Genomic DNA, 56929 nt, shown 5'->3' with positions numbered 1-56929 from the left:
GGCGTGGTCGTAGGCGGCGCGGCGGGCGGCGTCGGTGTCGACGTAGTTGTTGTACGACATCTCCTTGCCGTGCAGCTGCTGCGCGCCGGCCAGGCCGCCGGTGCCGTCGCTGTACAGAGCGGCGCCCTGGTGCGGGTTCTCGCCGTAGCGCAGCACGTTCTGCCGCTCCCAGGTCGAGCCGAGGAACTCGGGGAAGTACGCGTCGCTCGGGGCGTAGCCGTCCTCGAACCAGGAGGCGACGGCCACGTCGTAGGCGGCGGTGTGGGCGAACGCGGCACCGGCCAGGCGCTTGCGGGTGGCCAGGTCGAAGCCGCCCTCCCGGACGGCCGTCAGCACGTCGCCGTAACGGGCCGGGTCGACCACCACGGCCACCGAGGGGTGGTTCTTGGCGGCGGCGCGGACCATGCTCGGGCCGCCGATGTCGATCTGCTCGACGCACTCGTCCGGGGTGGCGCCGGAGGCGACGGTGGCCTTGAACGGGTAGAGGTTCACCACGACCAGGTCGAAGGGCTCGACGCCCAGCTCGGCCAGCTGCGCCCGGTGCGACTCCAGCCGCAGGTCGGCCAGCACGCCGGCGTGCACGCGGGGGTGCAGCGTCTTCACGCGCCCGTCGAGGCACTCCGGGAAGCCGGTCAGCTCGGAGACCTCGGTCACCGGGACGCCGGCGGCGGCGATCCGGCCGGCGGTCGAGCCGGTGGAGACGATGGCGACCCCGGCGGCGTGCAGGCCCTGGGCCAGCTCCTCCAGACCGGTCTTGTCGTACACGCTGATCAGCGCGCGACGGATCGGACGGACGTTCTCCGAAACGGGCGTGGTGGTGGAGCTGGCACTCATGCCGGGATCCATACCTTTCGGTCCTCGATGCGGTGACCTTCGCGGGCCAGCCGGCCCACGACGTCGACGAGCAGCTTGCGCTCGACAGTCTTGATGCGCTCGTGCAGCGCGTCGCCGCCATCGGCGTGGTCGGCGTCGACGACCTCGACGACGCCCTGCGCGATGATCGGCCCGGTGTCCACGCCGGAGTCGACCAGGTGGACGGTGCAGCCGGTGACCTTCACCCCGTACGCGAGCGCGTCGGTGACGCCGTGCGCGCCGGGGAAGGAGGGCAGCAGTGCGGGGTGGGTGTTGACGATCCGCCCGGCGAAGGCGGCGATGAACTCGGGGCCGAGGATCTTCATGAAGCCGGCCGTGACCACCAGGTCGGGCCGGTACTCGGCGACGGAGGCGGTCAGCGCGCGGTCCCACTCGGCCCGGTCGGGGTGGTCCTTCACCCGGTGGACGAAGGTCGGCAGGCCGGCCTTCTCCGCGCGGTCCAGGCCGACGATCCCGTCCCGGTCCGCGCCGACGGCGAGGATCTCGGCGCCGTACGCCGGGTCGGCCGTGGCGTCGATCAGCGCCTGCAGGTTGGTGCCGGAGCCGGAGACCAGCACCACCAGGCGGGCCGGTCCGGGCTTACGGGGCGGGAAGTGCTGGGCGGGGGCGGCGGCCACTGCGCGTTTCTCCGTAGGTCGGGCGCCGTCCGCTGGTACGTCCACCGGCGGTGGGGCCACTACGAACGGCAGGTCGAGCGAGGGGGAACTCCGGGAAAACCCGCCGCGACGCGGGCCCGGGGAACCTCTGTGGGCTGCTGACCGTCACCACGATAACGGCTGGTCGGACGGCCTCCGCACCCTCCCGGCGGCGCTACGCGCGTAGTTGAGACGGGGATCTCCTCCGGCCCGCCGCACCGGAGTTGCCCCGGCCCGCACCGGCCCGCCGACGGCCCCGCCGACAGCCCCATCCGGTCCCGCCCGGCCCTTCGACGCGGGCCGCCGGTGGCCCGGTGGACGGCTGCGGGATCATTGGGGGCGCGGGAGACCGCTCCGACGCGAGAACCTCCGAACGAGCTCCGACCGAGAAGGAATGGCTGAACCCATGAGCAGCGGCGACGACACCGGTGAGCGCAACCCCTTCGCGCCGCCGCCGGCGGATGCCCCGGACCAGCCGTGGCAGCCGCGCAGCCCCTGGGCCGGCCCCGGCGCCGACGGGCCGGGCGACCCCGACGGCCAGGGCGGCGAGCGTCCGGTTCTGCCGCCGCCGTGGGGCCCCGGCGACGACGGCCGACCCGGCCGGCGGCCGCCGGCCCCGCAGCCGCCCCGGCTCGACCTCGCCGACCCGGCCCACCGCAAGGCGCGCAACGCCGCGCTGGCCGGGCCGTTCGCGCTGGTCTGCCTGTTCATGGGGTTCCACTGGATCGCGCTGCTGATCGGGGCGCTCGGCATCGTCTGGGGTGTCGGCGCGCTGCGGACCCGGCGGGCCGCCCCGGCCGCCGCCACGGTCGCCGGCCCGGGCGGCCCGCTCCCCGCGGCGCCGGCACCGAACCCGCTCACTCCGGCCGCGCTCGCCGGCATCCTGACCGGCGCGATGACCATCGTGGTCGCCACCTCGGTGATCGGCCTCGGGTACCACTACCGCGACTACGTCACCTGTGTGCAGGACTCGCTGACCAGCGTCGGCGCCCAGAACTGCGACCGGTACGCGCCGCAGTGGTACGTGGACTTCACCGGGAACACCGAGTAGCCGGGCCGACGTCCGGGGCCGGTCGGTCGTCCGGCCGGTCGGCCCCGGTCAGTCGTCCTGATCCACCCGGTCGACCGGGTCCCGCTCGTCGGGGCCCGGTCCGCCGACGCTCCTGGCACCCACTCCGGAGAGCCGCAGCACGAGGGCGTGCGTACCGGCGCGCAGCGCCAGCATGCCCCGGCGGACGCGCCGCGCGAGCCGGGCGCACACGTCCACGCCGTCCGCCGGGCCCAGCGTGCGGTACCGGACCAGCAGCGCGCCCGGGACGGCGACCAGCGCGATCCAGCCCGCCGCCGCCGGACCCGTCCACGGCACCGGCCCCACCCAGGCCAGCCGCTCCCCCGCCAACGCCCCGCCGGAGAGCCAGCCCAGCACCGCCGCCCCGGCCCCGACCGACAGCGCCGCCGCCAGCGCGGCCACCGCCGTGGCGGCCGGCGACCAGGGCTCGGGCCGCTCCCCGGCCCTGCCCGGCAGCCGCCGGCCCGCCGCCGCGCGCCCCAGCAGGACCGCCGGCACCACCCCGGCCAGCAGCGGCAGGGCCGACACCGCCAGCCGCCAGCCGCCCGGGCCGTCCGCCGGCAGCAGCGCGAACAGCGGGAACTCGGGCACCGGACCCAGCGCCGTAGCGGCCGGCGACACCACCGTCCCGGTGCCGACCCCGAAACCCGGGCCCAGCGCGTACGCCGCACCCCACAGCACCGCGTTCGGCAGCAGCACCAGCGCGAGCAGCACCAGCCCCGCCAGCGCGGTGGGCCCGCTCCCCAGCAGCGCCATGCCGCGCCCGCCGCCGGCCACCGCGTCCAGCACCGCCGAGGACACCACCAGGAGGCCGCCCGCCGCGACCAGCCCGGCTCCGGCCGCCAGCGCCGCGGCCCGTACCGTCGGCCCGGCGTCGACCGGGCGGTACGGCGGCGGGAGGCGGTCCAGCGGGGAATCGGCCTGCCGGTCGAGGACGGCCACCGAACGGGCCCCGGCGGCCGTCGCCAGGCCCGCCACCAGCGCCACCGCCAGGACGTCCGGCAGCACCCGGCTGCGGAACAGCCCGCCCCCCGCGCAGTGCAGCGTCACCCCGACGGCCACCGCGCAGTACCCCGCCCAGACCGCCACCGGACCGCTCCAGCGCGAGCGCGGCCCGCGCCGCGCCGCCACCCCGGCGGCCACCCGGTGGAGCCGGACCACGGCCAGGACGCCGAGCAGCAGCGGAGTGACGGTCAGCGGGGCGTCCGTCGGGCCGCGCAGCACCGGTGCGCCGTGCCCGAGCAGCCAGAGCACCCCCGCCAACCGGGTGACGGCGGCCGCGCCGTCCTCCGCGTACGGCGACACCACCCAGAGCGCCAGCACGGGCGCCCCGACCACGGCCAGGCCGACCAGCGCCGTCCGCACTCCCGTCAACAGGTCGGCCAGCGCGGGGCGTCCACCCGATTCACCGGGCGATTGCAGGATCGGACGGCCCATCAGCTGCGTCATGGGCCACATGGTGCCAAGGCGACTCGCCATGCTCCGTGAAGCGCCAAACCGCCGCCGTGTCCCAGATTATTGGCTTATGCGCATTTTCAGACCCTGCCCCCAAGCCGCCGGCGTCCCGGCCCGGAGCGTCTGATGACCACGCCAACCACCGCCGACTCCCCCACCCCGGAGCGCCGGCGCAAGCCCACCCGTGCCGGGACCGACGCGGGCCGTCCGCCACGGGAACTGACCCCCCGTGAGGTCCAGGTCCTGGCCCACCTCTCGGTCGGCCACGACCTTCCGCGCACCGCCGTCGCCCTCGGAGTCACCCCCACCACGGCCCGCAGCTACCTCCAGCGCGCCCTGCGCAAGCTCGGCACCCGCACCGAGGCGGAGGCCCTCGCCCTGCTGGCCGGCACCCTGACGCGCCCCGAGGAACCCGCCCCTGTCCGCGGGGCCGGGCGCCCGTCGGCCGATGTGGCAGCGGGTGGGGACGTGCCGAGGAAGCGGCGCCCCTCCCGAGCCGGGAAGCCCACCCCACGCACCTCCGACGACGCCCGGAAGGCGGCCCGCCCGGCGCGGGACGCGGACGGCGGCGCGGCGCGTCGGACTCCGGCCGAGAAGCCGCGCCCGGCCTCCGGCAGGCCGCCGGCCCCCGCGAAGAGCGCCGCCCCGGGGCGCGCGCACGAGGGCCGCGCGCCGGGGGGCCAGGCGAGCGGCGCCGCCGTGCCACGGGCGCCGCTGGCCGCACCGGCGACGGTCGGCGCGCGGCGTCAGCCGACCGCCGGGAACCACGAGCCGGCGGGCCCCGCGGGCGGCGGAGGCGGGCCGACGCCTCCCGCGTCCCCCGGGAGGCGCGGCGGCGCCCCCGGCGCCGGACAGGCGCGGGCCCGGGGCGCAGACGGCGGAAGTGGGCCGACGACGCCCACTGACCCCGGCACCGAACAGGATCGGCCGGAGAACGTCCCCACCTCGAGCGGCCGCCCGTCCCCGGGCAACGGCAGCGGCGACGGCCGTGGGCCGCAGGCACCCGCGGGCACGGCCGCCCGCCCCGGCGACACGTCACGCCGGGCCCCGGCCACGCAGGGGTCCGACGGCAGGCAGCCACAGGCCGCCGAGCCCGACCAGGCGCGGGAGACCCCGCCGGAACACGCGGGACACTTCGCCACGGCCGGGCGGCGGGCTGACGGCGGGCGGTCGAAGGCCGTCGGCCCCGACCGGACAAGCGACGCCACCGCCACGCCCACGGCCCGCCTCCACGACCCGGCCGAGCACCGTCGCGCCACGTCCCCGAGCACGGGCCCCGGGCCGAACACCTCCACGGGCGGCACCACCGCCGACCGCGGCGAGCACCCGTACCCCGCCGCCGCCCCGACCGGGCCCGGTTCCGCCAGTCCCGGCCGGGTGGCGCTGGCCGCCGCGCCCTCGGTCGGGGACGACGACCTCGACGCGCAGCCTCCGGCGGTGAGGTTCGAGGAGCTGTACGAGACCGCGCACACCCGGCTGGTGCAGCAGGTGTTCCTGCTGACCGCCTGCCGGCACCGGGCGGTGCACTGCGTACGGCTGGCGTTCGGGGAGGCCCGGCGGCGCTGGGGCGCGGTGGCCGCTTCGGGGAACCCGGAGGGGTGGGTACGGGTGCGGGCCTGCGAGCTGGCGCTGTCCCCGTGGCACCGGGGCGGGCCCCGCCGCTCGCACCCGTGGGCGCTGCCGCACCGGCGGATCAGGGTGCGCCCGGCCGACGAGGCGCAGGCGGTGCTGCCGGACCACGACCGGCTGACCGACCGGGACCGGGCGCTGCTGAAGGCGCTCAAGCGGCTGTCCCGCCCACAGCGCCGGGCACTGGTGCTGCACGACGGGCTGGGGCTGCCGGCCGCGGCGGTCGCGGTGGAGGTGGAGTCCACGCGGGTGGCGGCCGAGAGCCGGGTGTGGGCCGCCCGGGCGGCGCTGGCGCAGTGGGTGCCGGAGCTGGTCGGGCCGGACCCGGCGGCACCGGGCTTCGCGGACGGGCTGAGCCGGCAGCTGCACCGGGCGGCGGTGCGCGGCTGCCCGCAGCCGCACCGGGCACCGGTGCCGGTGCTGCGGGCCCGGCACCGGCTCTGGACGGCGAGCCGCACGGGTGCGGCGGCGCTGCTGACGTTCGCGGTGGCCGGGGCGATGCTGGCGACCCTGTCGGGGGTGCGCCCGGCGGTGCTGTTCCGGTCGGTCGACCCGCCGGCACCCGCGGTGTGCCTGCCCGCCGCCCTGTCCGCCGGGGCGCAGGGGGCGGAGCCGAGCGTGCCGCTGCTGCCCGGAGGGGCGCCGAACGGCATCACCAGCATCTGGTGCAGCCCGGCGCCCGGTCTGGAGGCCGTCCTGGTGGAGCCGCGGCCGCGGGCGGCCGCGCGCTGGGAGCTGCCGGCGGCGGGCCGGGCGGCCGCTCCCCCGCCGCAGGGCCCGGTGGTCTGCCGGCTGTGGTCGCCGCTGCCCTGCACGACGGGGCCGAGGGCGCACTGAGCCGCCCTGGGCGTGCCGGAACGGCGAGCGCCCCCGCCCGGGAAGGGCGGGGGCGCTCGTCACGCGCGGGGCGGGATCAGGCCTGGGCGGCGATGATCTCGCGGGCCAGGCGGGCGGTCTCGGACGGCGTCTTGCCGACCTTGACACCGGCGGCCTCGAGGGCCTCCTTCTTCGCCTGGGCGGTGCCCGAGGAGCCGGAGACGATGGCGCCGGCGTGGCCCATGGTCTTGCCCTCGGGGGCGGTGAAGCCCGCGACGTAGCCGACGACCGGCTTGGTGACGTGCTCGGCGATGAAGGCCGCGGCACGCTCCTCGGCGTCGCCACCGATCTCACCGATCATGACGATGAGCTCGGTCTCCGGGTCCTCCTGGAAGGCCTTGAGCGCGTCGATGTGGGTGGTCCCGATGACCGGGTCACCACCGATGCCGACGGCCGAGGTGAAGCCGATGTCCCGCAGCTCGTACATGAGCTGGTAGGTCAGGGTGCCGGACTTCGAGACCAGGCCGATCTTGCCGGAGCTGGTGATGTCGGCCGGGATGATGCCGGCGTTCGACTGTCCGGGGCTGATCAGGCCGGGGCAGTTCGGGCCGATGATGCGGGTCTTGTTGCCCTTGGCACCGGCGTGCGCCCAGAAGGCGGCGGTGTCGTGCACCGGGACGCCCTCGGTGATGACGACGGCCAGGCCGATCTCGGCGTCGATGGCCTCGACGACGGCGGCCTTGGTGAACGCCGGCGGGACGAAGACGACGGTGACGTCGGCACCGGTCTTCTCCATCGCCTCGGCGACCGACCCGAAGACCGGGATCTCGGTGCCGTCGACGTCGACCGTGGTGCCGGCCTTGCGCGGGTTGACACCGCCGACGATCCGGGTGCCGGAGGCGAGCATGCGGCGGGTGTGCTTCATGCCCTCGGAGCCGGTCATGCCCTGGACGATGACCTTGCTGTCCTTGGTAAGGAAGATAGCCATGGTGTGTAGTCCCCTTCCTTACTTGTTGGCCAGCTCGGCGGCGCGGTCAGCGGCGCCGTCCATGGTGTCCACGCGCTGGACCAGCGGGTGGTTGGCGTCGTCGAGGATCTTGCGACCCAGCTCCGCGTTGTTGCCGTCCAGACGGACGACCAGCGGCTTGGTGACGTTCTCGCCCTTGCTCTTCAGGAGCTCCAGGGCCTGCACGATGCCGTTGGCGACCGCGTCGCACGCGGTGATGCCGCCGAAGACGTTGACGAAGACCGACTTGACGTCGGGGTCGCCCAGGATGATCTCCAGGCCGTTCGCCATGACCTCGGCGGAGGCGCCGCCGCCGATGTCGAGGAAGTTGGCGGGCTTGACGCCGCCGTGCTTCTCACCGGCGTAGGCGACCACGTCGAGGGTGCTCATGACGAGGCCCGCGCCGTTGCCGATGATGCCGACCTGGCCGTCGAGCTTGACGTAGTTCAGGCCCTTGGCCTTGGCGGCGGCCTCCAGCGGGTTGGCCGCGGCCTTGTCCTCCAGGGCCTCGTGCTCGGGCTGGCGGAACTCGGCGTTGTCGTCCAGGGAGACCTTGCCGTCGAGCGCGATGATCTTGCCGTCGCCGGACTTGATCAGCGGGTTGACCTCGACGAGGAGGGCGTCCTCCTTGATGAAGACGGTCCACAGCTTCTGCAGGACCTCGGCGACCTGGTCGGCGACCTCGGCCGGGAACTTCGCCGCGGCGACGATCTCGGCGGCCTTCTCCGGGGTGCAGCCCTCGTTGGCGTCGACCGGGATCTTGGCGAGCGCCTCGGGGTTCTGCTCGGCGACGACCTCGATCTCCACGCCGCCCTCGACGCTGGCCATGGCCAGGAAGGTGCGGTTGGTGCGGTCCAGCAGGAACGAGACGTAGTACTCGTCCTTGATGTCCGCGGTCTGGGCCAGCATCACCTTGTGAACGGTGTGGCCCTTGATGTCCATGCCGAGGATCTGCTCGGCCTTGGCGACGGCGTCCGCCGGGTCGGCGGCGAGCTTGACGCCGCCGGCCTTGCCTCGGCCGCCCACCTTCACCTGAGCCTTGACGACGGCGCGGCCGCCGAAGCGCTCCGCGATGGCGGCAGCGTCTGCGGCGGTCTCGATGACATCGCCGTCAAGCACGGGTACACCGTGCTTGGCGAAGAGGTCCCTCGCCTGGTACTCGAACAGGTCCACGTGTTTGTCCTTGTTCGTGGTCGCGGATTGTGTCTCTACGAGCGTGCCACGGCAGGATCTTCGCTGCGGGTCGTCGGGGCGGTGCGGGTACGCAGAGATACGGCCTTGCGGCCCACACAGCCACGGGCGCACACGTCAATCAACACGCGCGTCACGTCCGTCTGGCAGGTTATCCCCGTGGGACGGGCCTGTTCCGCCCGGGAGCCTGCCCGCCTTGGGTGAGAACCGTCACAGAATGCCCGGAAGGCCGGGGCGGGCGGCCGGTCCACCGATCGGGCGGATTACCGCGTTCGGGTGAATCCTCACGCCCTCTGGTCCGGCACGGGGATCGGACGCTTCTCGATGGCCGCCGCCATGATCTCCGGGAACGCGTCGGGGGTGCAGGCGAAGGCCGGCGCGCCGAGCGAGGCCAGGGCGGCGGCGTGCGCGTGGTCGTACGCCGGGGCCCCCTCGTCGGAGAGCGCGAGCAGGGCGATGAACTGGACGCCGGCCGCCTTCATCGCGGCGACCCGCTTGAGCATGCCGTCCCGGATGCCGCCCTCGTACAGGTCGCTGATCAGCACCACGACGGTCTCGGAGGGCCGGGTGATCTTCGACTGGCAGTAGGCGAGCGCGCGGTTGATGTCGGTGCCGCCGCCGAGCTGGGTGGCGAACAGGACGTCGACCGGGTCGGTGAGCTGTTCGGTGAGGTCGACCACCGAGGTGTCGAAGACGACCAGTCGGGTGTCCAGGGTGCGCATCGAGGCGAGCACCGCGCCGAAGACCGCCGAGTGGACGACCGAGGGCGCCATCGAGCCGGACTGGTCGATGCAGAGGATGACGTCCTTCTTCACGGCCTGCTGGGCGCGGGCGTAGCCGACCAGCCGCTCGGGGACGACGGTGCCGTGCTCGGGCAGGTAGTTCTTCAGGTTGGCCCGGATGGTGCGGTCCCAGTCGATGTCCCGGTGGCGCGGCCGGTTGACCTTGGCGCTGCGGTCGAGGGCGCCCCCGAGGGTGGCCCGGGTGCGGTCGGCGAGTCGGCGCTCCAGGTCGGCGACCACCTTGCCGACCACCGCCCGCGCGGTCTCCCGGGTGGTCTCGGGCAGCGCGTGCTTGAGCGACAGCAGGGTGCCGACCAGGTGCACGTCCGGCTCGACGGCCTCCAGCATCTCCGGTTCCAGCAGCAGCCGGTCCAGGCCGAGCCGGGTGATCGCGTCCTGCTGCATCAGCTGCACGACGGTGGACGGGAAGTACTCGCGGATGTCGCCCAGCCAGCGGGCCACCTGCGGGGCCGAGCCGCCCAGCCCGGCGCTGCGGCGGCCGCCGCGACCGCCCCGGGCGCCCTCCTCGGGGGCGCCCCGGTAGAGCGCGGCGAGGGCGCCGTCCATCGCGGCGTCGCGGCCGCGCAGGGTGCAGCCGGTGCCGTCGGCCTCGCCGCCGAGCACCAGCCGCCAGCGGCGCAGCCGTTCGTCGGTCGTGGGCGCTGCCATCTCGTCCTCCTCTTCAGCGGGTCCTGCGGTGGGGCAGGCGTTCGGTACGGCGGTGCGGCGGTGTCAGGTGTCGCGGCCGGCGGCCTGCCGGGGGATCGTCGGACGGAGCCCGAGCAGCAGGGCCACCACAGGGACGGCGGCGTCGGCGCGGGCCCGGTCCAGCTCGCCGGACTCGGCCCGGGCGGCCGGGAGCTCGCCGAGCGGGCCGGCCGCGACCCGGCCGCCGATGGTGGTGCGCACGCCCGCCTCCAGTCCGGCGAAGGTGCGGCGCAGCAGCGGCAGGACGTCGGTGAAGACCTCGCCGCTCACCCCGGTCAGCCACTCGTCCAGCAGGGCGAGCAGCCGGGGGTCGTACAGCAGCAGGGCGCCGCCGCCGGTCAGGAAGCCCTCGACCCAACCGGCCGCGTCCGCCGGGGCGTTGGCGACGGAGAGCACCAGCCGCAGCCGTCGGCCGGCCTCCTCGGAGTCGAGCCGGCCGTCGTCCAGCAGCAGTCGCACGGCGCGACCGCGCAGCAGCCCGGGGGCGCCGGTGGCCGGTCCGCCGGCCGGCTCGCGGCGGGCCAGCGAGCGCAGGGCGGCGGCCCAGCGGTCGGCCAGGCCGGCCAGGCCTTCCGGATCCGGTGCGGTGCCTTCGGCGGCCTCTTCGACGGCGGCCTCTTCGACGGCGGCGTCTTCCGTGGTGGCGGAGGCGGCGGGATCGGCGGCCAGCAGCCCGATCGCGCCGTGCACCTCGTCGAGCCGGCCGCGCATCGCCTCCGCGCCCTGCGCGTCCAGACCGACGCAGGCGGGCGGCAGTCCGACGCAGATCCGCTCGGCCAGGCCCGAGGCCGCCTCGGCGAGCGCCCCGTGGTCGGTGCCGCGCACGTCGCCGTAGCGCAGCGCGCGGACCAGCGCGGGCAGCGCGCCCGCGAGGTGCGCGACGTCGGTGTCCAGGGCCGCGCAGTCGGCGAGCACCCGCATCACGGCGGGCAGTGCCCCGGACAGCCCGGCCAGCAGGCAGGTCTCCACCAGGCCGGTCAGCTCGGCGAGTTCCTCGGCGGCGCGGGCGGTGCCGACGGCCTTGTTGACCGCCGCCTCCTCGACCGTGGTGCCCCACTGGGCGGCCTCGGCGATCCGGACCGCGAACTCGGGCTGCCAGCACAGCCGCCAGCTCTCCCGGAACGTCCCGGTCGAGTTCACCGAGGACCGCGCGGGCACGCCCCAGTCCACGCCCAGCAGCCGCAGCCGGTGCAGCAGCCGGGAGCGGGCCGCGTCGGTGTCCTTGCGCAGGTCGAGGTCGACGTCCTTCGGCGCGGCCTCGGGCTTGAGCCGCAGCGAGCGCTGCAGCCGGGTGAGGTCGCGCTGGAGCGGTACCGCCGGCGCGGCGTCCGGGACCTCGCCCAGCGCGTCGCCGACCACCAGGCGGTCCCGGACCAGCTCCAGGGCGACGTCCGAGCCCTCGCAGAGCACCGCGCGCACCGCGTCCAGGGTCTCGGTCAGCCCGGCGAGCGGGCGGCCGCGCAGCACGGCCAGCGTCTCGGCGAGGCGGACCGCCTCGATCACGTGCGCGGAGGAGACCGGGTGGTCCTCGGCGCGCAGCAGTTCGGCGGCCCGGGTGAGCCAGCGCGGGACCGGGTCCCCGTCGGTGGTGAACAGGTGGTGGTACCAGCCGGGCGACTGCACGCCCGCGCCGTAGCCGGCGGACTGGGAGAGCCGGCGGTGCGTCCACGGCACCCAGGTGATGTCCGTGCGCACCTTCTTCGGCAGCCCGGCGAGCAGCGCCCGGTCGTGGGCGACGGTGGGCATCCGCTCCAGCGCGGGGACGTGGAAGGCCCCGCAGACCACGGCGATCCGCCGGTGCCCGGCGCGGCGGGCGGCGCGGATCTGCTGGCGCATGTGCGCCTCGCGCAGCCGGTCCCGGCGGGACTCGCCGAGGCCCTCCGCGCGCAGCGCGCCCATCGCCTCGGCGACGGCGGCGAACGGCGCCAGCGCGTCGCCGCCGGGCGCGCGGTGCTCGACCACGTCCTCCCACCAGCGCTCGGCGTCGTCGTGCCCGGCCGCCTCGGCGAGCAGCGCCAGTGGGTCGGCGACCGGCTCGGCGCCCTCCCGCGCGCCGTCCTCCTCGGTGCCCCCCGCTTCGGTGCCCTCCTCCTCCGGCGCGAAGCCGTACCCGGCGGGCAGGTCGATGAAGCGGACCGGCAGGTCGTGGTCGACGGCGTGCCGGATCGCCACCCACTCCGGGGAGAACTCGGCGTACGGCCAGAAGGCGGCCCTCGCCGGGTCGTCCACCGCGTGGGCGAGCAGCGCCACCGGCGGGACGAGGTCCTTCTCGGCGGCCAGGTAAACGATCGCGTCGGCCTCCGGCGGGCCCTCGATCAGCACCGCGTCCGGCCGCCACCGCACCAGCGCGGCGGCCACCGCTCGGGCGGATCCGGGGCCGTGGTGGCGGATGCCCAGCAGGGTGACCTCGGACGTCACGCCGTCACCTCGCGGGCGGCGCGGTAGAAGTCCTTCCAGCCGTCGCGCTCGCGCACCACCCCTTCGACGTACTCGCGCCAGACCGCCCGGTCCGCCACCGGGTCGCGGACGACGGCGCCGAGGATGCCGGCCGTCACGTCCCCGGCGCGCAGCACGCCGTCGCCGAAGTGGGCGGCCAGGGCCAGCCCGTTGGTCACCACCGAGATCGCCTCGGCGGTGGAGAGGGTGCCGCTCGGGGTCTTGACCTTCGTCCGGCCGTCCACCGTGATCCCGGCCCGCAGCTCGCGGAAGACGGTGACCACGCGCCTGATCTCCTCGGCGCCGCCGGGCAGTTCGGGCAGGTCCAGGGAGCGGCCGAGCTGGTTGACCCGGCGGGTGACGATGTCGACCTCCTCGTCCAGCGAACCCGGCAGCGGCAGCACCACGGTGTTGAAGCGGCGGCGCAACGCGCTGGACAGCTCGTTGACGCCGCGGTCGCGGTCGTTGGCGGTGGCGATCACGTTGAAGCCGCGCACCGCCTGGGTCTCGGCTCCCAACTCCGGTATCGGGAGCGTCTTCTCGGACAGGATGGTGATCAGACTGTCCTGTACGTCGGCGGGGATGCGGGTGAGCTCCTCGACCCGGGCGATCTTGCCGTCGGCCATCGCCCGCATCAGCGGCGAGGGCACCAGGGCGTCCCGGCTGGGCCCGTGGGTGAGCAGCTGGGCGTAGTTCCAGCCGTACCGGACGGCCTCCTCGGGGGTGCCGGCGGTGCCCTGCACCAGCATCGTGGAGTCGCCGCTGATCGCCGCCGCCAGGTGCTCGGACACCCAGGTCTTCGCGGTGCCCGGCACGCCGAGCAGCAGCAGCGCGCGGTCCGTCGCCAGGGTCGTCACGGCGACCTCGACGACCCGGCGCGGGCCGATGTACTTGGGGGTGATCCGGGTGCCGTCGGGCAGTTCACCGCCGAGCAGGTACGTCGCCACGGCCCACGGCGAGAGCTTCCAGCGCTCGGGGCGCGGACGGTCGTCCTGCGCGGCCAGTGCGGCCAGTTCACCGGCGAACGCGTCCTCGGCGTGCTGCCGCAGAACGTCGGCCATCTCGGGCTCCTTCGGGTCGGCCCCGGGCACACGGGTGCCCCGGGCGCAATGGTGATCGGGGAGTCAGGACCTGTTGGGAACAACCCTGCACCGAGCCACTGACAACCCGGCTGGGCCCGCGAACGGCCCGTCAGCCGCTGTCAGTGCCGCCACCTACGGTCGGTCGCATGGAGGAACGCTGGAGCACCGAACACGTCCTGTCCCTGGCACCTGACGCCGCCTCGCAGAAGGCGGCGGGCAAGCTCTCCGCGCCCGCGCCGTGGTCCGGCACCGGCACCGACGGCACCGCGCTCTGGGGGGAGTGCAAGGGCAGCGGCCGCACGCCGTACCGCACCGCGATCGAACTCGCCACGCCCGCCTACCAGTGCAGCTGCCCCAGCCGGAAGTTCCCGTGCAAGCACGCGCTCGGGCTCCTCCTGCTGTGGAGCGGCACCCCGCAGGCCGTCCCGGCCGGCGAGCCCGCCGACTGGGTCGCCGAGTGGCTCAAGTCCCGCCAGGAGCGCACGGAGAAGCGCGCGGCGGAGCCGGTCGACCCGGAGGCCGCACGGCGGCGGGCCGAGAAGCGCGGCGCCCGGGTCACCGCGGGGGCCGCCGAACTGCGGCTGCGGCTGACCGACCGGGTCCGGCACGGCCTGGCCGACCAGTCCACCGCCGGGCCCTGGGAGGAGGTCGCCGCCCGGATGGTCGACGCGCAGGCCCCCGGCCTGGCCACCCGGGTCCGCGAACTGGACGCGCTGCCGCAGGAGCGGCTGCTGGAGGAGTACGCGATGCTGCACCTGCTCGCCACCGCCGCCACCCGGATGGACGAGCTGCCGCCCGAACTGGCCGCCACCGTCCGCACCCGGGTCGGGTACCCCGCGGACGACAGCACGCTGGGGACCGGCGTCCGCGACCGCTGGCTGGTGCTCGGCAGCCGGGACACCACGGTCGAGCGGCTCACCACCCGCCGGGTCTGGCTGCGCGGCGCCAAGACCGGCCGCCCGGCCCTGCTGCTCGCCTTCGGCCACTCCGGCCAGGCGCCCGCCCTCGCCCTGCCCACCGGCCACCTGGTGGAGGCCCAGCTCGCCTACTACCCCGGCGCCCATCCGCTGCGCGCCACCCTCTGCAAGCGCTACGGCGCCCCCGAGCCGGGCCCCGCCGGGCCGCCCGCGGGGCTGACGGTCGCCGAGGCGGTGGCCGGCTACGGCACCGCCGTCGCCGACGACCCGTGGCTGGAGAGCCGACCGACGGTGCTCGGCGACGTCGTCCCGGTCCGCACCCCGGACGGCTGGTTCCTGACGGACGGCCACCACACCGTGCCGGTCCGCACCTCGACCGCCCCGGAGGCCGCGCTGTGGCGGCTGGCCGCGGTCTCCACCGGCCGCCCGCTCACGGTCTTCGGCGAGTACGGCCACCAGGGCTTCGCCCCGGTCACGGCCTGGGCTGCCGGCCGACGCCCGGTCGGCCTCACCAACGCTTAGGAGCACCGAGAATGACGACCACCCAGGACCCGTGGGAGACCCTGCAGACCAGCGCCCTGCTCGGGACCGACCGCCGACCGCTCCCGGCCACCGCCCTGCCGCTCGCCGACGCCGTGGACCGGGGCGACCAGGCCGCCGCCCTGCTGGAGCTGGCCGCGCTGGCCGCCGTCCGCCGCCGGGCCGGCGCGCTGCCCGTACCGGCCGCCGAGCCGCCCGGCCCGCCCGCGGCCGAGGACACCCGCCCGGAACTGCCGGAGCCCGCAGCCCGCCGCCTGGCCGTCCTGCTCTCGGGCCGGACCGGCGCCGGCGGCGGCACCCTGGCCAACCTGGCCGAGCTGCTGCCCCAGTGGCTCACCGCCGCCCGGGCGAGCGGCCTGCGCCCGCCCGCCGCGCTGGTGCCCGGCCTGCTCGACGCCGCCCGCGCCCGCAGCGAACTGCGGCCCGACGCCGTGGCGTTGGCCGGTCCGCTGGGCCGCTGGCTGGCCGAGCAGAACCCCGACTGGCGGTTCGTGCTGCGCACCACCACGCCCGAGCTGCCGCAGGAGTGCGCGGACGACCGGCTCTGGCACGAGGGCCTGTTCGCCGAGCGGGTCACCCACCTCACGCTGCTGCGCCGCCGCGATCCCGCGGCCGGCCTGGAACTGCTGCGCGGCACCTGGGCCACCGAGCGCGCCGAGGACCGTCTGCTCTTCCTGGACGCCCTCCAGGAGGGCCTCTCCCCCGCCGACGAACCGTTCCTGGAGGCCGCCCTCGGCGACCGCAGCAAGAACGTCCGGGCCACCGCCGCCGAGCTGCTCTCCGCCCTGCCCGACTCGGCGCTGGCCCACCGGATGGCCGAGCGGGCCCGGGCCGCCGTCCGGCTCGCCGACACCGGCACCCACCTGCTGGTCACCCCGCCCGCCGAGTGCGACGCCCGGATGCAGCGCGACGGGATCGCCCCCAAGTCGCCCACCGGGCGCGGCGAACGGGCCTGGTGGTTCGGCGAGGTGGTGGCCGCCGCGCCACTGGCGACCTGGTCGACGAGCACCGGGCTGACGCCCGAGCAGCTGCTCGCCCTGCGGGTCGGCGACAGCCTCGACGAGGCCAGCAGCAGCTGGGCCGACGACCTGCGCGAGGCCTGGGCGCGGGCAGCCGTCCGTCAGCAGGACGCCGACTGGGCCCGGGCGCTGCTCGGCCCGGCCCCGGCCCCGCCCGGACGCGGCGCCCGGACCCGCTCGCCGCGGGCCACCGGCGCCCCGGCCAAGCTGCTGGCCGTCCTCCCGCCACAGGAGCGGGCCGCCTGGACGGCCGCGTTCATCACGGTGCACGGACTGGGCGAGGCCTTCCAACTGCTCGGCGCCTGCGCCACCCCGTGGACGCCGCCGCTGTCCACCGCCGTGGTGACGGCGCTGGCCCGGGCGGCGGCCTCCGGGGCGTACCCGTGGAGCCACAGCGGGGTGCTCGGGATGACGGAGCGCGCGCTCTCCCCGGAGTCGGCCGCCGCGGTGGAGGAGCTGGCCGCCGAGGCCGCCCCGGACTCCGCGTGGTCCGAGACCTTCGCCCGGCTGGCCGGCACCCTGCGCTTCCGGGCGGCGATGCTCGCGGAGCTGGCGGGCTGAACCCGGCGGAGCACCGGACACGACGGAGCGGGCCGGTCCCGGGAGGGGCCGGCCCGCTCGACGCCCGGTGGCTCAGCCCGCCCGCAGGTTCGACTCGACCCAGGCGACCACGTCCCGGGTCGGCGTGCCCGGGGTGAAGATGTCCGCGACGCCCATCGCCTTGAGCTCGGCGATGTCCTCGTCCGGGATGATCCCGCCGCAGAAGACCTTGATGTCCTCCGCGTCGCGCTCCTTCAGCAGCTCCAGCACCCGCGCGCACAGCGTCATGTGGGCGCCGGAGAGGATCGACAGCCCGATGCCGTCCGCGTCCTCCTGGATCGCGGTGTCGACGACCTGCTCGGGCGTCTGGTGCAGTCCGGTGTAGATGACCTCCATACCGGCGTCGCGCAGGGCACGCGCGATGACCTTGGCACCACGGTCGTGACCGTCGAGCCCGGGCTTGGCGACCACCACACGGATCGGCCCCGACACACTCATGACTGCCTCCTGGACATCGTCGTCCACCATCCGACCGGGCCTCGTGGGCCGCCGGCGCGGTTAACGGTCAATAACCAATCTGAGGGGAGGTTAGCGCCACCGGGCACGGTTGACCGTGCCACCCCCCAAGAGGAGGGCAAAGTCACAGCTCCGGGCCTTGCTACCAGCGGGTATACCCCTCCTTCCCGCAACCTCCGCACAGACCCCCCGGCCGCCCCCTTGACATCCGGAGGGTTTTCCGGAGCGTCGACCTTGCGGTTACAGTCACGGCTGTTCTCCCCCTCGCCCGACGACGTCCGAGGCCCACCGAGGAGGCAGCCCCCGATGGCTCCCGATGCAGCCGCCCGTCCGACCCGTGCGGAGCTGCGCCTCGCGGCCCGCGAACAGTCCCGTGCCCAGCGCCGCGGCGCCGCCAAGGCGGCCACCCGGACGGCACTGCTGCGGGTCGCGCTGCCGTCGGTGGCGGCGCTCGGCGTGGCCGCCGCAGCGGCGGTCACCGTGCAGGGCGAGGCCGACCAGCAGCGCGCCCAGGCCGCCGGGCGGGTGCCGCAGACGGCGACGGACAACGCCCCGGACACCGCGGCCGCGCGGACGGCGGCCGCCCAGGCGGTCGCGGCCGGCGCACCGGCCCAGGCCTCGCGCGGCGACGCCCGCCAGCCGCTGGCCGGCGCCCAGCCCGCCGACGCCCCCGCCGAGGCCCCCACCGCGCAGCCCACCGCCGAGCCGGCGCCCGAGCCGGTCAAGCCCAAGGTGGTCATGCCGGTCGCCCGGCACGGCCTCGGCGAGGTGTTCGGCGAGGCCGGCACCCACTGGGCCAACCGGCACACCGGCATCGACTTCCCGGTGGACGGCGGCTCCGAGGTCTACGCCGTGGCCGACGGCACCCTCCGCACCCAGTGGAACCCGTTCTACGGCTACATGACGATCATCAAGATGTCCGACGGCACCGAGGCCTGGTACTGCCACCTGCGGGCGTACAAGGTGCGCAAGGGCCCGGTGAAGCAGGGCGACGTGGTCGCCTTCGTCGGCAGCAGCGGCAACAGCACCGGCCCGCACCTGCACTTCGAGATCCGGCCGCAGGGCAGCGGGCCGATCGACCCGCTGCCCTGGTTCCTCTCGAACGGCCTGGACCCGCGCTAGAACGCCCTACAGCTTCTCGACCGGCGCGTAGCGCAGCAGCAGCTGCTTGCGCCCGTCGGTGCCGAAGTCGACGGTGGCCTGTGCCCGGTCGCCGACGCCCGTGACGGCCACCACGGTGCCCAGCCCGAAGCTGTCGTGGGTGACCCGGTCGCCGACCGCGAGCGAGACGGCCTCGCGCTCCACCAACCGGCCGCCGCCGCGCCGCGCCGACTGCCCCCAGCCGGCCTTGGGCGACGCCGCCGACGACGAGGAGCGCGAACTCCCGCCGCCGGACGAGGACTTGCCCCAGGACGCGCCCGAGGAGTAGCCGCGCTGGACCGGCGCCTGGGCCGCCCCGGTGCGCTTCCACTCCACCAGCGCCTCCGGGATCTCCTCCAGGAAGCGCGAGGCCGGGTTGTAGGCCGGCTGCCCCCAGGCGCTACGCAGCACCGAGCGGGTCAGGTACAGCCGCTCGCGGGCCCGGGTGAGGCCGACGTACGCGAGCCGGCGCTCCTCCTCCAGCTCCTTGACCTGGTTGAGCGCCCGCATGTGCGGGAAGATCCCGTCCTCCATGCCGGTCAGGAAGACCACCGGGAACTCCAGGCCCTTGGCGGTGTGCAGGGTCATCATCGTGATGACGCCCTGCCCGTCCTCGTCCTCATCGGGGATCTGGTCGGAGTCGGCGACCAGCGCGACCCGCTCCAGGAAGTCGGCCAGCGAGCCGACCGGCGGCGTGCCCTCCTCCCCGGCGTCCGGACGCTCGCCCGGGTCCTGCTCGTACTCCAGGGCGACGGAGGCGAGCTCCTGGAGGTTCTCCACCCGGGTCTCGTCCTGCGGGTCCGTCGACGCCTGGAGCTCGGCCAGGTAGCCGGTCTCCTCCAGGACGGCCTCCAGCACCGCCGCCGGGCCCGCGCCCGACTCGACCACCTGGCGCAGCCCGGCCATCAGGGTGTTGAACTTCTTGACGGCGTTGGCCGAGCGCGCGGCCATCCCGTACGCCTCGTCGACCCGCACCAGCGCCTGGGCAAAGGAGATCCGCTCCCGCGCGGCGAGCGCGTCGATCATCGCCTCGGCCCGCTCGCCGATGCCGCGCTTGGGCACGTTGAGGATCCGGCGCAGCGGCACCGTGTCCTCGGGGTTGGAGAGCACCCGCAGGTACGCCAGGACGTCCCGGACCTCCTTGCGCTCGTAGAAGCGCACCCCGCCGACCACCTTGTACGGCAGGCCGACCCGGATGAACACCTCCTCGAACACGCGGGACTGGGCGTTGGTCCGGTAGAAGATCGCGACGTCGCCGGGCTTGGCCTCGCCCTTGTCGGTGAGCCGGTCGATCTCGTCGGCGATGAACTGGGCCTCGCCGTGCTCGTCGTCCGCGACGTAGCCGACGACCTTCTCGCCGTGGTCCCCGGCCGTCCACAGCTTCTTCTCGCGGCGGTTGGCGTTGCGCTCGATGACGGCGTTGGCGGCGCTCAGGATCGTCTGGGTGGAGCGGTAGTTCTGCTCCAGCAAGATCGTGGTCGCGTTCGGGTAGTCCTCCTCGAACTGGAGGATGTTGCGGATCGTCGCGCCGCGGAAGGCGTAGATCGACTGGTCCGCGTCACCGACCACGCACAGCTCGGCGGGCGGCACCTCGGCGAGGTGCGCGGCCGCCGGGTTCACGAAGTCCCCGTCCGCGGTGCGCTTCGGCGCGGCCGCGACGGATCCGCCGCTCAGCTCCCGGACGAGCATGTACTGGGCGTGGTTGGTGTCCTGGTACTCGTCGACCAGGATGTGCCGGAACCGGCGCCGGTAGTGCTCGGCGACGTCGGGGAAGGCCTGCAGCAGGTTCACCGTCGTCATGATGATGTCGTCGAAGTCCAGCGCGTTGGCCTCGCGCAGCCGCCGCTGGTAGAGCGCGTACGCCTCGGCGAGCTTCTTCTCCATCGGGTTGGCGGCCTGGTCGGCGAAGGTCTCCTCGTCGATCAGCTCGTTCTTGAGGTTGCTGATCTTCGCGGTGAAGGACTTCGGCGGGAACTGCTTCGGATCCAGGTCGAGGTCACGGCAGACCAGCGACATCAGCCGCTGCGAGTCGGCCGAGTCGTAGATCGAGAAGCTGGAGGTGAAGCCCAGCTGCTTGGACTCGCGGCGCAGGATGCGCACGCAGGCGCTGTGGAAGGTGGAGACCCACATCGCCCGGGCGCGCGGGCCGACCAGCGCTTCGACGCGCTCGCGCATCTCGCCGGCCGCCTTGTTGGTGAAGGTGATCGCCAGGATCTCCCCCGGCTGCACGCCGCGGGCGCCCAGCAGGTGGGCGATCCGGTGGGTCAGCACCCGGGTCTTGCCCGAGCCGGCGCCGGCCACGATCAGCAGCGGGGAGCCCGCGTGCAGCACCGCCTCGCGCTGCGGGTCGTTCATCCCCTCCAGCAGTTGCGCCGGGTCGATCACCGCCCGGGCGGCGCCGTTGCGGTACCAGGCGTCCCGCTCCGTCTCGGCGGCGTGGTCGGTCTGGAACAGCCCGTCCGGGATGGCCTCCTCGTACGCGTCGTACGGGAGGTCGTCCTCGTACGGCGGGGGCTCCTCGTCCACGGGAGCGGCGGGCTGCTTCGACCCGGCGGCGGGGGCCTCGAAACCGGGGAGCGGAAGGTCGTCAAAGAGGCTACTCATGGCACATCGAGTCTATGGCCACCCGCTGACAAGCCCGCCCGCCCCGAAGGATCCGGGGCGGGCGGGCTTCGGCTCCCGGACCTGTCAGACCAGGCGGCGGGCGGTGGCCCAGCGGGTCAGCTCGTGGCGGTTGCTCAGCTGGAGCTTGCGCAGCACGGCGGAGACGTGGCTCTCGACCGTCTTCACCGAGATGAAGAGCTGCTTGGCGATCTCCTTGTAGGCGTAGCCGCGGGCGATCAGCCGCAGGACCTCGCGCTCGCGCTGGGTGAGCCGGTCCAGGTCCTCGTCCACCGGCGGGGTGTCGGTGGCGGCGAAGGCGTCCAGCACGAAGCCGGCCAGCCGGGGCGAGAACACCGCGTCGCCGTCGGCGATCCGGAAGACCGCGTTCACCAGGTCGGTGCCGGTGATGGTCTTGGTGACGTAGCCGCGCGCGCCGCCGCGGATGACGCCGATGACGTCCTCGGCGGCGTCCGACACCGACAGCGCCAGGAACTTGACCCCTCCCTGCTCCCCCATCACGCCGGCCGAGCGGCGCAGCACCTCGACGCCGCCGCCGCCCGGCAGGTGGACGTCGAGCAGTACCACGTCCGGCCTGGTCTCGGCGACCACGCGGACCGCCGAGTCCACGTCGTCGGCCTCGCCGACCACGTCGATGCCGGTCACCTCGGTACGGCCGATCTCGGCCCTGACCCCCGTCCGGAACATCCGGTGGTCGTCCACCAGTACGACCCGCGCGGTCCGCCCCCGGCCTTCGGCTGGGGGCACCCCCATCGGAGCTGCCTCAGTCATCCGTTCTCTCCATCTCCAGCTCGACCTCGGTACCGCCGCCCGCCGCCGGCCGCACCCGAGCGGTGCCGCCGTTGCGCTTCATCCGGCCGATGATCGACTCCCGTACGCCCATCCGGTCCTCGGGCACCGTGTCGGGGTCGAAGCCGGGGCCGTGGTCGCGGACGAACACCGACACCGTCCTCCCCTCCACCTCGGCGTAGACCTGGACCGGTCCCCCGCCACCGTACTTGGCCGCGTTGACGGTCGCCTCCCTCGCGGCCTGCATCTGTGCCGCGATCCTCTCGTCCATCGGGCAGTCGCCGACGATCACCAGCTCGACCTGGACGCCGTGCCGGTCCTCGACCTCGGCGACGGCGGCCCGCAGGGTCTCCGCCATGGTGTCCGGCGCGGCCTCGGCGGCGGCCTCCGGGCGGTACAGCCACAGCCGCAGCTCGCGCTCCTGCGAGCGCGCCAGCCGCAGCACCTCCTTGGGGTCCTCGGCCCTGCGCTGGATCAGGGTCAGGGTGTGCAGCACGGAGTCGTGGATGTGCGCGGCGATCTCGGCCCGCTCCTGGGCGCGGATGCGGGCGGTGCGCTCGGCCCCGAGGTCCTGCCAGAGCCGCAGGCCGTACGGGCCGAGCAGCACCAGCACGCCGACCAGCACCGCGAGCGAGGCCTCGATCACCGAGCCGAGCGTGGAGCCGCTGCCCTGCATGGCGAGCAGCGCGATGGTGCCGACCACCGCGAGCAGCACGCCCGCGCCGACCCGGGTGTAGGCGCCGCGCCGCTTCTCGCCCTCCTCGATGCCGAACCAGCGCTGCCAGCGCGAGTCGTCGGCCTGCCGCCAGACCAGCGCCACGCCGACGCCGATCGCCAGCAGCGGCCAGGTGTACGGCTTGGCGGTCTGCCAGCCGAGCACGTTGAGCAGCGCGATCACGCCGATCACGGTCATCACCAGGGCGGCGAGCTGCCCGAGGCCGCCCTGCCCGGCCTTGCCGGCCGGCCCGGCCTCCTCCCCCTCCGCGGGGGCGGTCACCGGCTCGCCCTGCAGGGTGTGCTGGAGCAGCCGGCGCATCCGGCCCACCCAGCCGGTGGCCTGGCCGCCCTTGTTCAGCAGCCCGCCCTGCACCCCGGGCGAGGCCGGGACGAACGCCCCGTTGACGTACACCCACTGGGCGCCGCCGCGCTGCGAGGGCTCGCCGATGCCGATCGGCACCACGAACCAGAACGCGGCGTACAGCAGCGCGCCGATCCCCTGCGCGAAGAACAGCACGACGAAGGCGATCCGCACCCACCGCACCGGCAGCCCGAGGTGCACCGCCAGGCCGTGCGCGACGCCGCCGAGCATCCGGCCCCGCGGACTGCGGTAGAGCCGCCGGTAGGGCGGCCGACCGCCGTCGGGCGCGCTCGGGTCGGCGCCGGCCGACGGCACGGCGTCGGGGGCGATGGTTCGGGGATCGGTACCGGGGGCTGCCACGCCACCGATGGTTCCACGCGGGCGCCCGCGGGCGCATCAGGGTGTGTCCCCATCCCGTATCAGGGACAAGTCAGGGTACGGACAGGGATCGACCCGGTTGGGCCGGGCCGTCCCCTGCCGGAAGGATGGTGCCCATGACCGAGGACCCCCGCATCGAGGAGGCCGGGCCCGCCGCCCCGCCGGAACCGGACCGCCCGCCACTGACCCGGGCCGAGCACCACCGCGTGGTGGCCGGCGTCTGCGGCGGCCTCGGCCGGCACCTGGACATCGACCCGGTGGTGTTCCGGATCGTCACGGTGGTGCTCTGCCTCTCCGGCGGCCTCGGGCTGTTCCTGTACGGCCTGGCCTGGCTGATCGTCCCGACGGACGGCGAGCCCAAGGGCCGCGGCGGGCGCACCGAGCTCCAGCGGGTGCTCACCGGACGGGTGGACGGCCAGTCGGTCGGCGCGGTGCTGCTGACGGTGATCGGCACCGGGGTGTTCTTCTCCTCGATGGGCGACGGGGACCAGATGTTCCCGCTGCTGCTGCTCGCCGCCCTGGTCTTCCTCGCGGTGCGCTACGACCCGGAGCGCCGCCGGGGCCGGGGGCGCGAGCGCCGCCGCGGCGGCCCGTACGACCGCCACTTCCCCGGGCAGGAGGGCACCGGGGTCACCGGCGGCGCCGCGAGCGCCGACGGCACCGGGGCCTACCGCTGGCCGCGGCCGGAGCAGGACGAGGCCGCCCGGCCCGCCGGCCGGACCCCCGCCGACGGCCCGGCCCCCGGCCCCGGCGGCTACCTGTGGGACCCGCGCCACCCCGAGCGCAACCCGTACGGGGGCGCCTCCCCGGCCGGCCCGACCCCGCCGTACGGCACCCCCGTGCCCCCGGCCGGCGGCCCGGCCCAGCCCTGGTGGCAGCGCGCCGACCTGCCCGAGGGCGACCCGCTGCGCAAGGAGAACGCCCAGCGCCGCCCCGCGCCCGTCGCCGTGCGGCACCCCCGGGAGCGCTCGGCGCTCGGCTTCTTCGGCTTCCTGCTGGCGGTCGGCGCCGGCGCCGCGGTCTGGGCCGCCTCCGCCGACCACCACAACCCCACCGTGCTGGGCGCGACGGTGCTGGCCACCGCGCTGCTGGTGGTGGGCCTGACCCTGCTGGTCGGCGCGAAGTTCGGCCGGGCCCGCCGGCTGGCGGTGACCGGCATGCTGCTCACCCTGGCGCTGGCCTTCGTCGGCCACGCGCCGGACTCCATGCGCAACGCCGTCGGCGACCGCGAGTGGACCGTCGCCTCGGCGGCCGACCTGCACGACCGGTACAACCTGGCCGCCGGGAAGATCAACCTGAACCTGTCCGCGGTCGACCCGGCCGGGGCCACCCTCTCCACCAAGGTCGACCTCGGCGTCGGCGACATCACCGTCACCGTGCCGGACGACGTGACGGTGAACGTGGTGGCCCGGGTCGGCCTGGGCAACGTCTCCGCCCCCGACGACCGGAGCGACAGCACCGGACGGCACACCTACTTGATCGGTCCTGCCAACGGGCAGCCGGCCAAGGGCACCCTCAATCTCGAACTCGGACTCGGGCTCGGCAACATCAAGGTGGTCCAGCAGTGAGGAAGCACCGGCTCGACCTGTTCTCGCTGATCGCGGGTGCGCTGTTCACCGTGATCGCCGTGGTCTACCTGGTCGCGGCGCTCAACGACCGGTCGGTGAACGGGCGGATCGTCATCCCCGTCGCCTTCATCGTGCTCGGCGTCGGCGGCCTGGCCGGCGCGGTCGCGGCGGTGGCCCGGCGCGGCCGGCCCGACCGCGAGGACTGACCGCCCCCTGAGCGCCGCGAGCGCGCCCGCCCGGCCCCGGGTCCTCAGCTCTGCTGCGGGCCCAGGGTCAGCTGGTCCCCGTTCTTGCTGACGGCGTACTTGGGCAGCGGCTTGACCGCCGGCCCGTTGACCACCGCACCGGTCGCGGCGTCGAACCGGGAGCCGTGGCAGGGGCAGTACAGCTGGCCGTTCTTCGGCGCGTCCACGGCGCAGCCCGAGTGGGTGCACACCGCGGAGAAGGCGCAGTACTGGCCGGCCTTGGGCTGCACGATGTAGACGGCGTCCCCGGTGGCCGGGTCCTTGACCTGGGCCGCGCCGCCGACCGGCACGCTCGCGGCGGGCACCGCGGGGGCCTGCGCCGAGGCGTTCGAGACCGCGGCGTCGGGGGCCGGCGCGTCGGCGACCGGGGCCGCCGACTGCTTGGCGGCGGCCGACTCGTCCCGGCCGAAGGTACGGGTCAGCGAGCCGGTGAGCAGCCCGGCCCCGCCGATCGCGACGGCCGCGATCCCGCCGTCCACCAGGGCCCGGCGCTTGACGTGGTCCTCGCCCAGCCCGCGCTCGCGGTCCCGCGCGGCCCGGCGAGCCAGGTAGCCGTCCACCGACAGGTCCGGCGTGCCGGCCAGCAGCAGCGGGGTCCAGGCCATCAGGTAGGCCAGGTCGTTGCCGAGGTAGTACGGCGAGACGCTCCAGCTGACCGTCAGCCACAGGCTGAGGTTGAGCAGCGCGCCGCCGAGCGCGGCGACCCGGCCCCACAGGCCGAGCAGGGTGCCGAGGCCCACCGCCAGCTCGCCGAAGGCCACGGCGAGCGCGAACAGGGTCGGGTGGCCGAGGGCGGGGCCGAGCAGGAAGGAGACCGGGCTGCCGCCCGCCTTGGCGGCCTGGGTCTGCGAGACGAAGGAGGCCGGGTCGCCCGCCCCGGCCAGGAAGTGGGCGTCGGAGAGCTTGTCGAGGGCGGCGTAGACGAAGGTGACGCCGAGGAAGAGCCGCAGCGGCAGCAGCGCGTACCTGGACGCGCGCGCCCTCAGCTGCGCGGCCCGGGCGGCCGGACCGGCCGCTCCCCCGCCTGCCGGCACCGGGTTGCTGGCCTCCGACATCCCTCACACCTTCCCTCGCCGCCTGCCACCGCCTGACAGGTCCGGTCCGCATTCTGCCCGCTCCCGGCCGCTTTCGGTGGGAGGTCCCTCCCGACGAGCGGCGCCCGCACCACAAACGGCCGCGCCGTCGCTCCCTCCGTTACGGGAACGACGGCGCGGCCGTTCAGGCATCGGCCTCAGGGACGCGGAAACCTCCCGTCGGCCGGTGGGAGTGCTACTCCCACTCGATGGTGCCCGGCGGCTTGCTGGTGACGTCGACGACGACGCGGTTCACGTCGCGGACCTCGTTGGTGATCCGGGTGGAGATCTTCGCCAGCACGTCGTACGGCAGGCGCGACCAGTCGGCGGTCATGGCGTCCTCGGACGAGACCGGGCGCAGCACGATCGGGTGGCCGTAGGTGCGGCCGTCGCCCTGCACGCCCACGCTGCGGACGTCGGCGAGCAGCACGACCGGGCACTGCCAGATCTCGCGGTCCAGACCGGCCGCGGTCAGCTCCTCGCGGGCGATCGCGTCGGCGTCGCGGAGCAGGTCCAGGCGCTCCTTGGTGACCTCGCCGACGATCCGGATGCCCAGGCCCGGGCCCGGGAACGGCTGGCGCTGGACGATCTCCTCCGGCAGGCCCAGCTCCTGGCCGACCATCCGGACCTCGTCCTTGAACAGCTTGCGCAGCGGCTCGACCAGCTGGAACTGGAGGTCCTCGGGCAGGCCGCCGACGTTGTGGTGGGACTTGATGTTGGCGGTGCCGGTGCCGCCGCCGGACTCCACCACGTCCGGGTACAGGGTGCCCTGGACCAGGAAGTCGACCGACTCGCCCTGCTCGCCGGCCTCGGCGACGATCTCGGCCTGGGCCTGCTCGAAGACCCGGATGAACTCCCGGCCGATGATCTTGCGCTTCTCCTCGGGGTCGGTGACCCCCTTCAGCGCGTTCAGGAAGCGCTCGGAGGCGTCGACGACCTTCAGCTGGACGCCGGTGGCGGCCACGAAGTCCTTCTCGACCTGCTCGGTCTCGCCCTTGCGCATCAGGCCGTGGTCGACGTAGACGCAGGTCAGCCGGTCGCCGATGGCCTTGTTGACCAGGGCGGCCGCGACCGCGGAGTCCACGCCGCCGGACAGGCCGCAGATCGCGCGCTTGTCGCCGACCTGCTCGCGGATCAGGGCGATCTGCTCGTCGACCACGCTGCCGGTGGTCCAGGTCGGGGCGATGCCGGCGCCGCGGTAGAGGAAGTGCTCCAGGACCTGCTGGCCGTGGTCGGAGTGCAGCACCTCGGGGTGGTACTGGACGCCGTAGAGCCGGGCCTCGTCGTTCTCGAAGGCCGCGACCGGGACCAGGTCGGTGGAGGCGGTGACGGTGAAGCCCTCCGGGGCGGCGGAGCAGGCGTCGCCGTGCGACATCCACACCGAGTGCTGCGCCGGGACGCCCTCGAACAGGGTGGAGCCGGCGCGGGAGACGGTCAGCGGGGTGCGGCCGTACTCGCGGGCGCCGTTGTTGTCGACGGTGCCGCCGAGGCTCTTGGCCATCAGCTGGAAGCCGTAGCACATGCCGAAGACCGGGACACCGGCCTCGAAGATCGAGCGGTCGATCTGCGGCGCGCCCTCTTCGTAGACCGACGACGGGCCGCCGGAGAGGATGATCGCCTTGGGGTTCTTGGCGAGCATCTCGGCGACCGGCATGCTGCTCGGCACGATCTCGCTGTAGACCCGCGCCTCACGCACCCGACGGGCGATGAGCTGGGCGTACTGGGCGCCGAAGTCGACCACCAGGACGGGGTCGTTGTCCGGCGCGGACTGGACGGGAATTGCAGAGGACACGGACGGCCTTCCGGCAGCGGTATCGAGGTGTCGCGCGTGGCCGCCTCCCCGGCGGGGCTGCGGCTGCGGCGGACGGTGTGGGGTGTCTGGACACCGATTCTACCGGGCTGTCCGGTTTCACTCGTCTGCACGTCCAATGGACCGTGACCGCGCGGGGCGGCGGTTCGTTGCTTCTGACGAACGTACGGCCGCGCCGCGTCCGCCAGACGCGCCGCCGCCCCCGCGGGGGCACCGCCGTACGGCAGCAGGACCACGCGTGGAGCTTCACCCCAGTACACCGGCGCACGTGGTGCCGCCGCCCGGCCCGCCGGGCGCACGGCTCCGTGGGACCGTGCGCGGGTGCCGCGGCCGGCCAGCAGGGGACAGCGAACCCGGCCGCGACTGGGCCGAGAGGTGGGACGGCCGGGGTCCGGGGACGCCCGGGACCGGTCGTCACACCCCCGGTCCGATCCGGTGCGCGCCCGAGCGCACTCCCCCGTCCAGCCGGCGCCGCTACGCGCGTCCCCGTGCGCCACAACCACCCGAACCGCTACTCACCGTGATCATCAGCGGCGGGCTCGACGGGAAATGCTCTGTGCCGAACTGTGCCGAACCGGTTGCAGAGCGAGCCCCTCGTCCAGCACGATGCTCGTTGTAAGCGGTTCTCCCGGCGCCTCACGGCTCGCCGAGGAGGCCCGCGACGGCGTTCTCCGCAGCCGCGCCGCAGGGAGGCGGCAGCGGCTTACCGCTCACACTCCGTGAGCGCGGGCCCGGCGCAGACCTGCGCACCGACCCGCCGCCCACGGACGTCCGCGCCCCGCGCGACCGGCCACCCACGCCGGAGCCGCACGGCGCACCCCGAAGCCAACCGACACGACGGCGCTCCTCCCCCGGCGCCGTCACCGCAGCACCGGCGCGGCCCTGACGCCGAGTGCTGAACGACAAAGGGCCCCGTTCCCCCGCGGGGCCCTTTGCCCTTTTCGGGAGCCCCGGAGTCAGGGGCGCCCGGAGTCAGGGGTGCTCGCGCCAGACGCTCGGGTCGACCGGCTCCTGGCCCGGGGGCGGCGGCACCGCGCCGGGCGCCGACGTCCCGCCGGCCGGAGCGGGCGGCGCCGGGTGCGAGTCCAGCACCTCGCTCGGCCCGCCGGACTGCGGCGGCACGCCGTGGCCCGGTGCCACCGGCGCCCCCGGCGTCGCGTACGGCGCCTGCGGCGGCACCTGCGCGTACGGCCCGCCGGTCTGGGCCCCGGCACCCTGCACGCCGGCGCCCTGGGCTCCAGCGCCCTGGGCGGACGCGAACGGCGACTCGGCGTACGGCACCGCGGTCTGCGGCGCGCCCACACCCCGGCCGCGGACGGCCGCCAGCAGCGGCGGCACCAGCACCGCGCCGACCACCGACCAGACCAGGTTGGCCAGCAGCACGCTGAGGAACACCAGGCCGACCGAGGTCTCCTGGGACATGTCCACGCGGGCCGAGGAGGTCCAGCCCCGCATCGACATCGTCCTGGTCATCTGCGCACCGGCCACCGCCATCAGCGCGGTGAGCGCCACCCCGTACACGGCCGCCAGCCGGAGCCGGTCGGCCGCGTCCAGTCGGCGCCGGTACGCGGACCAGCCGAGCAGGCCCGCCGCGGCGAGCGCCAGCAGGCCGCACCAGCGCCAGTCCGCGGCCGCGTCGTGCAGGTCGAGGAAGGAGATCTCCGCGTCGCTGCTGCGGTCGCCCCAGCTCTCGCCCTGGCCGGACAGCCCGGAGTGCACCCGCCAGGTCGACCCCGAGCCGAAACCGAGCAGGAGGAGGCCCAGGTTGGGCAGGAAAGCGAGCGAGACCGCCGTCTCCACGCCCTCCTTGCTGTTCGCCGCGACCAGCACGAAGGCCACCAGTGCGGCCAGGCCGACCGCCAGCGCCAGCGCCTGGCCCGCCGTGAGCGCGGCCACCGCCCAGCCGCGCACCGACCGGTTGCGCCAGGCCGCCCAGCGCAGGGCGTCGGTGCCGTGGACGGCGAAGGCCAGTGCGGCGGCCAGCAGGGCCGTCCACCCGACCGCCTCCACCCAGCCCGAGTCCGCGCCGAAGCTCATGCCGGTGCTCCGCAGGGGGTAGCCGGACTCGTCGTCGAACCGGTCCGCCGGATGCCAGGTCGTTCCTCCGACCAGCCCGATCAGCAGCGCCACCCCGGCCAGCACCACGGCGGTGCGCAGTGCCTCGCCACCGGCCTGGCCGCGGGTCAGCTGGGCGCCGGCCGCCTTGCGCCCGCGGGCCCCGGCCCGCAGGCCGAGCCAGAGCGCCAGTGCCCAGAGCACGGTGACGGTCATCGGCAGCACCCGGAACGCGAGCTCCAGGTCGTCCAGGGTGTCGCGGCTGGACGCGGGGTGCCCGGTCAGCCGGAACGGCGCGCCGAAGGCGTTCAGGGTCATCGCCAGCGCCGCGCCGAACCGGTCGCCGTAGCCGGGCGAGGCGATGAACGCGTCGTAGTCGTAGCCGCTCGGGACGGCCGTGATCAGCGCCGCCACGAGCAGCACGCCGGTCGGGGCGATCGCGGCCCGGAGCGCCGGGCGCCAGTCCGATCCGGTGAGCCAGCGCATCACCGGCGAGGGCCCGCGCCGCGGCTCGTACGGGTTCCCGCTGCCCCAGCTGCCCACCGCGGGCGGCCCGGCGACGGGCGGCGGCGGGGGCGGCGGGTACCCGGGGGCACCGGGCGGCGGACCGTACGAGGGCGGGACGGGCGGTGCGGCGGGCGGGGCGCCCGCCGGCGGGGGCGGGGGCGGGGGCGCCGACGGCCGCCCGCACGAACCGCAGACGACCGCCCCCTCCTGCGAAGTCGCGCCGCACGATGCGCAGTCGGCCATGGCCCGCGCTCCCCCCGATCGACGAGTCCCTGGCGGCCCCAGGGAGCCCGTTTATCCCATCGGACCCGAACGGATGTCAACCGGGAACCGGGGCAGGCGGATTGGCCCGCAGGACGGGTTCAGTCGCGCTTCTTCGGGACCTCCGGGACGGGCAGCAGCGGCAGCCGCAGCGCGCCGAACGCGCCCTCCGGCACGGCCGGCCGCACCGGCGCGACCGCCGCGACCCGCCGGTACTCCTCGCCCTGGGCCGGGCGCGGGTCCGCCTCGCCCTTGTTCGGCCACATCGACAGGGCACGCTCGGCCTGCGCGGTGATGGTGAGCGAGGGGTTGACGCCCAGGTTGGCGGAGACGGCCGAACCGTCCACCACGCTGATCCCGGGGTAGCCGTACAGCCGGTGGTACGGATCCACCACGCCGGTCTCGGGGGCGTCGCCGATCGGGCAGCCGCCCAGGAAGTGCGCCGTCATCGGGATGTCGAAGATCTCGCCGACGGTGCTGCCGGCGAAGCCGTTGATCTCGTCGGCCAGCGCCTGGGCGCCCCGCTCGGCCGCCGGGATCCAGGTCGGGTTGGGTTCGCCGTGGCCCTGGGTGGAGGTGAGCCGGGCCTTGCCGAGCGGGCCCTTCTTCAGCGAGACGGTGATCGAGTTGTCCAGCGACTGCATCACCAGGCCGATGATCGTCTTCTCGGACCAGCGGCGCTGGTCCATCGAACGGGCGAAGGTCAACGGGTGGAGCGCCGAGTTCGCCAGGTAGCGCAGCCAGCGCGGAATCGTTCCGCCGCCCTTGACCTGGGCGATGGACAGCGCGCCCATCGCGTTGGAGCCCTTGCCGTAGCGGACCGGCTCGATGTGGGTGTTGGCGTCCGGGTGGATCGAGGAGGTGATCGCGACGCCCTTGGTAAAGTCCGCCTTGGCGCCGTAGCACCGGTCGGTGGTCTGCGCGCCCACCAGGGCCTCGGAGTTGGTGCGGGTCAGCTCGCCCAGCCGCGCCGAGATCCGGGGCAGGTGGCCGCCGTCCCGCATCCGGTGCAGCAGCGACTGGGTCCCGTAGGTGCCGGCCGCGACGACCACCCGGGCCGCGGTGATCGTCCGCGCGCCCGCCTTCACCCGGTCGGTCTTCGAGCGCGCGTCGGTGCGGCGCACGTCCACCGCGTAGCCGCGGCTCCCGTCGGCCCCGCCGATCTCCCGGATCCGGGCCACCGTGGTCAGCGGGTGGATCTGCGCGCCGCCCTTCTCGGCCAGGTGGAGGTAGTTCTCGGTGAGCATGTTCTTGGCGCCGTGCCGGCAGCCGGTCATGCACTCGCCGCACTCCACACAGGCCTTGCGGGCCGGGCCTGCGCCACCGAAGTACGGGTCGGCGACCTCGCCGCCGGGCGCCGCCTTGGCGCTGCCCCCGGCGTCCCCGCCGTCGCCGAAGAAGACCCCGACCGGCGCCATGTGGAAGGTGTCGCCGACGCCCATCCGCTCGGCGGCCGCCTTGAGGTGGACGTCCGAGGGGGTGACGGTCGGGTTGAGCCGGACCCCGAGCATCCGCTGCGCCTGGTCGTAGAACGGCGCCAACTCCTCCTGCCAGTCGGTGATGTGGCGCCACTGCCGGTCCTCGAAGAAGGCCTTCGGCGGCACGTACAGCGTGTTGGCGTAGTTCAGCGAGCCGCCGCCGACCCCGGCGCCGGCCAGGATCAGCACGTTGGCCAGCAGGTGGATGCGCTGGATGCCGTACAGCCCGAGCTGCGGCGCCCACAGGTAGTTCGGCAGGTCCCAGGAGTTCCTGGGCAGTTCGTCCCGGTCGAAGCGCCGCCCGGCCTCCAGGACGGCGACCCGGTAGCCCTTCTCGGTCAGCCGCAGGGCCGCGACCGAACCGCCGAAGCCGGACCCGACCACCACCACGTCGTAGTCGAACTCCGCCGCACCGCCGGACTGCACCATCTGCCACCGCTCCTTCGCCGGGTGAACCTGCCTGTGGGTACCGCGAACCGGGCCCCGACCGTCCGGCGGGGCCCGGTTCGCGGTCGGGTCCTACTTGAAGCGCAGCGCCTTGAGCGCCCGCAGCCCGCCGGTCATCACGGCGGCGAACTGCTTGTCGTCCAGGCCGAACGAGGGCGCGAGCGGCACCAGCCGCTGGGTCGCGATGGTCTGCGCCTCGGTGAAGCGCAGGATGCCCTCGGCGCCGTGCCGGCGGCCCAGCCCGGAGTCGCCCATGCCGCCCATCGGCGAGCCGACCGAGCCGTACGCGGCGGCGTAGGCCTCGTTGACGTTGACCGTGCCGGTGCGCAGCCGGGCCGCGACCGTCCGGCCGCGCCGCAGGTCCCTGGTCCAGACGCTGGAGTTCAGGCCGTACGGCGTGGAGTTGGCGGCGGCGACCGCCTCCTCGTCGGTGTCGAAGCGGTAGAGGGAGACGACCGGTCCGAAGGTCTCCTCGGCGCAGACCGCCATGTCCGGGGTGACGCCGTCGAGGATGGTCGGCTCGAAGAAGAACGGGCCGAGGTCCGGCCGGGCGCGCCCGCCGGCCACCACGGTGGCGCCCGCCTTGACCGCCTCGTCCACGTGCCGGGTGGTGGTCTCCAGCTGACGGGCGGAGACCAGCGAGCCCATGTCCGCGCCGTACGCGAGGCCGCCGCCCAGGCGCAGCGCCCGGGTGCGGGCGGCGAAGCGCTCCAGGAACTCGTCGGCCACCGAGCGGTGCACCAGCAGCCGCTCGATCGAGATGCACAGCTGTCCGGCGGAGGAGAAGCAGGCCCGGACGGCGCCCGCGGCGGCCGCGTCGAGGTCGGCGTCGGCGAGCACCAACATGGCGTTCTTGCCGCCGAGTTCGAGCGAGGCCCCGACCAGCCGGGCGGCGGCGCGCTGGGCGACGTCGCGGCCGGTGCGGGTGGATCCGGTGAACGAGACGTAGTCGGCGTGCTCCACCACGGCGGGGCCGATCACCGGTCCGTCGCCGATCACGATCTGCCACAGGTCGGCCGGCAGCCCGGCCTCGACCAGCAGCTCCCGGGCCCACAGCGCGGTCAGCGCGGTCTGGGTGTCGGGCTTGTTGACCACCGCGTTGCCGGCCGCGAAGGCGGGCAGGGCGTCGCCGATGGACAGCTCCAGCGGGTAGTTCCACGGCGAGATGTGGCCGACCACGCCCTTGGGGCGGCGGGCCTCGACGGCGTGGGTGAGCACCGGCAGCGCGCCGCCGCGCCGCTTGTCCTTGAGGTAGCCGTGCGCGGCCCGTCCGTAGTGCCGGGCGGCCATGGCGACGGCCAGCACCTCCTCGAAGGCGTGCAGCCGGGCCTTGCCGGTCTCCGCCTGGATGAGGTCCAGCACCTCGTCCTGCCGCCTGAGCAGCAGGTCGTGGAAGCGCAGCAGGACGGCGGCCCGGCGGCGCACCGGCAGCGCGGCCCAGGCGGCCTGGGCGCGGCGGGCCAGCTGGAAGGCGACCTCGACGTCGGCCGGGGTCGACTGCGGCAGGCTGGCCAGCCATTCGCCGGTCAGCGGGGCGACGGTCTCCACCAGGTCGGGCTCGCCGGTGGCGGTGACGCCGGAGGCCAGCCTGGCGACCAGGGACGGCGGAACGGCCGCGGTGACGGTCCGGCCGCCGCCGGGGGCCGCCGGGTTGCCGGCGCCGGAGTGTTCGGTGGCCACTGCATCTGCTGTGAGGTCCGACATACGGCGCAGCCTAGGCGCTCGGCGGCCGGTCCGGTACCCGTGGGTAACAAGAATCTGCCCCAGTCGGGTGAAAGCGGGCGCCGCCCGGCCCGGTCAGCGGATCGGGGTGAAGCTGTTGAGCACCGCGTAGAAGCGCTGCTCGGCCTCGTTCCACTCGCTGCCCTTCTCCGGGCTGGACGAGTAGATCGCGTAGCTGGTGCCGTCCTGGCTGATGAACTCGGTCTCGATCGCGCGCCGGCGGCCGCCCTCCTTGGCCGCGTAGCTGAACTCCCAGACCGCCGCCTCCTGGCCCTTCACCGCCGTGCCGGCCATCCGGTGCTGCTTGTAGTCCTTGAGCGACTTGGAGAGGCTGGCCTCCATCTGCCGCATGTGCTCCAGCGGCTTGACCGACTGGCCGACGGTGACGGCGAACTGGAGGTAGTGCACCTTGCCGTCGGGGGTGTAGTAGATCTGGTTGTCCCCGGAGCTGATCCGCTGCCAGGACGGGGTCCCGTTCGGCAGCGGGAAGCGGAAGCCGGCCGGGTCGTCGACCCAGTGGTAGCCGTTGGGCGGCGCCACCGCGGGGGAGGCGTCGCTGGTGGGCTCCGGCCCGGTGGACTCGACCGCGGTGGGCGTCGGGTCCTCGACGGGGCCGCCGCCCACCACGTGCCGGGTGACGAGGAAGGTGCCCGCGGCGGCCAGCAGCCCGACGCCCACGGCTATGCCGACGATCTTCAGCAGGTTGCGGCGCTTGGCCGGTCCACGCGCGGGCGCGTACGGGTGCGGCACCGGCGCGACGGGCGCGGTGTGCGCCCGGGCCGCGTCCTGTGCGCCCTCGGTGGTGTCCGGTTCGGCGGGGGCGGGGGCAGGAGCCTTCGGCTCGGTCGGCTCCTCGGAGCCCTCGACCGGCTCCGCGGCCGGCGTCGGCCCCTCGCTGCGGTCCACCACCGGCACCGACTGGGTGGGCGTGCGCACCGACGCCACCGACTTCAGGCCCATCGTGTGCCCGGCCTGCACCTCGGCCAGCATCCGGGCCGCCTCGTCCGCCGTCGGCCGCTCCGCCGGGTCCTTCGCCATCAGCGCGGCCAGCACCGGCCCCAGCGGCCCGGCCCGCCGCGACTCCGGCAGCGGCTCGTCCACCACCGCGGCGAGCGTGGTGATCGGCGAGTCCCGCCGGAACGGCGACTGGCCCTCGACCGCCGCGTACAGCGTCGCCCCGAGGCCCCACAGGTCCGAGGCCGGCCCGGGCCGCTCGCCCTGGGCCCGCTCGGGCGCCAGGTAGTCCGGCGAGCCGACCAGGTCGCCAGGCCGGGTCAGCTCGGTCGAGCCCTCGTACTTCGCGATGCCGAAGTCCAGCAGCACCACCCGCCCGGTGCCGCGCTCCAGCAGCACGTTGGCCGGCTTCACGTCCCGGTGCAGCACGCCCAGCTGGTGGCCGCGGTGCAGCGCCGCCAGCACCTGGCTGCCGACCTCGGCGGCGGCGCGCGGCTGCAGGGTGCCGTCCTGGCTGATCACGTCGGCCAGCGAGCGGCCGTCGACCAGCTCCATCACGATCCACGGCCGGCCGTCCTGCTCCAGCACGTCGTGCACGGTGATCACACCGGGGTGCTTGATCCGCGCGGCCGCGCTGGCCTCGCGCTTCATCCGGGTGTGCAGGATCTGGAGGTCCTCCTCGGGCAGGTGGTTGACGGTCAGCTCCTTGACCGCGACCTCCCGGTCGAGCATCCGGTCCCAGGCCCGCCAGACGGTGCCCATGCCGCCCCGGCCGAGCCGCTCGCCGAGCTCGTACCGCCCGGCCAGCAACCGCTCCGCCTCGGCCGCCTCCGGCCGGTCCTGCACGCCCATCTGCGCCCGCTCCCCCACACATTCCGCCTGCCGTCACCGCGACGGAGGGCCTGGTGCAGACCACTGTTCGAACAAATCCCACGCACACATTAGGCGCACCTTGCCGCCCCCGGTAATCACGCCCACCCCCTGGACCGCAATGCCGGAATCCGAGCGGATCGTCAGCCCGCGAACAGCACCACCGCGACAATTCCCAGCGCGAGCAGCACAAACACCCCGCCCACCAGCAACGGCCCCAAGAGGGAGGGGGGTATCCGGGGCGGCTTCGCCCCGTTTCCTGCCCCGAAGTCCCCGCCGTTGCCGCCCTTTCGGGCACTCCCCCGCGCCCCGGAGCGCCCGGCCCTCCCGCCCCGCACCCGCGGCTGCCGCGGCACCGCCGGCGCCGCCGGGTCCAGCGCCGCGACCGCCGCCGCCCGCTCCTCGTCGACCGGCTCCGGCGCCCCCGCCAACAGCTCCGCCAGTTCCCCGCGCACCGCCTCCGCCGTCGGCCGCCGCACCGGATCGGGCTGCAGCAGCCGCTCCACCAGCGGCCCGAGCGGCCCGCACACCACCGAGGGCTCCCGCCGCCCGTCCCGTACGGCCGTCACCAACTCCGGCACGTCCCGCTCCGGGTACGGCGCACGGCCGGTGACCAGTCGCTGCGTCAGCACCCCGAGCGCCCAGCAGTCGCCCGCCGGGCCGCCGTCCAACGGCCAGCGCTCCGCCACCGGGCCGACCAGGGTGGCCCGCACCTCGTACCGCTGCCGCCCGCCCGGCCCGCCGAGCTCCTCGGCCAACGCCTCCTCCGCCACCCCGGCGAGCAGCCCGCCGAGCATCGCCGCGCCGTCCTCGCAGACCAGCACCGACTCCGCGGCCAGGGCGCCGTGGGTCAGCCCGGCCGCGTGCAGCGCCCGCAGCGCCCCGGCCAGGTCCGCCGCCAACTCGGCCGCCCGGTACGGCGGCAGCGGCCCCTGGGCGAGCAGCTCGGCCACCGTCCACCCGGCCGGCCGCTCCTCCACCGTCCACAGCAGCTCGTCCTCGACGAACGCGCCGACCCCGCGCAGCAGCCGCGGGTGCCCGACCGGCGCGGCCGAACCGACCGCCGCCACCCGCCGCACCAGCCGGTCCGCCCGCGCGGCGGCGGCCTCGTCCGGATCCTGGCCCACCGTCAGCACCGCCGGCAGCTCCAGGGCACTCAGCAGCACCGACTCACCGGTCCGCTCGTCCACCGCGCGGGCGCGCAGCGGTTCGGGACGGTCCGTCAGCCGGTACCGCCCCGCCAGCAACAACCCGGGGCCGCCTCGCATGCCAGTTCCTCTCGCTCGCCGACCAGCCTACTGAGCGGCTCCCTTAGGCTCGATCCCATGGACTGGACCGATCTGATCGACACCGCCTTCGAGGCATCCGGAAACAGCAGGGGCAACCGCGCCGAGGCGGTCCGCAACGTCGAGGCGAACATCATCGACGGCGAGAAGCCGGTCGCCTCGACCGCCGGGCGCCACCCCGACCACTTCCGCAAGGGAGTGCTGGTGCTGACCACCCATCGACTGCTCTTCCTGAAGGACGGGAAGCCGCCGGTCCCGGTTCCGCTCGCCGCCGTCACCGACGTCACCGTGACCCGTACCAAGCTCAACGGCGAAGTGCTCCTGGTGGTGGCGCTCACCGGCTCACACCGCTTCGAGGACGTGGTCAAGGCCGGCTTCTTCGCCGAACAGCTCCGGGCCGCCGCCCGGACCGCCCGCAACACCCCGAAGGCCCTCCCCACCGCACCGGCCGCGGACGCCACCGGCGAACAGCTGATCGGCCAGCTGGAACGACTGGCCGCCCTGCACGGTTCCGGCGCCCTCACCGAGGACGAGTTCACCCGCGCCAAGCAGCGCCTGATCGGCTAGGGCCCGTCGTCGACCGGCAGTTCTACACCTAGGGCGCCGGCTGGAAGCTGTTGAACACGACGTCCCGGACCGGGGCCTGCGCGGCCCACTCGGTGTCCGGGACGATCCAGTAGATCGAGTACCCGTACTTGGCCGGGGTGCCGGTCACGAAGCCGCGGTTGAGCGAGTGCGTCTTCGGCGTGCCGTTGGTCCACTCCCAGTCCGCCGCGTTGGTCCACTGCCGGTAGGTGATCGCCGCCAGGTTCAGCCGCTGGTAGTTGCTGACCTGACCGCGGACGTTCGGCTCCGACTCCTGCCAGTCCGCGACCGCGCTCGCCCCCGGCGACGTGGTCCACTCGATCCGCAGCTGACTGCCGTCGGCCGCGTTCTTGAAGATCCGCCGGTTGGCGTCCGACCCGGTCGGCTGCAGTCCGTCCGGCAGCACGACCGAGAAGCCGCTCGGGTCCTTGTACTCGTGGTACCCGGCCGGCACCCCCGCCGGCGTGGGCTGCGCCGGTGCGGGCTGCGCCGGCGCCGGGGGCTGCGCGGGAGCCGCCGGCGAACCGGCGGACTGCACGGGCGCGTCCGGCACCGCGGCCGGTTCACTGGTCGGCTGGGCGGGCGCCGGCGCGGGTTCGCTCGCCGCCGGCTCCGTACCGGCCACCACCGGCGCGGTGGCCCCCGCGCTCCGCGTGGCCCCGTCGCCCGACCCGGCGTCCCCGTTGCCGACCATCCGGATCACCGCCACCACGCCCGCGATCAGCAGCAGCACCACGATCACGGTGGCGATGGCCAGCCGCCGCCGGCCGGTGCGCGGATCGGCCCCGGCCGCCTGGGTGGCGCCCATCGTCCACTCGCTGGTCACCGGACGGATCGACTCCGGCGCCGGATCCCCCGACGGCTTCTCGGCGGGTTCCCCGTCCTGCGCCCGGCTACCGACCCGCACCGTCCCCAGCAGCCCGCCCACGGGACGCTTGCTGCCGTCCTCCGCCTGCTCCGGCTCCTTCTCCTTCTCCGCGGGCTCCGGAGCCTCGACCGGCTTCTCCAACGGCACCGCGTGCTGGGTGGTCGACTCGGCCCGCGAGGTCGACTCCGCGACCACCCGCTTGAGCATCGACCGGGTCTGCGAGGCGTCCAGCCGCTCGGCCGGGTCCTTCGCCAGCAGCCCCTCGATCACCGGCAGCAGCGGCCCGGCGTTCACCGGCGGGACCAGGTCCTCGGTCATCACCGCGGTCAGCGTGGCCAGCGCCGAGCCCCGGTCGTACGGCGGCCGTCCCTCGACCATCGCGTACAGCGTGCCGCCCAGCGACCACAGGTCGGCCGGCGGCCCGGGCTTCTGCCCACGGGCCCGCTCCGGCGAGATGTACGAGGGCGCGCCGACCAGCATCCCGGTCGAGGTGACCGAGGCGTCGCCCTCCACACTGGCGATGCCGAAGTCGGTGAGCACCACCCGGCCGTCCTCGCCGATCAGTACGTTGGACGGCTTGACGTCCCGGTGCAGGATGCCCAGCGCGTGCGCGGCGCTCAGCACGCCCAGCACGTCCAGCGCGATCTCCGCGGCCCGGCCGGGCGACAGCGGCCCGTCCTCCCGCACCACGTCGGCCAGCGAACGGGACTCGACCAGCTCCATGACGATCCACGGCCGGTCGTCCTCGTCGACCACGTCGAAGACCGTCACCGCCGAGGCGTGCCGGATCCGCGCGGTCGCCTTCGCCTCGCGCAGCGTCCGGGTGATCAGCCGGTGCTTCTCCTCCTCCTCGACGCTGGCGTTCATCCGCAGTTCCTTGACCGCGACGGTCCGGCCCAGCATCTCGTCCTCGGCGCGCCAGACCGTACCCATGCCACCGCGCCCGAGCACGCCGTTCAGGCGGTAGCGGCCCGCCAGGAGGCGGCCGGTGGAACCCTGCGCCTGGGTCATTCGGAACGTTCCCCCATGTGCTGCCGGCGGTCGTGGTGACGGCGCGTCGGCCCGACCTGGGTCCCGAACGCCCAAGCCTCCATCATCCCCTGTCCCGAGGGCCCTCGACCACCCACCCCCCGCCACAAGCCGGGACGAACCGGAACGGGTGCGGCGCTCCGTGCCCGATCTGTGATCGAAAACTCGCCAAGATCTGCCCCGGTCACTGCTACCGTTCGGCAGCTCATCGTCTTTCCGGGGGGATTCGACGCCCATGACCGCACCCGCACCGGGCACTGACGGCCCATCGACCCGGCCGCGCACCGCCCAGCACTACTCGGTCGCCCCGCTCCCGGCCGCCCCCGAGGGCTACATCGCCCCCGGCATGCCCGGCGCCCACGTCCCCGGCTTCGAACCCGCCGAACCCGCACCCCGCCGCCGCACCGCCCTGGCCGTGTCCCTGGCCCTGCTCGCCATGCTCCTCGGCGGCCTCGCCTACGGCAGCGCCCCCCTGCGCGCCGCCGACAGCCTCGGCTGGCTGGCCATCGCCCCCGCCGGCCTGGTCGCCCTCCCGCTCGGCCGCCTCGGCGGCCAGGGCCGCTTACTCCCCCTACTCGGCGCCCTCCTCGCCGCCGGCGCCCTCCTCCTCGGCCAACTGATCGAACACCTCCGCCGCGTCCACCCCGGAGCCCCCACCCCCCACGGTCTCCTGAACGACACCGTCACCACCTGGCGCGCCGACCTCCGCCCCCTCGACGCCGCCTTCTACGCCATCGCCCTCATCGGCGGCTACCTCCTCACCCGCCGCGCCGCCACCCGCAGCTGACCACCCCGCACCCGGGAAGGCCCACGGGCGCGCGGGCCGGAGCCCGCGCGCCCGAAAAGCCCGAAGGCCTCCACCACCGGCAGGGGCCCTCGTCACCACACCTCGACGTCAGCGGTGGTCCAGCGCCGGGTTCACCGTCACCTCGACCCGCTGGAACTCCTTGAGCTCCGTGTACCCCGTCGTGGCCATCGCCCGCCGCAGCGCGCCGAACAGGTTCATGGTCCCGTCCGGAGTGTGCGAGGGCCCGGTCAGGATCTCCTCGGTGCTGCCGACCGTCCCGAGGTCCACCCGCTTGCCCCGCGGCAGCTCCTCGTGGACGGCCTCCATCCCCCAGTGGAACCCCTTGCCGGGAGCGTCCGTGGCCCGCGCCAGCGCCGCACCGATCATCACCGCGTCCGCCCCGCAGGCGACGGCCTTCGGGATGTCCCCGCTGTACCCGACCCCGCCGTCGGCGATCACGTGCACGTAGCGCCCACCGGACTCGTCCATGTAGTCACGACGGGCCGCCGCCACGTCGGCCACGGCGGTGGCCATCGGCACCTGGATGCCCAGCACGTTCCGGGTGGTGTGGGCCGCGCCCCCACCGAACCCGACCAGCACACCGGCGGCGCCGGTCCGCATCAGGTGCAGCGCCGCGGTGTACGTGGCGCACCCGCCGACGATCACCGGCACGTCCAGCTCGTAGATGAACTGCTTGAGGTTGAGCGGCTCGGCGGCACTGGAGACGTGCTCGGCCGAGACGGTGGTGCCACGGATGACGAAGACGTCGACGCCGGCGTCCACCACGGCCTTGGAGAACTCGGCGGTGCGCTGCGGCGACAGCGCGGCGGCGGTGACCACGCCGGAGTCGCGGACCTCCTGGATCCGCTGCTTGATCAGCTCGGCGCGGATCGGCGCGGCGTAGATCTCCTGGAGCCGGCGGGTCGCGGTGGACTCGTCGGTGATCGCGGCGATCTCGTCCAGCAGCGGCTGCGGGTCCTCGTAGCGGGTCCACAGGCCCTCGAGGTTCAGCACGCCCAGACCGCCGAGGCGGCCGATCCGGATGGCCTGCTGCGGCGAGACCACGCTGTCCATCGGGGCGGCCAGGAACGGCAGCTCGAAGCGGTAGGCGTCGATCTGCCAGGCGATCGAGACCTCCTTCGGGTCACGCGTGCGCCGGCTGGGGACGACGGCGATGTCGTCGAAGGCGTACGCCCGTCGGCCGCGCTTGCCTCGCCCGATCTCGATCTCAGTCACTTCGAGCCCTTCTGCTTTGTTGCTCATGCCCACCGGGTCACCCCGGCCGCACCCCAGTATCCCGTACTACCGCTGGTCCCGCCCCGACGCCCCACGGCCCCGACAGCGCGAGGGGCCCGCCACCGCAGTGCGGCAGCGGGCCCCTCGGTCGTTCACACCGTTCAGCGGGCCGAGTAGTTCGGCGCCTCGACGGTCATCTGGATGTCGTGCGGGTGGCTCTCCTTGAGGCCCGCCGAGGTGATCCGGACGAACCGGCCCTTGCTCTCCATCTCGGCGACGGTGGCGGCGCCGACGTAGCCCATGGTCTGACGCAGACCGCCGACCAGCTGGTGCAGCACGGCCGACAGCGGGCCGCGGTACGGCACCTGGCCCTCGATGCCCTCGGGGACGAGCTTGTCGTCCGAGGCCACCTCGGCCTGGAAGTAGCGGTCCTTGGAGTACGAGCGGCCCTGGCCGCGGGACTGCATGGCGCCCAGCGAGCCCATGCCGCGGTAGGACTTGAACTGCTTGCCGTTGATGAACAGCAGCTCGCCCGGGGACTCCTCGCAGCCGGCCAGCAGCGAGCCGAGCATCACGGTGTCGGCACCGGCGGCCAGCGCCTTGCCGATGTCGCCCGAGTACTGCAGGCCGCCGTCGCCGATGACCGGCACGCCGGCCGCCTGGCAGGCCAGCGCGGCCTCGTAGATGGCGGTGATCTGCGGGACGCCGATGCCGGCGACCACGCGGGTGGTGCAGATGGAGCCGGGGCCGACGCCGACCTTGACGCCGTCCACGCCGGCGTCGATCAGCGCCTGGGCGCCGTCCCGGGTGGCGACGTTGCCGCCGACCACATCGATACTGACGGCCGACTTGATCTTCTCGATCCAGGCCAGCGCGTTGTGGCTGTGGCCGTGCGAGGTGTCCACCACGAGGAAGTCCGCACCGGCCTCGACCAGGGCCTGGGCCCGGTCGAACGCCTCGGCGCTGGCACCGACGGCGGCGCCGACCAGCAGACGGCCCTCGGCGTCCTTGGCGGCGTTCGGGTACTGCTCGGCCTTCACGAAGTCCTTGACGGTGATCAGGCCCTTGATCCGGCCCTCGTCGTCGACCAGCGGCAGCTTCTCGATCTTGTGGCGGCGCAGCAGGGCCATCGCGTCCACGCCGGAGATGCCGACCTTGCCGGTGATCAGCGGCATCGGGGTCATGATCTCGCGGACCTGGCGGCTGCGGTCCGACTCGAAGGCCATGTCACGGTTGGTGACGATGCCGAGCAGCTTGCCCGCCTCGTCGGCGATCGGCACGCCGGAGATGCGGAACTTGGCGCACAGCGCGTCGGCCTCGGCCAGGGTGGTCTCGGGGCCGACCGTGATCGGGTCGGTGACCATGCCGGACTCGGACCGCTTCACGAGGTCGACCTGGTTGGCCTGGTCCTCGACCGACAGGTTGCGGTGCAGCACGCCGACGCCGCCCTGGCGCGCCATCGCGATGGCCATGCGCGACTCGGTGACCTTGTCCATCGCCGCGGAGAGCAGCGGGATGTTGACGCGCACGTTCCGGGAGACCCGCGAGGACGTGTCCACCTGGTTGGGCAGCACCTCGGAGGCCCCGGGCAGCAGCAGCACATCGTCGTACGTGAGCCCGAGCATGGCGAACTTCTCGGGTACGCCTGCGGCGTTGTAAGACATTTGGGGGGTACCTTCCGTGGCCGGCCTTATCCGCTCACGCCCTGAGGGTGGGGGCGCATTCATCGCTCACTCGCGCAGACCGCCGAAGCCGGGTGCAATGGGAGGATCCTCCAAGGGGACCCCGCGCGCACCCGTCAAACTTTGGCAACCCGCCCAGGCGCCGATACCCAATGGTACTGGCACCGCGAATGTGCCCTCGTGTGCCCTTGACAACATCCCCGTCCCGGGGCTCATTCCCCCCGCAACCGGAGGAACCGGCACGAACCCGGACGGCCGGACGGCTCGGGCCGCCAGGTCAGGAGGACTCCTCCGCGAGCGCCCGCAGCCGGCTGAGCGCCCGGTGCTGGGCGACCCGGACGGCACCGGGGGACATCCCGAGTACCTCCCCGGTCTCCTCCGCCGAGAGCCCGGCGGCCACCCGCAGCAGCACCAGCTCGCGCTGACGGGCCGGCAGGTTGGAGAGCAGTTCCTTCGCCCAGGCCGCGTCGCTGCTCAGCAGCGCCTGCTCCTCCGGGCCGAGCGCCTCGTCCGGCACCTCGGGCAGGTCGTCCTGCGGCACGACGGTCGAGCCGGGCCCGCGCATCGCGGCCCGCTGGAGATCGGCGATCTTGTGCGCGGCGATCCCGTACACGAAGGCCTCGAACGGGCGCCCCTGGTCCTTGTACCGGGGCAACGCGCAGAGCACCGCGACGCAGACCTCCTGCGCGACGTCGTCCACGTGGTGCCGGGCCCCGCCGGGCAGCCGGACCAGCCTGGCGCGGCAGTACCGCAGCGCCAGCGGGTGGACGTAGGCGAGCAGCGCGTCGATCGCCGGGCCCTCGCCGCGCACCGCGGCCGCGACCAGCTCGCCCACCAGCGGCGAGCCGCCCGTGCCGAGCACCGGCGGGCGGCCAGGACCGGTCTCCCCGGCGGGACCGCCGGGATCGGCGTACGACGGATCGTGGCCCGGACCGGAGGGCTCGGCCTCCACCGGGTCCGCCTGGCCGGCCGCACCGGCGACGTCGTCACGCATCGGTCCATGGTGCCTGGTCGAGCGGGAAAACGCGGCACCGCGTCCGGAGTTGTGCACCGGAACGTTATGCGCTGCGGCACCGTACGGCGTACCGCGCACCACCGGCCCCTCCTGCACCGTGCCGCCTCCCGCCCCGTCGCCGTCGGTGGTCCCGTCCGTCGCGCCGTCCGCCGAGTGCCCCGCGGCCGTGTGGTTCGCCGCAGTGCCTGTCCGCTGGTCCCCGAGGTGCTCCACTCCTCCATGGTGCAACCTCGGGACCGTAACGTCACACGCCCGTGCGGGACCCGCTCCGGGAACCTCCGGCGGCACGCCGCAACCGGCGGCGCCGCCGGTGGTCAGCGGACCAGGCCCCAGCGGAAGCCCAGCGCCACCGCGTGCGCCCGGTCGGAGGCCCCGAGCTTCTTGAACAGCCGTCGGGCATGGGTCTTGACGGTGTCCTCGGAGAGGAACAGCTCGCGGCCGATCTCGGCGTTGCTGCGGCCGTGGCTCATGCCCTCCAGCACCTGGATCTCACGCGCCGTCAACGTCGGCGCGGCACCCATGTCGGGGCTGCGCAGCCGGCGCGGGGCGAGCCGCCAGGTCGGGTCGGCGAGGGCCTGGGTGACGGTGGCCCGCAGCTCGGCGCGCGAGGCGTCCTTGTGCAGGTACCCGCGGGCACCCGCGGCGACCGCCAGCGCGACCCCGTCGAGGTCCTCGGCGACGGTGAGCATGATGATCCGCGCGCCCGGGTCGGCGGACAGCAGCCGCCGGACCGTCTCGACCCCGCCGAGGCCGGGCATCCGGACGTCCATCAGAACGAGATCGGAGCGGTCGGCCACCCAGCGGCGGAGGACCTCCTCCCCGTTCGTCGCGGTGGTGACCCGGTCCACACCGGGTACGGTCGCGACCGCGCGGCGAAGCGCCTCGCGGGCGAGCGGGGAATCGTCGCAAACGAGAACGGAAGTCATGACCGTCGTCCTCCGCAGCTGATCCGCGTCACGTTGAGCCTCCTGGCTGGTACGAACCTCTCCGACACGGCCGATCGGCGACAGACTCCGTGCGATCGCCCCAACCTGCCCGCGATCGTTCCCGACGTCCGGCGCCCGCTAACCGCCTCCGCACTTCCAACGACCGTCACTCGAATGAGTTACGGCCTTCGGAGCCACCTCCACCACTGTACGTGGCCAATCCATTACCGATCAGCCGCATCGCGGTGCACACGCCGCACTTTTGCGCAGCTCGCGCGCGGTCGGCGTACGACCCGCACACCGATTCGGCACGTCGTGCGCCCGTCGGCCACCCGATTGCCACGCCCGCGCCCGGCGGAGCCCTTGCCCACTATGCCCGTTTTTATAGCTTTCGTATGGTCATTGACTGTTGTGCCAGTGTGTGGGTGACTTGTCCATGGAGTTGCCTTAAGTCATATTTCCAGGTGTCCACACCAGTGCAGAAGCCCGCCGCACCGCTCGGCAGCAGACCCGCCGAACGCCCGGCCCACGGCCGACAGCCTCTGAAGGGAATGAGCCATGGCAGATTTCTCCCGCCTCCCCGGTCCCAACGCGGACCTCTGGGACTGGCAGCTCTCCGCAGCCTGCCGTGGCGTGGACAGCTCGCTCTTCTTCCACCCCGAGGGCGAGCGCGGGGCCGCGCGCAGTTCGCGCGAGGCCAGCGCCAAGGAGGTCTGCATGCGCTGCCCGGTGATCGCCGAGTGCGCGGCGCACGCGCTGGCGGTCCGCGAGCCGTACGGCGTCTGGGGCGGGATGACCGAGGACGAACGCGAGGAGATGCTGGGCCGCTCACGACACCGGCTGGTCGAGGTCCCGCTCGCCCCGCCGGCGGTCGCCCAGCGCTAGACCCGCCCCTACGAGCGCAGTGAAGAAACGTTTCTTCGCGGCGCTTCAGCCTGTCGGCCCACCGTACGCCCGCCAGTTCACCCTGGGTGCGGCACCACGGCGGCTTCGTCACCCACCGTCAGCGATCGGCGGCCGCCCCCGCCAGCCGCTCCAGCATCAGAGCGACGGCCGGCACCTCGGCCAGGTCCGGCAGGGTCAGCGCGACCACCTGGCGCACCGCCGGCGCCCCGGAGGCCGTCCGCACCGGCACCGTCGACACGCCGTCAGGGCGCACCGATCGCAGCGCCAGCCGCGGCAGCACCGCCACCCCCAGCCCGGCCGCCACCAGGCCGACCACCGCCGGGTAGTCGTCCGTGGCGAAGTCGATCCGGGGCTCGAAACCCGCTCCCGCGCACAGCTCCACCAGGTGCCCCCGACACTGCGGGCAGCCGGCGATCCACTGCTCCCCCGCCAGCTCGGCCAGCTCCACGCCCTGCCCGGCCAGCGGATGGGTGGCGGGCAGCAGGCCCACCAGCGGGTCGTCCAGCAGCGGGGTGACCACCAGGTCGGACCAGTCCGTGCCGGCGGTCAGCTGCTGCGCCTCCAGGTTGGCCTCGGCCCGCGCCTCGCGCGGCGTGCCGTGGGCGGGCGCCGGGAGCGCGACGGCGCCGTCGGACTGCGGGTAGCGAAAGGCCAGCGCGATCTCGCACTCGCCCCCGCGCAGCATCGCCAGCGACTCCGGCGGCTCCGCCTCGACCAGCGACACGCGCACCCCCGGATGGCTGTCCCGCAGGCGGGCGACCGCGGGCGGCACCAGGGTGGAACTCGCGGTCGGGAAGGAGACCAGCCGCACCCGCCCGGCCCGCAGCCCGGCGATCGCGGCCACCTCCTCCTCGGCCGCGGAGAGCCCGGCCAGGATTCCGGTGGCATGCTTGAGCAGGACCCGCCCGGCCTCACTGAGCTGCATCCCGCGGCCCGAGCGGACCACCAGCGGGGTGTCCACCGACTTCTCCAGGGCCTTCATCTGCTGGCTGATGGCGGGCTGGGTACACCCCAGCTCGCGGGCGGCGGCGGAGAAGGAGCCGGTGCGGGCGACGGCACGCAGGACGCGCAGGTGGCGGGCCTCGATCATGCCTTAGTTATAAGGCAAACTTTGCATTCTGCAAAATTCTACTGATAGTTGAAGCGTGAAGGTGAACGCCGGAGGCCCGGCCCGCCTCCCCTCGCGGGGCGCGGACCGGGCCTCCGGTCAGGCGTCGGAGCCTCAGTGCGAGTGGCCGTGGCCGTGCGAGTGGCCGTGACCGTTGTCGGCCTCCTCCTCCTTCTTCTCCACCACGAGGGTCTCGGTGGTGAGGAGCAGGGAGGCGATCGAGGCGGCGTTCTCCAGGGCGGAGCGGGTGACCTTGACCGGGTCGATGACGCCGGCCTTCACCAGGTCGCCGTACTCGCCGGTGGCGGCGTTGTAGCCCTGGCCGATCTCCAGCTCGGAGACCTTGGAGGTGATGACGTAGCCCTCCAGGCCGGCGTTCTGGGCGATCCAGCGCAGCGGCTCGTGCAGCGCCTTGCGGACCACGGCGACACCGGTGGCCTCGTCACCCGACAGGCCCAGGCCGTCCTCCAGCACCTTGGCGGCGTGGACCAGGGAGGCGCCACCACCGGCGACGATGCCCTCCTCGACCGCGGCGCGGGTCGCCGAGATGGCGTCCTCCAGGCGGTGCTTGCGCTCCTTCAGCTCCACCTCGGTGGCGGCGCCGACCTTGATGACGCAGACGCCGCCGGCCAGCTTGGCCAGGCGCTCCTGCAGCTTCTCGCGGTCCCAGTCGGAGTCGGTCGCGGCGATCTCGCCCTTGATCTGGGCGACGCGGCCGGCCACGGCCTCGGCGTCACCGGCACCGTCGACGACCGTGGTCTCGTCCTTGGTGATGGTCACGCGGCGGGCGGTGCCCAGCACGTCCAGGCCGACCTGGTCGAGCTTGAGGCCGACCTCCTCGGAGATGACCTGGCCACCGGTCAGGACGGCCAGGTCGCCGAGGATCGCCTTGCGGCGGTCACCGAAGCCCGGGGCCTTGACGGCGACGGCGTTGAAGGTGCCACGGATCTTGTTCACGACCAGGGTCGACAGCGCCTCGCCGTCGACGTCCTCGGCGATGATCAGCAGCGGCTTGGAGGAACCGCCCTGGAGGATCTTCTCCAGCAGCGGCAGCAGCTCCTGGATGGAGGAGATCTTGCCCTGGTTGATCAGGATGTACGGGTCCTCCAGGACCGCCTCCTGCCGCTCCGCGTCGGTGACGAAGTACGGCGACAGGTAGCCCTTGTCGAACTGCATGCCCTCGGTGAAGTCCAGCTCCACGCCGAAGGTGTTCGACTCCTCGACGGTGATGACACCGTCCTTGCCGACCTTGTCGATCGCCTCGGCGATCAGCTCGCCGACCTGGGTGTCCTGGGCGGAGAGGGACGCGACGGCGGCGACGTCGTCCTTGCCCTCGATCTCGCGGGCCACCGAGAGCAGGTGCTCGGAGACGGCGGCGACGGCCTTGTCGATGCCCTTCTTCAGGGCGGCCGGGCCGGCGCCGGCGGCGACGTTGCGCAGGCCTTCGTTGACCAGGGCCTGGGCCAGCACGGTGGCGGTGGTGGTGCCGTCGCCCGCGACGTCGTTGGTCTTGGTGGCGACCTCCTTGACGAGCTGCGCGCCAAGGTTCTCGTACGGGTCGTCCAGCTCGACCTCACGGGCGATGGTGACACCGTCGTTGGTGATGGTCGGGGCGCCGAACTTCTTGTCGATGACGACGTTGCGGCCCTTGGGGCCGATGGTCACCTTGACGGTGTCGGCCAGCTTGTTGACACCGCGCTCCAGCGAGCGGCGGGCGTCCTCGTCGAACTGCAGGATCTTCGCCATGTTCCCTATTCCCTCGGGGCTGCGGCCGGGCCACCGGCCGCCGAACTACGTGAACCAACAACCACGCCCCGGGCCCCTGTCACTTGGGACACGGATCCGGGGCGGGTCGGGACGTCTTACTTCTCGATGATCGCGAGAACGTCGCGGGCGGAGAGCACCAGGTACTCCTCGCCCTGGTACTTCACCTCGGTGCCGCCGTACTTCGAGTACAGGACGATGTCACCCACGGCGACGTCGAGCGGCAGACGCTGGCCGTCCTCGAAGCGGCCCGGGCCGACGGCCAGGACGACGCCCTCCTGGGGCTTCTCCTTGGCGGTGTCCGGGATAACCAGGCCGGAGGCCGTGGTGGTCTCGGCGTCGAGCGGCTGGACCACGATGCGGTCCTCGAGCGGCTTGATGGCAACCTTGCTGCTGGTGGTCACGTCCGAGCTCCCCTTCGGAGATTACGGGGTTTTCTAACGGGTAGGGGCGATCCTGCGGGTCTGCCGTCGCGGGGGTCAGACACGCGTCGTCGCGTTAGCACTCTCCTGGTGGGGAGTGCCAAGGACGACCATAGGGCCGTGTTAGCACTCAGTCAACCAGAGTGCCAACGGCGCGCCCTCGGGCCTCCGGTTCGCGGATGAGTAGCCGTACTCATGTGCGAGGCGGCCCGCCCCGACAGACTCCCTGCCATGACCCCGATCCCGGCCCGTATCGACCCGTCCAGGCTCAAGGACGCGGCGCTCTCCCTGCTGGCACTGCCGCTGCTAGGAGCCGTACTGCCGTTCGTCGTCTTCTCCTTCGTCGTCTGCCTCGGCAGCGGCCCCGGGCACGGTGACGACGGGGACGGGCTCATCTGGGCCTTCCTGGGCATCGGGATGCTGGCCGCCCCGGTCGTCACGCTGGCCGTGGGCCTCGTGGTCGCCTTCCGCACCCGGCGGTCCGGCTACCGCTTCCTCCCCGTCACCGCCGCGCTCTCCCCGCTCGTGCTGCCGGCGCTCTTCTCCTCGGGCGTCCTGTGGCGGTGACGACGTCCGGCGTGGCCGTGACCGCGTTCCTCCTCGCCCGACCGGCGAGAATGGCCTCGTGGACACCGAGAACCTCCAGCCGCTGCTGACCCCCGAGGGCCAGGCCCTGCTCGCCGAACTGCGCGAGTTCACCCCCGAGGAGGAACTGGCGCTGGCGACGCGCCTGCGGCGGGAGCACCCGGCGGAGCTGGTGTCGGCGGCGTTCGGGCAGGCGCGGCTGCGGCAGCGGGCGCGGGCGAAGTTCGGGGCGGACGCCGACCTGATGTACTTCACGCCCAACGGGGTCGAGCAGTCCACCCGGCGCAGCGTCGCCGAGTGGCGGGCGCGACGGTTCGCCGACCTCGGCGTACGACGGCTGGCGGACCTGTGCTGTGGCATCGGCGGCGACGTGCTGGCGCTGGCCAGGGCGGGCATCGAGGTGCTGGCCGTGGACAAGGACCCGGCGGCCTGCGCCGCCACCGCGGCCAACGCCGCCGCGCTGGGCCTGGCCGAGCTGGTCGAGGTGCGCTGCGCGGACGTCGCCGAGGTGGACGTCACCGGCTACGACGCGGTGTTCACCGACCCGGCCCGGCGCACCTCGCGCGGCCGGGTGTTCGACCCGGAGGCGTACGCCCCGCCGCTCTCCTGGGCGATCGAGGCGGGCCGGCGCACCCCGATCGGCGCGCTGAAGGTGGCCCCCGGCATCCCGCACGAGGCCGTGCCCGAGGACGCCGAGGCCGAGTGGGTCTCCGACCACGGCGACGTCAAGGAGGCGGTGCTCTGGTTCGGCACCCGGGCCGCGAGCCCGCACCGCGCCACCCTGCTGCCGCAGGGCGCCAGCCTGACCGGCGGCGACCTGCCCGACCCGCCGGCCGGCCCGGTCGGGCGGTACCTGTACGAGCCGGACGGCGCGGTGATCCGGGCCCACCTGGTGGCCGAGGTGGCCGGGCAGGTGGGCGGCCGGCTGATCGACCCGAAGATCGCCTACCTGACCTCGGACGAGCTGGTCGCCACCCCGTACGCGCACGCCTTCGAGCTCACCGACGTGCTGCCGTTCAACATCAAGAGGCTGAAGGCGCTGCTGCGCGAGCGCGCGGTCGGCACGGTGGTGATCAAGAAGCGCGGGATGGCGATCACCCCGGAGGAGCTGCGCCGCCAGCTCAAGCCCTCCGGGCCGAACACCGTCACGGTGATCCTCAGCCGCACCGACCACGGACCGCTGATGATGCTGGGGCAGCCCGTACGGGCTCCTCAGGACGCGGGCGCCTGGACGTAGTCCTCCAGCCGGGCCACCGAGAAGCCCTGCTCCTGGATCCGGGCCAGCAGGTCGCCGAACATCTGGGTCATCGTGGCGCCCTTGAGCTCCTTGGGGCCGCGGAAGTGCGCCAGGATGATGTCGCCGGGCTTCAGCTTCTTGTCCCCCGACTGGTACTGCATGTCGTGGATCTGCATCGACTCGCGCCACAGCACGATCGCCCGCGGGCCGCACTGCTGGACGGAGGTGTTGAGCGTCGGGGTGTTGGCGCCGTCGCCGAACGGCGGACGGAACAGCAGTGGGGGCGTGCCGTACTGCTGGGTGAGCGCGGACTGCGCGTCGCAGATCTCGGACTTCTGCTTCTCCGCCGGGATCTTGCTCATCACCGGGTGGTCGACGGTGTGGTTCTGGACGTGGTTGCCGAGCGCCTGGAGCGGCTTGAAGTAGCCGTAGTCGTTCTTGACGATGTCCCGGGTCAGGAACATCGATATCGGCACCTTGAGGTCGGTGAGCATCTCGACGAACTTCGGGTCCTTCTCGGCTCCGTCGTCGATGGTGATGAAGACGACCTTGTCGCTCGTCTTCACCTCGCTGAACACCGGTACGGGGCCGGTCCGTTCGAGCTTGATCGGCTTGTCGGCGGGCGGCGCCGGGGCGGGGGCGAGCGGGGTGAGGTTCCACTTGGCCCAGGCCGCCGCGGCCGCTCCCGCGGGGGCGCCGGCCGAGGGGGTCGGCGCCGGCGCGGCGCTCTGGGGTGCGGTCGGCGCGCTCGTGGCGGCGGGGGCGGCGCTGCCGCCACCGCCCCCGTTGCCGCCGCACGCGGTGGCGAGGGCCAGCACGGCCAGCGCCCCCACCGCGTACGTCCTGGTCCTGCTCCGCCCGTCCCTGATCACCGCAGCCCGCTCCCGGTTCCCGTTCAGCCTTCTATCAGCTAAGCACGGTAACGACCGGGCCCACGGTTCCCGACCGGGGGCTACTCGACGGACTACTCGGAGGGCTGCTCGACGGACTGCTCGACGTGCTCGCTGGTGAAGGACCAGCGGTGCACCGGGCGGCCGAGCAGTTCGGCCGGCGGGTCGGCGACGGGCACCGGCTCGCCGGCCCACCAGGCGATCAGCAGCACCCTCTCACCCGGGGCGGAGAGCAGTTCGAGGCGCTCCAGCCCGGCCGAGCCGCGGAGTCCGGGCAGCGCCGACTCCCGTACCCAGGCGGCGAGTTCGGCCCCCCGGCCGGCGGCCGCCCGGGCCTCCCACATCGCGGCGACGGTCATGCCGCGCCACCGCCGAGGGCCTCGTAGGCCTGGCCGTGGAAGTCCGTGTGCGGCACGTGGACCTCGGTGACGGGCAGCGAGGAGTCCGCCGACAGGTCGAAGGCGGACGGCGTGCGGTCGCGCCACACCATCTCGGAGCCCAGCGCCGCGACCATCGCGCCGTTGTCGGTGCACAGGCCCGGCCGGGGCACCCGCAGCCGGATGCCGGCCCGGTCGCAGCGCTGCTGGGCCATCTCGCGCAGCCGCGAGTTGGCCGCCACGCCGCCACCGATCATCAGGTGGTCGACGCCGTTGTCCTTGCACGCCTTGACAGCCTTGCGGGTGAGCACGTCGGTGACCGCCTCCTGGAAGGACGCCGCCACGTCGGCGATCGGCACCTCCTCGCCGGCCCGGCGCTTGGCCTCGACCCAGCGGGCGACGGCGGTCTTCAGGCCGGAGAAGGAGAAGTCGTACTCCGGGTCGTTCCTGCCGCTCAGGCCGCGCGGGAAGGCGATCGCCTTCGGATCGCCCTCGCGGGCCGTGCGGTCGACGATCGGGCCGCCGGGGAAGCCGAGGCCGAGCACCCGGGCGACCTTGTCGAAGGCCTCGCCGGCCGCGTCGTCGATGGTCGCGCCGAGCGGGCGGACGTCGCTGGTGATGTCCTCGCTGAGCAGCAGCGAGGAGTGCCCGCCGGAGACCAGCAGGGCCATCGTCGGCGAGGGCAGCCGGCCGTGCTCCAGCTGGTCGACGCAGATGTGCGAGGCGAGGTGGTTGACCCCGTACAGCGGCTTGTCCAGCGCCCATGCGTACGCCTTCGCGGCGCTGACGCCGACCAGCAGCGCGCCGGCCAGGCCGGGGCCGGCGGTGACGGCGATGCCGTCCAGGTCGGTCGCCTTGATCCCGGCGGTGTCCAGCGCGCGCTGGATGGTCGGGACCATCGCCTCCAGGTGCGCCCGGCTGGCGATCTCCGGGACGACGCCGCCGAAGCGGGCGTGGTCGTTGACGCTGGAGGCGACCGCGTCGGCCAGCAGCGTGGTGCCGCGCACGATGCCGACGCCGGTCTCGTCGCAGGAGGTCTCGATGCCGAGGACGAGCGGTTCGTCAGCCATGGCGGGGGTCCTCAATGTCCTTCGGGTCGGTGCTGTCAGTGCTCGGGTGGTCGAGGCGCATCACCAGCGCGTCGACGTTGGCGGGCTGGTAGTAGCCGCGCCGGATGCCCACCGGTTCGAAGCCGTGGCGCTCGTACAGCCGCTGGGCGCGCGGGTTGTCCACCCGCACCTCCAGCAGCAGCTCGGCGCACTCGCGCCGGGCGGCCTCCCGGATCAGGTCGGTGAGCAGCGCCGCGCCGAGGCCGGCGCCCTGGTGGCGCTCGTCGACGGCGATGGTCTGGACGTCGCCCTCGCCGGCGATCGCCATCAGCCCGGCGTAGCCGACGATCCGGCCGTCCGGGGCGGTCGCGACGGTGTAGTGGCGGGTGCCGCCGGGGTGGGACTCGGCCAGCTCGGACCAGAACATCCCGGCGGACCAGGCGTCCTCGGGGAAGAGCCGCAGCTCCAGCTCCAGCACCGGCGCGATGTCCCACCAGCGCATCGGGCGCAGGGTGGTGCCGTGGTTCACGCCGGGAGCACCGCCTTGTAGCCCGCGGGGACCTGGGCGTCCGGGCGGCGCAGGTACAGCGGGTGGTTCGGCAGCAGCTCGCGCCCGGCGGCCAGTTCGGCGGCGGCGAAGCCGGCCAGCGCGCCGGCCGAGACGTGCGCGGGGCCGTGGGCGCCGGGGAAGGCGTCGGGGTAGAGCAGCGCGCCGGCGCCGACGGAGCGTTCCTGCGGGGTCAGCTCGGCCGGGCGGTCCACGCCGGGGCCCTCGGTGCGGCGGCCCTCGGCGTCGTACGAGGCCCAGTAGACCTCCTTGCGGCGCGCGTCGGTGGCGACCGTGAACGGCTGCCCGGCCAGCCCCTCGGCACGGGCCTGGAAGGCGATCGCGTCCAGGGTGCAGACGCCGTGCACCGGCAGCCCGAGCGCGTGGCCGAGCGCGGCGGCGGTCACCAGGCCGACCCGCAGGCCGGTGTACGGGCCGGGGCCGACGCCGACGGCGATGCCGGTCAGCCGGTGCTTGTCCACACCGGCGGCCCGCAGCACCTGGTCGATCGCGGGCAGCAGCAGTTCGCCGTGGCGCCTGGCGTCGACCTGGTGGGTCTCGGCGAGGACGGCCGTGCCGTCGTGGACGGCGGCGGTGACGGCGGGGGTAGCGGTGTCGAACGCGAGCAGCAGCACGGGGTCAAGGTTAGACCGACGTTGGGCCGACCGGCCGATCGGCAAGGTGTACCACCCAGGAACACACATCCGAGGCGCTGCGACCCGCGCGGATGAACCTGGCACGATGGGGCCGTACGTAAAGGGACGGCGGCGGGAGCGGCAACGTGGCGAAGATGGGTCCTGGAGTGGTGGTCACGGGGTTGACCCTGGGGGCCCTGGCGGTGGTGAGCCTGCTGGCCTTCCAGGCCAACGGCGCCCAGGACCGGGCGGGCGGCGCCAAGCCCACCACCACCACGGCGACCGGCACGGCCACCGCCGCGGCGCCGACCGCCGCACCCACCCCGACCGTCCCGGCGCTGCCGGCCGGCGCCGTCTCGGGCACCGGCATCCGGGTGGTGTACTCGATCGGCAGCCACTACGTCTGGCTGGTCGACCCGAAGAAGACCCCGCAGGTCGCGGCCGCCTTCCCGGTCACCCCGGGCTCGGTCGAGCCGGCCCCCGGCAGCTACGCGGTGTACAGCCGCACCCAGACCACCACCGGGTCGGACGGCAAGCAGATCGAGCACGTGGTGCGCTTCGCGCAGCAGAACGGCGTGGTGTTCGGTTTCAGCGCGGCGGTGGACGGCGCGACGCCGACCGTCGACCCGAGTGCCAAGACCGGCGGCATCCGCAGCGGCCGCCCGGAGGGGCAGCTGCTCTGGGACTTCGCGCCCAAGGACACCAAGGTGGTCGTGATCGCCTGATCCGGGCGGCCCGCTCGGGGGCCGGGAGGACCGGCCTCACGCGGCCCGGGGCGTCCGCGCCTCGGGCCGTTCGTGCTGCCCGGGCCGGGGTTCGGGCGGAGTGGACACCGCCTCGGCGGCCGCGCACGCAGCCAGTAGCGCCCGCATCGGCTCTCCCGGAGCGCGGCGGGCGGAGTCTCCGGCCCCGGCGGCGGGGACCGCGCGCTTCGGGACGGGGGTGGGGCTCGACATGGCGCCTCCCTAGTTAGGCAGACCTAACCGCAGCACCCATCCCACCACGCCCGGCACCCCGCCCGCAACATCTTGCCGACAGCTTGTCGGCAACGTGTCGGCAACGCGTCGGCTATCCGAGGTCCGCCAGCGCCGCGTCCGCCCAGCGCGGGCCGATGCCGGTCAGCACCACCCGGCGCGGGTCCTGGTCGTCGCCGTCCGCGGTGGCACCGATGGCACGCTCGATCCGGACCTCCAGCCGGTCCTCGGACAGCCGCTCGACCTTGCCCTCGCCCCACTCGACCACGACCACCGACTCGGGCAGCGAGACGTCCAGGTCGAGGTCCTCCATCTCGTCCAGGTCCCCGCCCAGCCGGTACGCGTCCACGTGCACCAGCGCCGGGCCGCCGACCAGCGAGGGGTGCACCCGGGCGATCACGAAGGTCGGCGAGGTCACCGCCCCGCGGACCTGCAGGCCCTCCCCCAGGCCGCGGGTCAGCGTGGTCTTCCCCGCCCCCAGCTCGCCGGAGAGCAGCACCAGGTCCCCCGGCCGCAGCAGCGCGGCCAGCTCCCGGCCGAGCCGGCCCATCCGCTCCGGGGTTGGGACGGTGAGAGTGGCGTGCGAGCCCATGCGCGTGTCTTGCCCTTCGGTCCGTACCGGCGCACCGACCACCGGCCGCCACCGCTACCGTGCCACATCCGCGCGCCCCCGTGCGGCGGGCGGGGCCCTGAGCCGGGCCCGGGATCACACCGGATCGGCGACGCTGCCCGCGGCCCGCTCCCGGGCCAGGTCGAGGACGGCCGCGGGCAGCGGCGCCGCCCCCGCGAAGCCGCCCGAGATAGGAAGAT

The 56929-nt window shown here is 74.3% G+C and carries 46 protein-coding genes and 1 pseudogene (1 of these 47 cut by a window edge); 13 read left to right on the top strand and 34 right to left on the bottom strand.

From position 1 onward, the window contains the following. Together purH and purN are read right to left on the bottom strand one after the other, a co-directional pair. Positions 1-834, bottom strand: partial view of a bifunctional phosphoribosylaminoimidazolecarboxamide formyltransferase/IMP cyclohydrolase gene (gene purH / locus ACWDBE_RS35160; RefSeq protein WP_449809968.1) — the 5' portion only. Its footprint begins 744 nt before the window's first position; the window shows 834 of its 1578 coding nt (coding positions 1-834); it begins with the start codon at positions 832-834; the stop codon falls past the left edge of the window. Further along, on the bottom strand, positions 831-1490 hold the full coding sequence (gene purN, locus ACWDBE_RS35155; protein ID WP_449788217.1) for a phosphoribosylglycinamide formyltransferase: 660 nt from the start codon (positions 1488-1490) through the stop codon (positions 831-833). Before purN ends, purH begins: the two co-directional genes overlap by 4 nt. Positions 1491-1914: 424 nt before the next feature. Between purN and ACWDBE_RS35150 the strand changes: the two genes are divergently transcribed. Further along, positions 1915-2559, top strand: coding sequence for a hypothetical protein (locus tag ACWDBE_RS35150; protein WP_449788216.1), 645 nt, complete (start codon positions 1915-1917; stop codon positions 2557-2559). A 48-nt stretch (positions 2560-2607) separates the two neighbouring features. On the opposite strand, the gene ACWDBE_RS35145 is transcribed toward ACWDBE_RS35150, so the two are convergent. Continuing rightward, positions 2608-4026 carry a cell division protein PerM gene (locus tag ACWDBE_RS35145; RefSeq protein WP_449809967.1) on the bottom strand — a complete coding sequence of 473 codons (1419 nt, stop codon included), beginning with the start codon at positions 4024-4026 and terminating at the stop codon, positions 2608-2610. Positions 4027-4158: 132 nt separating this feature from the next. Between ACWDBE_RS35145 and ACWDBE_RS35140 the strand changes: the two genes are divergently transcribed. Next, the gene (locus tag ACWDBE_RS35140; protein ID WP_449809966.1) at positions 4159-6498 is read left to right on the top strand and encodes a LuxR C-terminal-related transcriptional regulator; all 2340 of its coding nucleotides are present in this window, start codon (positions 4159-4161) and stop codon (positions 6496-6498) included. 76 nt (positions 6499-6574) lie between these two features. On the opposite strand, the gene sucD is transcribed toward ACWDBE_RS35140, so the two are convergent. The 5 genes from sucD to ACWDBE_RS35115 all read right to left on the bottom strand — a co-directional run bounded on the left by sucD (position 6575) and on the right by ACWDBE_RS35115 (position 13661). Further along, positions 6575-7465 (bottom strand): succinate--CoA ligase subunit alpha, encoded by an 891-nt coding sequence (gene sucD / locus ACWDBE_RS35135; RefSeq protein ID WP_449788213.1) that lies wholly within the window; start codon positions 7463-7465, stop codon positions 6575-6577. Between the two features lie 18 nt (positions 7466-7483). Then, positions 7484-8656: an ADP-forming succinate--CoA ligase subunit beta gene (gene sucC / locus ACWDBE_RS35130; protein ID WP_449788212.1), complete on the bottom strand. Its 1173-nt coding sequence runs from the start codon at positions 8654-8656 to the stop codon at positions 7484-7486. A 302-nt stretch (positions 8657-8958) separates the two neighbouring features. Then, positions 8959-10125, bottom strand: coding sequence for a VWA domain-containing protein (locus ACWDBE_RS35125; RefSeq protein WP_392867209.1), 1167 nt, complete (start codon positions 10123-10125; stop codon positions 8959-8961). Between the two features lie 63 nt (positions 10126-10188). After that, positions 10189-12621, bottom strand: coding sequence for a DUF5682 family protein (locus tag ACWDBE_RS35120; protein ID WP_449809972.1), 2433 nt, complete (start codon positions 12619-12621; stop codon positions 10189-10191). Continuing rightward, positions 12579-13661, bottom strand: a complete 1083-nt coding sequence (locus ACWDBE_RS35115) for an ATP-binding protein (RefSeq protein WP_402416679.1) — start codon at positions 13659-13661, stop codon at positions 12579-12581. Before ACWDBE_RS35115 ends, ACWDBE_RS35120 begins: the two co-directional genes overlap by 43 nt. Before the next feature lie 167 nt (positions 13662-13828). Here ACWDBE_RS35115 and ACWDBE_RS35110 point away from each other — a divergent pair, with 167 nt between their 5' ends. Continuing rightward, positions 13829-15121 carry an SWIM zinc finger family protein gene (locus tag ACWDBE_RS35110; RefSeq protein ID WP_449809965.1) on the top strand — a complete coding sequence of 431 codons (1293 nt, stop codon included), beginning with the start codon at positions 13829-13831 and terminating at the stop codon, positions 15119-15121. An 11-nt stretch (positions 15122-15132) separates the two neighbouring features. Next, the gene (locus tag ACWDBE_RS35105; protein WP_449788209.1) at positions 15133-16719 is read left to right on the top strand and encodes a DUF5691 domain-containing protein; all 1587 of its coding nucleotides are present in this window, start codon (positions 15133-15135) and stop codon (positions 16717-16719) included. Positions 16720-16791: 72 nt separating this feature from the next. On the opposite strand, the gene ACWDBE_RS35100 is transcribed toward ACWDBE_RS35105, so the two are convergent. Continuing rightward, positions 16792-17196 carry a cobalamin B12-binding domain-containing protein gene (locus ACWDBE_RS35100; protein ID WP_224285525.1) on the bottom strand — a complete coding sequence of 135 codons (405 nt, stop codon included), beginning with the start codon at positions 17194-17196 and terminating at the stop codon, positions 16792-16794. A gap of 324 nt (positions 17197-17520) precedes the next feature. Between ACWDBE_RS35100 and ACWDBE_RS35095 the strand changes: the two genes are divergently transcribed. Further along, positions 17521-18336, top strand: a complete 816-nt coding sequence (locus tag ACWDBE_RS35095) for a M23 family metallopeptidase (protein ID WP_449809964.1) — start codon at positions 17521-17523, stop codon at positions 18334-18336. 6 nt (positions 18337-18342) lie between these two features. Here ACWDBE_RS35095 and pcrA read toward each other — a convergent pair whose 3' ends face one another. The 3 genes from pcrA to ACWDBE_RS35080 form a co-directional block, all read right to left on the bottom strand. Then, positions 18343-20958 carry a DNA helicase PcrA gene (gene pcrA, locus ACWDBE_RS35090; protein ID WP_449788207.1) on the bottom strand — a complete coding sequence of 872 codons (2616 nt, stop codon included), beginning with the start codon at positions 20956-20958 and terminating at the stop codon, positions 18343-18345. Positions 20959-21042: 84 nt separating this feature from the next. Next, positions 21043-21747, bottom strand: coding sequence for a LuxR C-terminal-related transcriptional regulator (locus ACWDBE_RS35085; protein ID WP_449788206.1), 705 nt, complete (start codon positions 21745-21747; stop codon positions 21043-21045). Further along, on the bottom strand, positions 21740-23074 hold the full coding sequence (locus ACWDBE_RS35080; protein WP_449809971.1) for an ATP-binding protein: 1335 nt from the start codon (positions 23072-23074) through the stop codon (positions 21740-21742). Before ACWDBE_RS35080 ends, ACWDBE_RS35085 begins: the two co-directional genes overlap by 8 nt. A 263-nt stretch (positions 23075-23337) precedes the next feature. Between ACWDBE_RS35080 and ACWDBE_RS35075 the strand changes: the two genes are divergently transcribed. Both ACWDBE_RS35075 and ACWDBE_RS35070 read left to right on the top strand, forming a co-directional pair. After that, entirely contained in the window at positions 23338-24789 is a 1452-nt protein-coding gene (locus ACWDBE_RS35075; RefSeq protein WP_449809963.1) for a PspC domain-containing protein, read from the top strand. Next, positions 24786-24995 (top strand): hypothetical protein, encoded by a 210-nt coding sequence (locus ACWDBE_RS35070; RefSeq protein WP_449788204.1) that lies wholly within the window; start codon positions 24786-24788, stop codon positions 24993-24995. The genes ACWDBE_RS35075 and ACWDBE_RS35070 overlap by 4 nt, the downstream gene beginning before the upstream one ends. 44 nt (positions 24996-25039) lie before the next feature. Here the strand turns inward: ACWDBE_RS35070 and ACWDBE_RS35065 are convergent, their stop codons facing one another. From ACWDBE_RS35065 to ACWDBE_RS35030, 8 genes and pseudogenes are all read right to left on the bottom strand, one after another. Beyond that, the gene (locus ACWDBE_RS35065) at positions 25040-25324 is read right to left on the bottom strand and encodes a QcrA and Rieske domain-containing protein (protein WP_392914443.1); all 285 of its coding nucleotides are present in this window, start codon (positions 25322-25324) and stop codon (positions 25040-25042) included. Between the two features lie 237 nt (positions 25325-25561). Further along, positions 25562-26089 (bottom strand): annotated as a pseudogene (locus ACWDBE_RS35060) (DoxX family membrane protein); the annotation flags it as partial. Between the two features lie 214 nt (positions 26090-26303). Continuing rightward, complete coding sequence (gene guaA, locus ACWDBE_RS35055) at positions 26304-27899, bottom strand: glutamine-hydrolyzing GMP synthase (protein WP_449809962.1); 1596 nt, start codon at positions 27897-27899, stop codon at positions 26304-26306. A 990-nt stretch (positions 27900-28889) separates the two neighbouring features. Further along, positions 28890-30458, bottom strand: coding sequence for a hypothetical protein (locus tag ACWDBE_RS35050; protein ID WP_449809961.1), 1569 nt, complete (start codon positions 30456-30458; stop codon positions 28890-28892). A gap of 383 nt (positions 30459-30841) precedes the next feature. Beyond that, positions 30842-32647: a GMC oxidoreductase gene (locus ACWDBE_RS35045; RefSeq protein ID WP_449788202.1), complete on the bottom strand. Its 1806-nt coding sequence runs from the start codon at positions 32645-32647 to the stop codon at positions 30842-30844. A gap of 90 nt (positions 32648-32737) precedes the next feature. Then, the gene (locus ACWDBE_RS35040) at positions 32738-34369 is read right to left on the bottom strand and encodes a succinic semialdehyde dehydrogenase (protein ID WP_449809960.1); all 1632 of its coding nucleotides are present in this window, start codon (positions 34367-34369) and stop codon (positions 32738-32740) included. A gap of 93 nt (positions 34370-34462) precedes the next feature. Further along, the gene (locus ACWDBE_RS35035; RefSeq protein ID WP_449788200.1) at positions 34463-36193 is read right to left on the bottom strand and encodes a serine/threonine-protein kinase; all 1731 of its coding nucleotides are present in this window, start codon (positions 36191-36193) and stop codon (positions 34463-34465) included. A 161-nt stretch (positions 36194-36354) separates the two neighbouring features. Then, positions 36355-37479 (bottom strand): protein kinase domain-containing protein, encoded by a 1125-nt coding sequence (locus tag ACWDBE_RS35030; protein ID WP_449788199.1) that lies wholly within the window; start codon positions 37477-37479, stop codon positions 36355-36357. Positions 37480-37536: 57 nt separating this feature from the next. On the opposite strand from ACWDBE_RS35030, the gene ACWDBE_RS35025 reads away from it, so the two are divergent. Then, complete coding sequence (locus ACWDBE_RS35025; protein ID WP_449809959.1) at positions 37537-38064, top strand: SHOCT domain-containing protein; 528 nt, start codon at positions 37537-37539, stop codon at positions 38062-38064. Between the two features lie 28 nt (positions 38065-38092). Here ACWDBE_RS35025 and ACWDBE_RS35020 read toward each other — a convergent pair whose 3' ends face one another. Continuing rightward, positions 38093-39961 (bottom strand): serine/threonine-protein kinase, encoded by a 1869-nt coding sequence (locus ACWDBE_RS35020; protein ID WP_449809958.1) that lies wholly within the window; start codon positions 39959-39961, stop codon positions 38093-38095. A 253-nt stretch (positions 39962-40214) separates the two neighbouring features. On the opposite strand from ACWDBE_RS35020, the gene ACWDBE_RS35015 reads away from it, so the two are divergent. Continuing rightward, positions 40215-40766, top strand: coding sequence for a hypothetical protein (locus tag ACWDBE_RS35015; protein ID WP_449809957.1), 552 nt, complete (start codon positions 40215-40217; stop codon positions 40764-40766). A gap of 108 nt (positions 40767-40874) precedes the next feature. On the opposite strand, the gene ACWDBE_RS35010 is transcribed toward ACWDBE_RS35015, so the two are convergent. From ACWDBE_RS35010 to ACWDBE_RS34995, 4 genes are all read right to left on the bottom strand, one after another. Next, positions 40875-42002 carry a GuaB3 family IMP dehydrogenase-related protein gene (locus ACWDBE_RS35010; RefSeq protein ID WP_392867258.1) on the bottom strand — a complete coding sequence of 376 codons (1128 nt, stop codon included), beginning with the start codon at positions 42000-42002 and terminating at the stop codon, positions 40875-40877. Between the two features lie 161 nt (positions 42003-42163). Continuing rightward, positions 42164-43666 carry an IMP dehydrogenase gene (gene guaB / locus ACWDBE_RS35005; protein ID WP_449809956.1) on the bottom strand — a complete coding sequence of 501 codons (1503 nt, stop codon included), beginning with the start codon at positions 43664-43666 and terminating at the stop codon, positions 42164-42166. A 295-nt stretch (positions 43667-43961) separates the two neighbouring features. Further along, complete coding sequence (locus ACWDBE_RS35000; RefSeq protein WP_449788194.1) at positions 43962-44678, bottom strand: sigma-70 family RNA polymerase sigma factor; 717 nt, start codon at positions 44676-44678, stop codon at positions 43962-43964. A gap of 335 nt (positions 44679-45013) precedes the next feature. After that, positions 45014-45625, bottom strand: a complete 612-nt coding sequence (locus ACWDBE_RS34995; RefSeq protein WP_014136228.1) for a response regulator transcription factor — start codon at positions 45623-45625, stop codon at positions 45014-45016. 558 nt (positions 45626-46183) lie between these two features. Here ACWDBE_RS34995 and ACWDBE_RS34990 point away from each other — a divergent pair. After that, entirely contained in the window at positions 46184-46510 is a 327-nt protein-coding gene (locus tag ACWDBE_RS34990) for a WhiB family transcriptional regulator (protein WP_049654358.1), read from the top strand. Positions 46511-46628: 118 nt separating this feature from the next. On the opposite strand, the gene ACWDBE_RS34985 is transcribed toward ACWDBE_RS34990, so the two are convergent. The 3 genes from ACWDBE_RS34985 to groES form a co-directional block, all read right to left on the bottom strand. After that, on the bottom strand, positions 46629-47621 hold the full coding sequence (locus ACWDBE_RS34985; RefSeq protein ID WP_449788193.1) for a LysR family transcriptional regulator: 993 nt from the start codon (positions 47619-47621) through the stop codon (positions 46629-46631). A gap of 132 nt (positions 47622-47753) precedes the next feature. Further along, positions 47754-49385, bottom strand: a complete 1632-nt coding sequence (groL, locus tag ACWDBE_RS34980; protein ID WP_449788192.1) for a chaperonin GroEL — start codon at positions 49383-49385, stop codon at positions 47754-47756. Positions 49386-49501: 116 nt separating this feature from the next. Further along, positions 49502-49807, bottom strand: coding sequence for a co-chaperone GroES (gene groES, locus ACWDBE_RS34975; RefSeq protein ID WP_014136232.1), 306 nt, complete (start codon positions 49805-49807; stop codon positions 49502-49504). A gap of 249 nt (positions 49808-50056) precedes the next feature. On the opposite strand from groES, the gene ACWDBE_RS34970 reads away from it, so the two are divergent. Further along, positions 50057-50392, top strand: coding sequence for a hypothetical protein (locus ACWDBE_RS34970; protein WP_449788191.1), 336 nt, complete (start codon positions 50057-50059; stop codon positions 50390-50392). A gap of 58 nt (positions 50393-50450) precedes the next feature. Beyond that, on the top strand, positions 50451-51647 hold the full coding sequence (locus ACWDBE_RS34965) for a THUMP-like domain-containing protein (RefSeq protein ID WP_449788190.1): 1197 nt from the start codon (positions 50451-50453) through the stop codon (positions 51645-51647). On the opposite strand, the gene ACWDBE_RS34960 is transcribed toward ACWDBE_RS34965, so the two are convergent. The 5 genes from ACWDBE_RS34960 to tsaB form a co-directional block, all read right to left on the bottom strand. Beyond that, a complete protein-coding gene (locus tag ACWDBE_RS34960) occupies positions 51623-52519 on the bottom strand; it encodes a polysaccharide deacetylase family protein (protein ID WP_449788189.1) in 897 nt (298 codons plus the stop codon). The two genes, ACWDBE_RS34965 and ACWDBE_RS34960, sit on opposite strands and share 25 nt — an antisense overlap. 92 nt (positions 52520-52611) lie before the next feature. Further along, positions 52612-52896 (bottom strand): hypothetical protein, encoded by a 285-nt coding sequence (locus ACWDBE_RS34955; protein ID WP_449809955.1) that lies wholly within the window; start codon positions 52894-52896, stop codon positions 52612-52614. After that, positions 52893-53984, bottom strand: a complete 1092-nt coding sequence (gene tsaD / locus ACWDBE_RS34950) for a tRNA (adenosine(37)-N6)-threonylcarbamoyltransferase complex transferase subunit TsaD (RefSeq protein ID WP_449788187.1) — start codon at positions 53982-53984, stop codon at positions 52893-52895. The genes ACWDBE_RS34955 and tsaD overlap by 4 nt, the downstream gene beginning before the upstream one ends. Beyond that, positions 53977-54465 carry a ribosomal protein S18-alanine N-acetyltransferase gene (gene rimI, locus ACWDBE_RS34945; protein ID WP_449788300.1) on the bottom strand — a complete coding sequence of 163 codons (489 nt, stop codon included), beginning with the start codon at positions 54463-54465 and terminating at the stop codon, positions 53977-53979. Before rimI ends, tsaD begins: the two co-directional genes overlap by 8 nt. A gap of 23 nt (positions 54466-54488) precedes the next feature. Beyond that, a complete protein-coding gene (gene tsaB / locus ACWDBE_RS34940; protein WP_449788186.1) occupies positions 54489-55145 on the bottom strand; it encodes a tRNA (adenosine(37)-N6)-threonylcarbamoyltransferase complex dimerization subunit type 1 TsaB in 657 nt (218 codons plus the stop codon). 155 nt (positions 55146-55300) lie between these two features. Here tsaB and ACWDBE_RS34935 point away from each other — a divergent pair, with 155 nt between their 5' ends. Beyond that, the gene (locus ACWDBE_RS34935; protein WP_449809970.1) at positions 55301-55870 is read left to right on the top strand and encodes a hypothetical protein; all 570 of its coding nucleotides are present in this window, start codon (positions 55301-55303) and stop codon (positions 55868-55870) included. Positions 55871-56213: 343 nt separating this feature from the next. Here the strand turns inward: ACWDBE_RS34935 and tsaE are convergent, their stop codons facing one another. Beyond that, positions 56214-56711: a tRNA (adenosine(37)-N6)-threonylcarbamoyltransferase complex ATPase subunit type 1 TsaE gene (gene tsaE / locus ACWDBE_RS34930; protein WP_449788185.1), complete on the bottom strand. Its 498-nt coding sequence runs from the start codon at positions 56709-56711 to the stop codon at positions 56214-56216. Positions 56712-56929 lie beyond the last annotated feature (218 nt).

The sequence above is a fragment of the Kitasatospora sp. NPDC001132 genome (assembly GCF_053598415.1).
This window is presented reverse-complemented; position numbering and strand designations above follow the sequence as displayed.

Excerpts from the sequence above, each read along its gene's own strand:
- ACWDBE_RS34995 (WP_014136228.1), bottom strand. The coding sequence starts at position 45,625 with ATGACTTCCGTTCTCGTTTGCGACGATTCCCCGCTCGCCCGCGAGGCG.
- pcrA (WP_449788207.1), bottom strand. The coding sequence starts at position 20,958 with ATGAGTAGCCTCTTTGACGACCTTCCGCTCCCCGGTTTCGAGGCCCCC.
- ACWDBE_RS35085 (WP_449788206.1), bottom strand. The coding sequence starts at position 21,747 with ATGACTGAGGCAGCTCCGATGGGGGTGCCCCCAGCCGAAGGCCGGGGG.
- ACWDBE_RS35020 (WP_449809958.1), bottom strand. The coding sequence starts at position 39,961 with ATGACCCAGGCGCAGGGTTCCACCGGCCGCCTCCTGGCGGGCCGCTAC.
- ACWDBE_RS35145 (WP_449809967.1), bottom strand. The coding sequence starts at position 4,026 with ATGACGCAGCTGATGGGCCGTCCGATCCTGCAATCGCCCGGTGAATCG.
- ACWDBE_RS35045 (WP_449788202.1), bottom strand. The coding sequence starts at position 32,647 with ATGGTGCAGTCCGGCGGTGCGGCGGAGTTCGACTACGACGTGGTGGTG.
- groL (WP_449788192.1), bottom strand. The coding sequence starts at position 49,385 with ATGGCGAAGATCCTGCAGTTCGACGAGGACGCCCGCCGCTCGCTGGAG.
- ACWDBE_RS35105 (WP_449788209.1), top strand. The coding sequence starts at position 15,133 with ATGACGACCACCCAGGACCCGTGGGAGACCCTGCAGACCAGCGCCCTG.
- tsaE (WP_449788185.1), bottom strand. The coding sequence starts at position 56,711 with ATGGGCTCGCACGCCACTCTCACCGTCCCAACCCCGGAGCGGATGGGC.
- ACWDBE_RS35025 (WP_449809959.1), top strand. The coding sequence starts at position 37,537 with ATGGACTGGACCGATCTGATCGACACCGCCTTCGAGGCATCCGGAAAC.
- ACWDBE_RS35035 (WP_449788200.1), bottom strand. The coding sequence starts at position 36,193 with ATGGGCGTGCAGGACCGGCCGGAGGCGGCCGAGGCGGAGCGGTTGCTG.
- ACWDBE_RS35050 (WP_449809961.1), bottom strand. The coding sequence starts at position 30,458 with ATGCGCTGGCTCACCGGATCGGACTGGCGCCCGGCGCTCCGGGCCGCG.
- sucD (WP_449788213.1), bottom strand. The coding sequence starts at position 7,465 with ATGGCTATCTTCCTTACCAAGGACAGCAAGGTCATCGTCCAGGGCATG.
- ACWDBE_RS34990 (WP_049654358.1), top strand. The coding sequence starts at position 46,184 with ATGGCAGATTTCTCCCGCCTCCCCGGTCCCAACGCGGACCTCTGGGAC.
- tsaD (WP_449788187.1), bottom strand. The coding sequence starts at position 53,984 with ATGGCTGACGAACCGCTCGTCCTCGGCATCGAGACCTCCTGCGACGAG.
- ACWDBE_RS35095 (WP_449809964.1), top strand. The coding sequence starts at position 17,521 with ATGGCTCCCGATGCAGCCGCCCGTCCGACCCGTGCGGAGCTGCGCCTC.
- ACWDBE_RS35150 (WP_449788216.1), top strand. The coding sequence starts at position 1,915 with ATGAGCAGCGGCGACGACACCGGTGAGCGCAACCCCTTCGCGCCGCCG.
- ACWDBE_RS35040 (WP_449809960.1), bottom strand. The coding sequence starts at position 34,369 with ATGTCGGACCTCACAGCAGATGCAGTGGCCACCGAACACTCCGGCGCC.
- guaB (WP_449809956.1), bottom strand. The coding sequence starts at position 43,666 with ATGTCTTACAACGCCGCAGGCGTACCCGAGAAGTTCGCCATGCTCGGG.
- rimI (WP_449788300.1), bottom strand. The coding sequence starts at position 54,465 with ATGCGCTGGTGGGACATCGCGCCGGTGCTGGAGCTGGAGCTGCGGCTC.
- ACWDBE_RS35125 (WP_392867209.1), bottom strand. The coding sequence starts at position 10,125 with ATGGCAGCGCCCACGACCGACGAACGGCTGCGCCGCTGGCGGCTGGTG.
- ACWDBE_RS35075 (WP_449809963.1), top strand. The coding sequence starts at position 23,338 with ATGACCGAGGACCCCCGCATCGAGGAGGCCGGGCCCGCCGCCCCGCCG.
- ACWDBE_RS35015 (WP_449809957.1), top strand. The coding sequence starts at position 40,215 with ATGACCGCACCCGCACCGGGCACTGACGGCCCATCGACCCGGCCGCGC.
- ACWDBE_RS35030 (WP_449788199.1), bottom strand. The coding sequence starts at position 37,479 with ATGCGAGGCGGCCCCGGGTTGTTGCTGGCGGGGCGGTACCGGCTGACG.
- ACWDBE_RS35115 (WP_402416679.1), bottom strand. The coding sequence starts at position 13,661 with ATGGCCGACGTTCTGCGGCAGCACGCCGAGGACGCGTTCGCCGGTGAA.
- ACWDBE_RS35080 (WP_449809971.1), bottom strand. The coding sequence starts at position 23,074 with ATGCTCGGCGGCGTCGCGCACGGCCTGGCGGTGCACCTCGGGCTGCCG.
- ACWDBE_RS34970 (WP_449788191.1), top strand. The coding sequence starts at position 50,057 with ATGACCCCGATCCCGGCCCGTATCGACCCGTCCAGGCTCAAGGACGCG.
- ACWDBE_RS34935 (WP_449809970.1), top strand. The coding sequence starts at position 55,301 with ATGGGTCCTGGAGTGGTGGTCACGGGGTTGACCCTGGGGGCCCTGGCG.
- ACWDBE_RS34955 (WP_449809955.1), bottom strand. The coding sequence starts at position 52,896 with ATGACCGTCGCCGCGATGTGGGAGGCCCGGGCGGCCGCCGGCCGGGGG.
- ACWDBE_RS35100 (WP_224285525.1), bottom strand. The coding sequence starts at position 17,196 with ATGAGTGTGTCGGGGCCGATCCGTGTGGTGGTCGCCAAGCCCGGGCTC.
- ACWDBE_RS34985 (WP_449788193.1), bottom strand. The coding sequence starts at position 47,621 with ATGATCGAGGCCCGCCACCTGCGCGTCCTGCGTGCCGTCGCCCGCACC.
- ACWDBE_RS35140 (WP_449809966.1), top strand. The coding sequence starts at position 4,159 with ATGACCACGCCAACCACCGCCGACTCCCCCACCCCGGAGCGCCGGCGC.
- ACWDBE_RS35000 (WP_449788194.1), bottom strand. The coding sequence starts at position 44,678 with ATGCGTGACGACGTCGCCGGTGCGGCCGGCCAGGCGGACCCGGTGGAG.
- ACWDBE_RS35110 (WP_449809965.1), top strand. The coding sequence starts at position 13,829 with ATGGAGGAACGCTGGAGCACCGAACACGTCCTGTCCCTGGCACCTGAC.